We start from the raw sequence: 57,671 nt of genomic DNA on the forward strand, positions 1-57,671 counted from the left end.
CATCGCCAATGCCTATGTCGATCTGCGGTTTCAGCAGGCCAGCATCGCGCTGACCCACAAATCGCTGGAAAGCCGTCGCAGCAGTCTGGGGCTGACGAAAAGCCAGTTCGACGCCGGAGCAACAGATCGTCTGGCCGTCCTGCAAGCCGAGCAACTGGTGGCCGAAGGCGAGGCGCAGCTGCCGGGTTACGAGACGGGCTTTGATCAGGCGCTGGCACGGCTGGCCACGCTGACCGCCCGCAAAATTGCCGATCTGCGCCCGATGCTGCAACGCGGTGCTGCCCAGCCCCGGCCGCGATTTTCCGCCAGCGTCGGCATCCCCGCCGATGTGATCCGCGCCCGCCCCGATCTGCGCGTGGCCGAGCGCAACTATGCCTCCACCGTCTTCGCCATCGGCGTGGCAAAAGCGGCGTTCTATCCGTCGATCTCGCTGTCCGGCAACATCACCCCGACGAATGGATCTGGCAGCAGCATCACCACTTGGGCGGTTGGCCCTGCGATCAACCTGCCGATCTTCACCGCAGGCGCGAACACCGCCAATCTCAACAAAGCCGAAAGCCGGGCCGTGCAGGCGCGTCTGGGCTGGGAAAGCGCCGTGCTGAATGCGATTGAAGAGGTTGAAAGCAGCCTTGCCGCTTACCGCCGCGACAACCGCAACGTCGCAGCCCAGCAACGTCTGGTCGACACCTCCGCTGAAGCGGTGGAACTGACCCGCACCAACTTCAGCGCCGGCGGCACCGAGTTTTCCAACGTCCTGACCGCCGAGCGCAGCTATCTGACGGCACAGCAGGCCTTGGCCGCAGCCCTGCGGCAACAGGCCGCCAACTTCGTCTCACTCAGCGCCGCCAGCGCGGGCGGCACCGGCGGTGCTGGCTGACCACAAGAGATGCGGCGGCATTTGGCAACGTAGCAGCCTCATGCCGCCGCCGCATGGTTCGGGGAAGTCGCCAAATGCCAAGGCCGGGGGAAAAACAAGAAACCCCGCAACCAGTTAAGGTGCGGGGTTTTCTGTGAGACTTTGGTGCCCAGGAGAGGACTCGAACCTCCACGTCTTGCAACACTGGTACCTGAAACCAGCGCGTCTACCAATTCCGCCACCAGGGCAAGTGTCGTGGGGGCGATGTAGCCAAGCGCACCGGGGGAGTCAACGGGGCCTTCGCGAAAAATTGACGGGCTTGGCGAAAAACTGTGGGCCTCGCAGAAAATCCGGAAAATCTGTCGCGGGGAATAGACTTGCCGCTGTGGCCCGGTCAGATTATTCAGGCGGGAACGCATGGGCACGGCCAAAGGGGTTTCGCATGAGCAAACTTGTCACGATCTACGGCGGATCGGGTTTTGTCGGCCGCTATATCGCGCGCCGGATGGCGAAAGAGGGCTGGCGCGTCCGCGTCGCCTGCCGCCGCCCGAACCAGGCTTTGTTCGTCAAACCCTATGGCACCCCCGGCCAGGTTGACCCGGTGTTCTGCAACATCCGTGACGATGCCTCGGTGCTGGCCGCGATGGCGGGCTCGGATGCCGTGGTGAACTGCGTTGGCACCTTTGATCGCGGCGGCAAGAACAACTTCACCGCCGTGCAAGCCGAAGGCGCTGCCCGCATCGCCCGTCTGGCCGCCCAGCAAGGCGTCCCCGCCCTCGTGCATATCTCGGCCATCGGTGCCGATGTGAACGGCGCCAGCCTCTACGCCCAATCCAAGGGCGAGGGTGAGGCCGCCATCCTTGCAGCCTATCCCACCGCAATGATCCTGCGGCCCTCGGTGATTTTCGGCAATGAAGACGGCTTCTTTAACCGCTTCGCCGCGATGTCCCGCTTGGGGCCGATCCTGCCCTTGGTCGGTGGCAATACCAAATTCCAGCCGGTCTATGTCGATGATGTCGCCCAAGCCGCCGTCAAAGGCATCAAAGGCGAAGCCCACGGTATCTATGAACTCGGCGGCCCGGACACAGAGTCCTTCCGCGCCATCATCGCCAAAATGCTGACGGTGATCCGCCGCCGCCGTCTGGTGCTGAACCTGCCGTTCTTCATCGCCAACATTCCCGCCACTCTGCTCGATTTCGCGGCCTTCGCCACCGGCGGCATCTTCCGCAACAGCATCCTGACCCGTGATCAAGTCGCCTCATTGCGCAGCGACAACACCGTCGCCCCCGATGCGAAAACCTTGGCCGATCTCGGCATCACCGCCACTGACTACGCCTCGGTGATCCCGGAATACCTCTGGCGCTACCGTCCCTCGGGCCAATACGCGGCGATCAAGGAATCGGCGAAGCACCTCAAGAAAGCCTGAGTTTTGGAACAGACCCTGACCGCCGCCCTGCTTGGTTTGCTGGAGGGGTTGACCGAATTTATTCCGGTATCCTCGACCGGTCATTTGCTGCTGGCGGGCCATTTCCTCGGCTTTGAATCCAACGGCAAAACCTTCGAGGTGGTGATCCAGCTGGGCGCGGTGCTTGCCATCCTCACCGTCTATTTCGGCAAACTCGTCACCGTTTTCGGCACCGCCCACCGCGACCCTGCCGCGATGCGCTTCATCATCTCGGTGCTGCTGGCCTTCCTGCCTGCCGTGGTGATCGGCGTCATCGCTCACGATGTCATCAAGACCGTGCTGTTCGAATCCCCCATGCTGATCGCCATCATGCTGATCATCGGTGGCGTGATCCTGCTGTTTGTCGAGCGTGTCGCCCCGATCCCCACCATCGACAACGCCGATACCATCCCGTTCCGCAAAGCCCTCGCCATCGGTTTCATCCAATGCCTTGCCATGATCCCCGGCGTCTCGCGCTCTGGCTCTACCATCGTCGGTGCCCTCATGCTGGGTGTCTCAAAACGCGCCGCCGCCGAGTTTTCGTTCTTCCTGTCGCTGCCGACTATGGCAGGCGCAGTTGTCTACGACATCTATAAATCCCGCCACACGCTCGACTTTTCGGCATGGACCGATATTTCCGTAGGTTTCATCGTCGCTTTCGTGACTGCCGTTTTCGTGGTGCGCGGCCTGCTGAACTTCGTCTCCCGTCGCGGCTATGCCCCCTTCGCATGGTGGCGAATCATCATTGGTTCTCTTGCCCTTGCGGCACTTTTGGCGGGCTTTTAGGCATATAGGTATCATTTGCTGACCTAATATTGACGCACTCCGTCAGAATTGTTGACCTACCTGCGAAAAAACCTAAAGATAGGTCAGCCATGCTGACTTTTATTAGGCGCCGTTCCAAAGTATCAACGCCCGACAGTGAAATTCCACCTAAGGGGCAGATCATGGCCGGGCAGAAAATGCTGAAATTCGTGACACTGGGCAAAGAGATGCCCACCAAGCGCGATGCTGAACTGCGCAGCCATGATTTCGATGAAATCTATCGCCAATACGCGGTCGACAAAGCCGCCGAGCAGGCCAGCCGGTGCAGCCAATGCGGCGTGCCCTATTGCCAGTCGCATTGCCCGTTGCACAACAACATCCCTGACTGGCTGCGCCTCACCGCCGAGGGCCGCTTGGAAGAAGCCTACGAGCTTTCGCAAGCCACCAACACCTTCCCGGAAATCTGCGGCCGCATCTGCCCGCAAGACCGCCTTTGCGAAGGCAACTGCGTCATTGAACAATCCGGTCACGGCACCGTCACCATCGGCTCGGTCGAGAAATACCTGACCGACAAAGCCTGGGAAATGGGCTGGGTCAAACCGATCAAAGCCCATACCGAGCGTATGGAATCCGTCGGCATCATCGGTGCTGGCCCCGGTGGCCTTGCCGCCGCTGACGTGCTGCGCCGCGCCGGCGTGCAAGTCACCGTCTACGACCGTTACGACCGCGCAGGCGGCCTGCTGACCTACGGCATCCCCGGTTTCAAACTGGAAAAGCCCGTGGTCATGCAGCGCATCGAGCAGCTTGAACTCGGCGGCGTCACCTTCGTGCTGAACTGCAAAGTCGGCGAAGACCTGTCCTTTGACGCCATCCGTGGCCAGCATGACGCCGTGCTGATCGCCACCGGAGTCTACAAAGCCCGCGACATCGAAGCCCCCGGCGTCGGTGCCAAAGGCGTTGTCCGCGCGCTGGATTACCTCACCGCCTCCAACCGCAAAAGCTTCGGCGATGATGTGCCCGAATTCGACTCGGGCGAGTTGAACGCCGACGGCAAACGTGTCGTCGTGATCGGCGGCGGCGATACCGCGATGGATTGCGTCCGCACCGCCATCCGCCAAGGCGCTACATCGGTGAAATGTCTCTACCGCCGCGACAAAGCCAACATGCCGGGCAGCCAGCGCGAAACCCAAAACGCCGAGGAAGAAGGCGTCGATTTCGTCTGGCTCTCCGCCCCGAAAGGCTTCACCGGCGGCACCACCGTCGAAGGCGTTATGGTGCAGAAAATGCGCCTTGGCGCACCGGATTCCTCGGGTCGCCAAACCCCCGAACTGATCGAAGGTGCCGACTATATCGAGCCCGCCGATCTGGTCGTGCAAGCGCTGGGTTTCGAGCCCGAAGCCGTCCCCACCCTCTGGGGCGTCCCCGACCTCGCCGTCACCCGTTGGGGCACCATCAAAGCCGATTTCCGCAGCCACGCCACCAACCTGCCCGGCGTCTATGCCGCAGGCGACATCGTGCGCGGAGCATCCTTGGTAGTCTGGGCCATCCGCGACGGGCGCGAAGCCGCCGACTCCATCCTGGCCTATCTGGCGCAACCCGCCAGCGTTGCGGCAGAGTGATCGCAAAGATCGCACCCGAAAGGAACCTCCTCATGCGGACCGCCCTGCTTCTCCCTCTGTTCCTGTTTGCCACACCCGCCCTCGCAAGCTTCGTCCCGCCCGAGGGCTGCACCGCCACCCTGACCGTGCAGTCGCGCGGCTGCTATGTCGCGAACTACTACACCTGTGAGAAAGACAATCCCGGCGACAAATGGCGCGCGGATTTCGATCAGGAAGGCATGTTCTATCTCTCGAAGATCGACCGTGAAACCCAGTGGATCGAAAGCTATGATCTGAACCCGACGGTCGTTCAGACCCTCGACCCGAACCCCAAAGATCCAGCGAATTTCTCCAACCTGCTGGCGACGGGCCGGGATGATTTCGAGTTCGGCCTCAGCAAGGACAATGGTGAACACAGCAATGTCAAAGGCTTCGACAGGCTGACAGGCGACTCCGTTACGATCGACGGTGTCACCCTCAAGCGCACCGAATTCGATTATGTCGAAACCGATGACGCGGGCAATGAACTGCGCAAGGCGCGCGGCTTTGAATACATCAGTGAGGAATATCGGAACTTCTTTTCCGGCCAGTCCGAATGGTGGGATGGCACGCAATGGCTGCCGCTGGAAGGCAGCCCGGTGCAATTCCACATGCCCGGCGACAAGGGGTTCGGCGCGACGCAGCCGATCTTCGAATGCGACGCCGTGATGTCCGAAGCCACGCCGCTGGAGCGGTTATGGAGGGCATCCGATGGCCGCTGAACACACCGGGCAATGCCTCTGCGGCACGGTGCGCTTGCAGATCACCGGCCTGAACCCTGACGTGCACGCCTGCCATTGCGGAAACTGCCGCCGTCAATCCGGTGCCTGCACCATGACCGTGATGGTGCCGCCGGACGGCCTGACCATGCAGGGTGCCGAGGCGGTGACAACCTACCAATCCTCGGATTGGGCCGCGCGCAGCTTTTGCAATCGCTGTGGCACGTCGCTTTGGTATCGCTTCACCGAACCGGGTGATCAGGCCGAATATTTCCTGAACGCAGGCCTGCTCGATGATCTGACCGGCCTGAAACTGACGCAGGAAATCTACTATGACCGCAAACCCGACGCTTGGGCCTTTGCGGGTGACACCGAAAAACTGACCGGGGCCGAGGTTGAAGCCCTGTACGCCGCCAGCCCGAAGGAGTGAGCCATGACGATCTATGATGAAGCTTGGGTGAAGTCCGAGGAAGCCAAACGCGCCTATATGGACGCGAACAGCCTGTACAAAACCGAAGACGAGCATTCCTCTTGCGGCGTTGGTCTGGTGGTCGCGGTTTCCGGTAAGCCCTCCCGCAAAGTCGTGGAAAACGGCATCAACGCGCTGAAGGCGATCTGGCACCGCGGTGCCGTCGATGCCGATGGCAAAACCGGTGACGGTGCCGGCATCCATGTGCAGATCCCGGTCAAATTCTTCTACGACCAGGTTCGCCGCACGGGGCACGAGCCTGACATCCACAAGCTGATCGCCGTTGGCCAGGTCTTCCTGCCGCGCACCGATTTCGGCGCGCAAGAACGCTGCCGCACGATTGTCGAGGCCGAAGTCCTCCGCATGGGCCACTACATCTATGGCTGGCGTCACGTCCCCGTCGACACTTCGGTGCTGGGCGACAAAGCCAACGCCACCCGCCCCGAGATCGAACAGATCCTGATCCGCAACGACAAAGCCATCGACGAAGAACAGTTCGAGCGCGAGCTGTACATCATCCGCCGCCGCATCGAAAAAGCGGCCCTCGCCAGCCAGATCCAAGGCATGTATCTGTGCAGCCTGTCCTGCCGCAGCATCATCTACAAAGGCATGATGCTGGCCGAACAGGTCGCCACCTTCTATCCCGACCTGATGGACGACCGCTTTGAATCCGCCTTCGCGATCTACCACCAGCGCTATTCCACCAACACCTTCCCGCAGTGGTGGCTGGCGCAACCCTTCCGCATGTTGGCCCACAATGGTGAGATCAACACGCTGAAAGGCAACGTCAACTGGATGAAAAGCCACGAAATTCGCATGGCTTCCAACAACTTTGGCGATGCCGCCGAAGACATCAAACCGATCATCCCGGCAGGTACCTCTGACTCCGGCGCTTTGGATGCTGTGTTCGAAGCCCTCGTGCGTTCGGGCCGCAACGCGCCGCTGGCAAAAACCATGCTGGTGCCGGAAGCGTGGTCTAAAGCCACCACCGATATGAAACCCGCTTGGGCCGATATGTACGCCTATTGCAACTCGGTGATTGAGCCTTGGGATGGCCCCGCAGCGCTGGCGATGACCGATGGCCGCTGGGTCTGCGGCGGTCTTGACCGCAACGGCCTGCGTCCGATGCGCTATGTCGTGACGGGCGATGGCCTGCTGATCGCGGGCTCCGAGGCTGGCATGGTGCCAGTTGACGAATCCACCATCCGGGAAAAGGGCGCGCTTGGGCCGGGTCAGATGATTGCCGTCGATATGGCCGAGGGCAAGCTTTACCACGACGTGGCGCTGAAAGATAAACTTGCCGCCGCTCAGCCCTATGCCGACTGGATTCAGAAGATCGTTGACCTCAACGCTTTGCTGCGCGACGTGCCGGAAGTGGCGATGTTCGAAGGTGCCGATCTGCGCAAACGCCAGATCGCAGCGGGCTTTACCGTTGAAGAACTGGAACAAGTCCTCGCGCCAATGGCCGAAGACGGCAAGGAAATGATCGCCTCGATGGGCGATGATACCCCCGCCGCCGTGCTGTCCTCGGTCTACCGCCCGCTGTCACACTTCTTCCGGCAGAACTTCAGCCAGGTCACCAACCCGCCGATCGACAGCTTGCGCGAAGGCCGGGTGATGTCCTTGAAAACCCGCTTCGGCAACCTGCGCAACGTGCTGGATGAAACCAACGCGCAGTCGGAAATCCTGGTGCTGGAAAGCCCCTTCCTCGCCAATGCCGAATTTGACGTGCTGGTGCAGCGCTTTGGTGATCAGGTCGCCTTCATTGACTGCACCTTCCCGGTGAACGGCGGCCCAGACGCCCTGCGCCAAGGGCTGGAGCGTATCCGCGCCGAAGCCGAAGACGCCGTGCGTTCCGGCGCGGGCCAGTTGGTGATGACCGATCAGCATCAGTCGCCCGAAAAGGTCGCTATGCCGATGATCCTTGCCACTTCGGCGGTCCACTCTTGGCTGACCCGCAAGGGCCTGCGCACCTTCTGCTCGGTCAACGTCCGTAGCGCGGAATGTATCGACCCCCACTACTTCGCCGTCCTGATCGGCTCGGGGGCCACCACGGTCAACGCTTACCTCGCACAAGACAGCATCGCTGACCGCATCCGTCGCGGTCTGATCGAAGGCAGCCTCGTCGACGCCATGCGCCGTTATGGCTATGCCGTCGATGCCGGTCTGCTGAAAATCATGTCCAAAATGGGCATTTCGGTGATCTCGTCCTATCGTGGCGGTCTCAACTTTGAAGCCGTCGGCCTTAGCCGCGCGATGGTGGCCGAGTACTTCCCCGGTATGCAAAGCCGTATTTCGGGCATCGGTCTGCAAGGCCTGCAGATGAAGGTCGAAGAAGTCCACGCCAAGGGCTGGTTGGGTGGTGCAGACGTTCTGCCCATCGGCGGCTTCTACAAAGCCCGCCGCTCGGGTGAAAAGCACGCTTGGGAAGCGCAGACCATGCACATGTTGCAATCGGCCTGCGACCGCGCCTCGTTTGATCTGTGGAAGCAATACTCCGCCGCGATGCGCTCCAACCCGCCGATCCACATCCGCGATTTGCTCGACATCAAGACCTTGGGCAAGCCGGTGCCTATTGAAGAGGTCGAATCCATCACCTCGATCCGCAAACGCTTTGTGACGCCGGGTATGTCGCTGGGGGCCTTGGGGCCAGAGGCGCACAAGACCCTGAACGTCGCAATGAACCGTATCGGCGCGAAATCGGACTCGGGCGAAGGCGGTGAAGACCCCGCCCACTTCCTGCCCGAACCGAATGGCGACAACCCTTCGGCGAAGATCAAACAGGTGGCTTCGGGCCGCTTCGGTGTCACCGCCGAATCCCTGAACGCCTGCGAAGAGCTGGAAATCAAAGTCGCCCAAGGCGCCAAACCCGGCGAAGGCGGCCAGCTGCCCGGCATGAAAGTGACCGAGCTGATTGCTCGTTTGCGCCATTCCACCAAAGGCGTGACGCTAATCAGCCCGCCGCCGCACCACGACATCTATTCCATCGAAGACCTCGCCCAGTTGATCTACGACCTGAAACAGATCAACCCACGCGCCAAAGTCACGGTGAAACTGGTCTCGGCCAGCGGAGTCGGCACCATCGCCGCAGGCGTCGCCAAGGCGAAAGCCGACATCATCCTGATCTCGGGCCACAACGGCGGCACCGGGGCGTCCCCCGGCACCTCGATCAAATACGCGGGCCTACCGTGGGAAATGGGCCTGACCGAAGCGCATCAGGTTCTGTCGATGAACAACCTGCGCGAACGTGTGACGCTCCGCACCGATGGCGGCTTGCGCACGGGCCGCGATGTGGTGATGGCCGCCATGCTCGGGGCCGAGGAATACGGCATCGGCACCGCCGCCCTGATCGCGATGGGCTGTATCATGGTGCGTCAGTGCCAGTCCAACACCTGCCCGGTCGGTGTCTGCACCCAAGACACCGCTTTGCGTGCCAAATTCACCGGCACGGCGGATAAGGTCGTCAACCTGATCACCTTCTACGCGCAGGAAGTCCGCGAGATCCTCGCCCAGATCGGCGCGCGCAGCATGGATGAAATCATCGGTCGCGCGGACCTTCTGTCACAGGTCAGCCGTGGCTCTGCCCACCTCGATGATCTCGACCTGAACCCGCTGTTGATCACCGTCGATGGCGCGCAGAAGATCACCTATGACCGCTCGAAACCGCGCAACCACGTCCCCGATACCTTGGACGCGGAAATCGTCAAAGACGGCGCGCGGTTCTTTGAAGACGGCGAGAAAATGCAGCTGTCTTATGCGGTTCGCAACACCCTGCGCACCATCGGCACGCGGGCATCCAGCCATATCGTCAAGAAATTCGGCATGCGCAACAATCTGCAGCCCGACCATCTGACGGTGAAACTGCATGGCTCGTGCGGCCAATCCCTCGGTGCCTTCGCGGTCAACGGCCTGAAGCTGGAGGTCCAAGGCGACGCCAACGACTATGTTGGCAAGGGTCTATCAGGCGGCACCATCGTGGTGCGCCCGCAGATGTCCTCTCCGCTGAAAGCCGAGGACAACACCATCATCGGCAACACCGTGCTGTATGGGGCGACCGCAGGCTACCTGTTCGCCAGTGGTCGTGCAGGTGAACGTTTCGCCGTCCGCAACTCGGGCGCAAGCGTTGTGGTCGAAGGTTGCGGCTCGAATGGTTGCGAATACATGACCGGCGGCGTCGCGGTGATCCTTGGCCGCATCGGGGCCAACTTCGGCGCGGGCATGACCGGGGGCATGGCCTATGTCTACGATCCCCAAGCCATCGCGGAAGATTTCGTCAACGACGAAACCGTGCTGACCTGCGCCGTGGCCCACCCGCATTGGGAGGCGCAACTGCGTCATCTGATCGAGCGCCACGCGAAGGAAACCGGATCACGCATCGCCACCCGCATCCTCGCCGATTGGGCGACCGAGCGCGCCAATTTCCTGCAAATCTGCCCGAAAGAAATGCTGCCGCACCTGGCACATCCGCTGTCGGACGAAGCAGCGAAAGTCCCGGCAGAGTAATCTGCAAAACACCAGAAGGGCCCCCTTGTCCGGGGGCCTTTTCGTCAAGCAAGTTCCACCAGCCCAACGACCGGATTCGCGCCGTAGGCCTTCGCGCAATCGGGGCAAGTGGTGTAATAAAACCAAACCTGTTTCGGCTCGCGCCCCTTTTCACGGGCCAGCGCCTGCATCTGACCATGCCAGCCCCGCATCGCCGAATAAGGCCCTTCAAAAACCTTGGTGAGGAATTCGCCGCTCACCGCGATCATCTCTTCGTCGGCCACCGGGCTTTTCACAGCAAACAGATGCTCGCCGGTAAAAGCCGACGGATCGCGGGACATCACCAGCTCCTGTGATGGATCGCCCGCAAACGCCTTTGCAATATGCCTCTGCACGCGGGCATAGACCACGCCCATGTTCAGCGGCACATGCCCGATTGACAAAGTGCTGGCGCGCACGAATGGCTTGTCCTTGAAATGCAGCTCTTGCGCGTCCCACCCGGCAGGATTGAACTTGGCGCAACAGCCCGTTGTGTTCACGGATTGGTCGTTGAAGGGAGTCTGGTTGGTTTGCATGACACGCTCCTGACAGTGCATGGCATAAGCCTAGCGCCAAAGCGCGACGCCCACATTGATGCAACGCAACAGCGCCGCGCCTGCCATCGCCCGTACCAACGTAAAAAGGCCCCCGCGAACGGGGGCCTTTCCACACAATACCGCCAAACTTACTTCAGGCGGGTCACTACGCCGTCGGCGAAGGCGTTAACCATCGCGCTGTAATAAACCTTGGTGTCGGCATCTGCCGCCGTGAAGTCATAGCCCTGCGGCAGCAGCGGCTTGGCGGCTTCCACGTCGACCGTCAGGTCATAGGCGTCGTCCTTGGTGTGGTTCTTGTCATCCTGCACCAGCACGTTGCCCGTCAGCGTGGTTTCGCCCAGACCCAGCTTCTCTTGGAAGCCATTGGACAGCGCCACATCGTCGATACGGATCTTGATCACGACAGCCGCGTCGTCATCGGTCGGCGCCACTTTGGTCAGGATCGACGCTTTCAAATCATCCTGCAGCGTGCCCCAATAGGCCGCCGCCTGAGGGTTGCCGATGCCAGAGGTGTCGACAGTGACCTCAACTTCACGCACGGGCTTCATGTCTTGCGCGAAAGACGGGAAGGCAACAGCAGTGGCCATAAGAAAGGCCGCGATAGAAGTGCGAAACATGATGATCTCCATTGTTACACAGCGGCTCGGTTTCCCAAAGCCCTATGCAGCAACAACCCGCAACATCAGTTTTCGTTCCCTGCTACGATGCGATTTCCACCATGACGCAGCGTTAACCGCGCAGCCGCGCGCCCTCGGGATCAAAGAACGCCTTGCGTGCCACCCGCGCCTTAACGCCGCCCACCGTCACCTCCGCGCCCTCCACCGCATAGCCCTTCTCGATATGGGCCGTGGCCAGAACCGCCCCCACCGAATAACCATGATCGCTATAGGTCACATGCCCTACCTTGCGCCCGTCAGCCATCACCGCAGCCCCCTCCGCCGCCGGAACCTCGCCTTCCATCAGCAACCCGACCCAAGCCGTCGCCACGCCCTGATCACGCACCCGCAGCAACGCCTCGCGGCCAATGAAGTCGCCCTTGTCAAACTTGATGAACGCATCGGTGCCAACATGAAACGGCGTCACCGTCTCATCCATATCAATGCCATGCGCCGGATACAGCTTCTCCAGCCCCAAAGTGAACATCGCCTGCACGCCGTAGGGGCGCAGCCCATACGCCCCGCCCACCGTCAGCAATCCGTTCCAAACCCCCGCCGCTTCATCCGACGGCACAAATAACTCAAACCCCAACTCACCCGTAACCCCGGTGCGCGAAATCATCACCCGCGTTTCGCCAAAATGCCCCCAGGTGAAGCTCCAGCGTTTCAACGCGGTCAAATCGGCATCCGGGATCAACCGCTGCAACAGCGCCCGAGATTTCGGCCCCTGCACCGTCGGAAACGCAATCGCCGCCGTGATATCCGTCACATAGGCCCGCCGCCCCTGCGCGTGCTGCATCGCCCAATCGCGGATCTTCAACCGATTGCGTGAGCCGGACACGATCAGAAAATGCTCCTCCGCCAGCCGGAACACCGTCAGATCATCCATCACCCCGCCATCCGGCGCACAAACGCTGGCATAACGCGCCGCCCCCACCTTCATGGCGGCGGCATCATTGACGATCAGATGGTTGACCAAAGCCTCTGCCTCCGGCCCCTTCACATCAATCTTGCCCATGGTGGACAGATCCTGCACCCCCACATGCGTCCGCGTGTTCAGATGCTCGGCCTTCACATCGCCATAGTGATGCGCCGACATAAACCCCCCGCCCACAGGCCCCATCTGCGCGCCATAGGCCGAGGCAAGGGCATAAAACGGTGTGCGGCGCAGCGGCATAGGGGGCTCCGGGCTAAGGTTGCGCAAAGCCTAACAAGCCAAGCCACCCGCGCAGCATCACCCGCGACATTTTCTGTCGTGAATGGGTGGTTCCCGCCGCTATTGAGAAGCCAAACCAAGGCTGCCCAACAACGTTGCTAAACGGCCAGCACTTGCTTAGCCTCATTGTCAGCCCTCCTGCGGGCGATCAGGGGTTCGATGGCGATGGAACAACTTGCCTTCAGCTATATTCTGCTGCCCGAATGGGGGATGAAGGCGCTCAGCTATGGCTTGATCTGCTTGGGGGGCGTTATCGCTCTGCTCACCCGCACCCCCAGCTTTCGAATGCTGCGCGGCCCCTATTTCACCGGTATCGCGCTCTGCACGCTGGCCATCAGCCTCACGCAATTCTGGTGGCTTGGCGGTGGCGCGATGATGCAGGCCGGGACACTCTGGCTGCTGATGCTTGGCGATATCGTGGCCAGTCTGGCGGGTGGCTATGTCTTTGCCACCCTCGCCCAAGCCCGCTCGCTCGATGCCTACGGTGACCCCCGCAAAGCCTTTCTGGCCTTCATCCCCTTCGCTAACCTCTGGCTGTTGTTCACACCGTCGAAACACCTGCAACCCGATGGCCCGATCCAACCCGACAACGGCGCATGGGCGGGCTTGGTGGGCGCACCGGGTGCTGTGCTGGGCATCGTCTTGATGTTGATTAACCTGGCCACAGTTAAATCCGTCACCAGCGCGGTCGAAGCCGCCGCCGCCAGCGATCCCCGCGTCGCCAATGGGCTGACCCGCCACATGGCGCAATCCGACGCAGGCCTTGAAGAACTGCTGCGCATGTCGGCTCAGCAAATCACCGTGCCCGCGCGGGTTGACGAAATCACCACGCTGCACCGGGTCGATGTGCAGGGCACAACCATCCGCTACCACTATTCCATCGCCTCGGATATCGCGGAACTCCCGGCAAATTTCAGCGACGGGATCTTCCAATCCAACTGCACCAATGAAGCGATCATCCCGATTCTAAGCGGCGGCGGGACGCTTGAATATGTCTACACCAACAGCACCGGGGTCGAGGTTGCCCGCTACCGCAACGATCAAGCCAGTTGCGAAACCGCGCTGTAAGCGCGGGAGCAATCCTTAACAAACTCTGAACGACACCGCCTTAACCCCTTGAAAACGATCAAATCAGCCGTCTGTCCACACGCGGACACCGTCTCACCGCCCGCAAATTCCCCCGCCAAACCCTTGACCAAACCGAAAGCTTGGGGCCTAAGCTGCCAAATGGTCGACACCCCGAAGAAATCGCGCAAAAAGGCCGCCCCCGCGCCTGCCTTGATCGCCTCCCTTCCCAAGGGGCGACAGATCAAACGCTGGATTTTGCGGGGGCTGGCAAGCATCGCCGGCTTCTTCGGCGTCCTGATCCTGCTGTTCAGTTTCCTGCCGCCGCCGATCAACCTCTATCAACTCTCCGAAAGCTTGCGCTTGGGCGGCATCAGCAAGGATTGGGTCAACTGGGATGAAATCGCCCCGGTGATGGGCCGCTCGGTTGTCGCGGCTGAAGACGCCAATTTCTGCCTGCACTGGGGCTTCGATATGGCCGCCATCCGCGCCGCCGCCGAACAGGGTGGCAATCGCGGCGCCTCTACCCTGACGCAACAGGTCGCCAAGAACGTCTTCCTCTGGCAAGGCCGCAGCTGGCTGCGCAAGGCCATCGAAGCGGGTCTCACCCCGGTGGTCGAGCTGGTCTGGTCGAAGCAGCGCATCCTTGAAGTCTACCTCAACGTCGCCGAATTCGACGAGGGCGTGTTCGGCGTGCAAGCCGCCGCCCAGCACTATTTCGGCGTCGATGCCCGCGATCTCTCTGCCCTGCAAGCCGCCCGCCTCGCCGCAGTGCTGCCCAACCCGAAAGACCGTTCCGCGTCCAAACCCAGCAGTTTCGTCCGCAAACGCACCGGCGCGATCATGTCAGGCGCCGAGACCATTCTGGCGGATGGCCGCGCGGATTGCTTTCAAGACTGAAAACCGCCGGGATTGTGGTTGAATTCCGCGCCCCTTCGCGGCATTGAAGATCAAAACCCGCATACAAAGATCCATCCCTTCATGATCCGTCTCTATCATTTCCCGCTCTCGCCATTCTGCCGCAAGGTGCGCCTGACTTTGGCCGAGAAACGGCTGGAGGTAGAGCTGATCGAAGAACGCTATTGGGAGCCTTCCCCGGATTTCCTGCGCCGCAATCCAGCGGGCAAAGTCCCGGTGCTGCGCATCGAAAACCGCGTGCTGTCGGAAAGTCAGGCGATCTGTGAATATCTGGAAGAGGCTTACCCGAACCCGACGCTGATGCCGCGAGACATCGACATGCGCTTTGAAGTGCGTCGCCTCTGCGCCTGGTTTGATGACAAATTCCACGCCGAAGTCACCTCGAAACTGCTGTATGAGCGGGTCAACAAGAAGATCATGGCGCATGGCTACCCGGATTCCAAAGCCGTGAAGTCGGGGGCAGGGCGGATCAAATACCACCTCGATTACCTCGGCTGGCTGCTCGATCAGCGCCGCTGGCTGGCAGGCGATGTGATGACCTTGGCCGATCTGACCGCCGCCGCGCATATCTCTTGCCTCGATTATATCTCGGATGTCGATTGGAACCGCTCGGCCACGGTGAAAGACTGGTATGCCAAGATCAAATCGCGGCCTTCGTTCCGCACCCTGCTGGCCGATCAAGTGCCGGGCTTCCCGCCCCCCGCGCATTACGCCGATCTGGATTTCTAGCTGAAACCGCCGGGGACGCTTCGCCCCCCGGACCCCCAGAGGATATTTGAGCAGAGAGGATGACCTTGCCGTCTCTGAAGGATCATCTGATCGCGCAAGCTTTGCAGGAGGGTTTCTCCAAAGTCGGCATCTGTGCCCCCAATGCGGTGCCCGAAACCGCCGGGCGGTTGCGGCAATTTCTACAAGCCGATCACCACGGCCAGATGACATGGATGGCCGAGCGCGAGCATTGGCGCGGCAATGCAGCGGCGCTGTGGCCCGAGGCGCGTTCGGTGATCATGCTGGCCGAGGTTTACACGCCAGAGGCGGACCCTATGGCCGTGCTCGCACAGCCCGACCGCGCGGCGGTCTCGGTCTATGCGCAGGGCAAGGACTATCATGATCTGGTGAAGCGGCGGTTGAAACGGCTGGGCGGCTGGTTTGCAAATGCCGCCAAGGCCGAGATCAAGGTCTTCGTCGATACCGCCCCGGTGATGGAAAAACCCCTCGCCGAAGCGGCAGGTCTGGGCTGGCAAGGCAAGCATACCAACCTGCTGTCGCGCGATCTGGGCAACTGGTTTTTCCTTGGCGCGATCTTCACCACCGCCGATCTGCCAAAGGATGCGCCCGAGGTCAGCCATTGCGGCACCTGCACCGCCTGTCTGGAGGCTTGCCCGACCAACGCTTTCCCCGCGCCTTACCAGTTGGACGCGCGCCGCTGTATCTCTTATCTGACCATCGAGCATAAAGGGCCGGTTGATCCCGAGCTGCGCGCGCTGATGGGCAACCGGATTTATGGTTGTGATGATTGCCTTGCTGCCTGCCCGTGGAACAAATTCGCCCAAGCCGCCCGCGACATCGGCTATCAGCCAAGGGTCGGCGCGCCCGAATTGGCCGATCTGGTCAGCCTTGATGATACCGCCTTCCGCGTGCGCTTTGCGGGCAGCCCGATCAAGCGCATTGGCCGCGACCGTTTTGTGCGCAACGTGCTGTATGCCATCGGCAACTCTGGCCTGCCGGGGTTGGCCGCCGATGCCGCGCCCTTGCAGGCTGATCCAGACCCGACCGTGGCCGAGGCAGCGGCTTGGGCACTGGCCCGGTTGGCTGGACAGGTGTGAGCTGAACCAAGAGCCGCCCGCGGGGGCATCGAGCCCCCTCCGGCGGCGTTGCCACGGCAAGGATGATCGCTTCGGCGCAGCCTGGATCTGGCAACGCCGTTCAAAGCGGCTCGATGCCGCTGCGGACGGCTCTTGGTGGCAGGTCAGAAAGCTGGGCCAGTTCAAGCCAAAGATTAAGAAAGTGTGAAAGTGACCACCCTATATCATTGACATAAAACAGAAAAATTTGGTCCCGAGTTGGGACCATGCCTTCAGGGTGCTTCCAGGCTCAGCAGCCGTTGATCCATCGAGAGCAGCTTCGCCTGTTTCAGCCGCGCCACAAATTCCGCCACCGGCTCTATCATCGGACCTGGCTCCAACGCCGCCTCAGACCGCAGCAGCAGAACCATCGCCAGCCCCAGCCCCGCCGGATTGACCACCAGAACAGGCCGCCCGGCTCCCGCCTCCATCACCGGAAACGCTACCCGCAGCTTGGCCTGCCCGGCCCGCTGACTGCCCTGCAAAAGATGCAGCACCTGCCCCGATCCATCCACCACCACGACCGAAAGATACCCCCCGCCGTCTGGCACAGTCAGATCAATCACCGGGTTCTCCCCGACCAGATAGCGCCCGTCCGGGTTAGGATCGCTGCGGTCGCCATAGCCAAGCGAGATCGCAGCCCCGCCCGCGCCCAACACAGGCAAAGCATTCAACACCGCACAAATTGCGGGGTTCAGTTGAGCAAGGTCCAGAGTCACCCCTCGCTTGCCGAGCAGCGGGGCAAGCCCATCACGCAAAGTCGCCGCTGCCGCGTCAGACCCGACACGCCCTGTGATCCTCACCGGATCGGCTTCAGCATAACCCGCCGCAGGTGGATCGCTCAGGCTCAGCGGTCCGCAGGTTTGCGCTGTGGTGAGGTGCTTGCTCAGGGTCTCGGCGGTCAGCATGTCGGGGGGCGCGGCGATGGGGTCAGCAGGCTGCGGCTGTTGCGTGGGCTCCGGGGGGAGAGGGGTCTCTGCAATCGGCTGGATTGGCGTGGGGGTGAAGGCACCCGAGAAATAGGCAACAGCGCTGGCAGCCAGCAAGGCCACAACAGCAAGCGGCAGCAGCACAGATTTCTGCGCAGTCGGCGCCGCCACAGTCATGACCGGCAAGGCGGGCGGGCTGCCGAACGGGCTGGCATCGTTGGTCTCAGCCGCGATGCTGCCACCGATCACCGTGGCATTCGGGTCGGGGCCGGGCACCAATCCGGGGTTATCCAGCGCCGCGATCACTTGGGCCATCGTCTCGGGGCGCGCCGCAGGGTCAGGCGACAGCATCCAGCGCAGCAACGGCACCAGTGCTGCATCCACGCCGGTCAAATCCGGCACTGCCGCGCGCTTGCCGACAGCGTCGACGATAGAGGAGCCCATCTCCAGTACAGCCCCCTTGCTGGCCGCCGCTGCCACCAAAGCCAGCGAATAGATGTCCGACCGCCCATCGACATGGCCGCCAAAAGCGCCCAGCTGCTCAGGCGCCACCCAGTTGAACTTGCCAGCAAACTGGCCCTGCAACAACGTGCCCGCACCAATGGCCGAAGATTTCGCGATGCCGAAGTCGATCAACTTGGCATGTTCAACCAGGCCATCCTCCAGGATGATATTATCGGGCGACATATCCCGGTGCACCACGCCCGCACGATGCGCCTTTTCCAGACCCGAGGCGACACGGCGCAGCATCACCTTGACCTCATCCAACGGCATCGGCCCGGTTTCAATCCGTTCGGACACCGGGGTGCCCGAGACGAATTCCATCACCAGACAGGGCCGCCCGATCACAGGGTCATTGGTGAACACATGATAGCGCACGATGGCTTCGTGGCTTAGCCGCGACAATGTGGTGCTTTCCTTCTGGAACAGCGCCACGATCTTCGGGTCATGCGCGAGGCTGGGCAGCACGATCTTGATCGCCACAGGCTCGCCATTGTGGATGTTATGGCCGCGATACACCTCGCCCATGCCACCGGCGCTGATCAGTTTTTCGATCTCATAGGTGCCGATGATCCGGGTGCCGCCCGAGACGGTGGTGGCGCGCTCACGCGGCGGATCAGACGGATGACCGGCATCGGGGGGAACCTGCGCCATGCTACTTACACCCGCCCAAAGCCCAGGCCTGCAGGCCGATCTTGAAGGTTTCACCCAAGGGATGCGGCTTGGCCAAAGCCTCGGCTGCTGCGGGTTTGGTGTAGGTATTGGCTTGGTCACACAGGCTGGCTTCGGTCCAGGCGTGACAGTTTGCGCAGGATTTGTCGCGCCACGCCGCTTCCGGCAAGCCTTCGATCGGGGCGAACTGTGGGGTAGCGGTGGCAATCAGATCGGCAATCGACAGGCCCTTGATATGCTCGCCCACCGGAAACGGCGTGGTGAAGGTCAGACCGGCAAGCTCGGCCATCGGATCGGGCGCAGGCGTGACCGGAGCAGTCAGCGCCAGCAGCGCCAACTCGCTTTGCGCGAGGCCGGCGAACAGACCCTGTGGATAGGCGGCAAGGTAAGCCTGATAATCTGCGGCGGCTTTTGAGGTTTGCGCAGCGCTGATCAAGGCGCGCTGCACAACATAGCCGTCAACCGCTTCAACCGGCATCAGGCCCAGCCCACGCGCGGTGGCGATGGTCTTCTCCAGCAGAGCGTTTGCCTCGGCCAGGTGCGGGCTTTGCGGGTGATTTTGCACGAACGCTTGCAGCAAGCCGATGTCTTCAGACGTCTGGGCGGCTTGCCACGCGGCGGCTTCATCGCTTTGCGCCTGCAGCGGCGGACCAAGGAAACTCAGCACCAAGGCCAGCACATATATAACCCTGCTCTGTCGCATCTATTGCTGCACCAACGCGAACTCGATCCGGCGGTTGCGTGATTTGTGCTCGGACGTGTCATTGTCGAAGATCGGCTTGTCCTCACCGTAGCCGATGGCGGTGAAGCGGTCGGCGGCAAGGCCCTTGTTCTCGAGGTAGCGCACCACGGCTTTCGCGCGCTGCTGCGACAGATACTGGTTGGCGGAGGGGGAACCATCCGAGTCGGTATGGCCCGACACTTCGATCTTCAGGCCGGGGCAGCGCGCGCTGATATCAGCGACGCTGTCCAGCAAGGCTGCGCTGCTGGCTTGCAGGCGGGCGGACCCTGAGTGGAAGGTGATGTTGCCGCTGCGCGACAGGATTTCAAAACGTCCCTCGCAGGCAGCAAGATCCAGATCACCCGTAGGCTCTTGTGCGACGGCAGCTGGATCTGGCGCAGCCGGGGTGGTTGCTTCTGGGGCAGGTGTTTCCGGCGTCGCAGGCGCTTGCGCAATCACTTCGGGGGCCGCTGCTTCAGGCGTTGGAGTTGGCGCGGGGGTGGCCCCGCCATTGCGCTTCAAGGTCAGATCAAAACTGACGGTACCCGACGGGATGATCACCACATTCGCCGCCTCTTGCAGCTTTTGCACGCCCTCACCCAGCCCGAAATCATCGGTCGCAATCACCACTGGCACCGTCGAGGACACCACAACGGTATCATCCTGCAACAAGGTCACGGCCACATCGGTCTCAAGCTGTTTTTTCACACCGTGCAGATCCAGTGTATAGGTCAGATGCAGGGTCTTGCGCCGCAGGGTGGGAAGATCGGCCAGATCAGCCGGGTTGATTTTGGCGGTGATCACGGCTTCGGGGAAGCGGAAGGTTTCAAACAGCAGGAACCGCATCCGCACATTGCGCAGATCAATCTTGGTGTCGACCGAATCCAGAAACACATGCAGCGACAGCGTGCCATCGGCGGTCAGCCCGCCAGAAAACGCCGCGAAACTGCTGGATTCAACAACGGTGACATTCTTGACCGACTGAAACCGCAGCTGAGAGCTTTGGGCTTCTATCTGCCAGCCAGGTGCAAAGCCTATATCCTGCGCGGCCAGCGGCAGCGGTGCCAGCATTGCGATCAAGACCAGACACAGCTTCATCCGGGTCAGCGCGTCAAATAAGCTGGTCATCGAAAAGCTCCTGAATCGCAATGGTCGCAGGACGGTCGGGCAGCAATTAGGACGGCAACAGGTTCATAATTCTATCAGATCAGCGTATCGGAAGGCCACCAACCACGCAAGGGCGGCGGCATCCCTGCGGTTGTAGGATGGCTCAGGCTGGCAGAGGCAACAAAGGCCCAGCCTGTCCAGCCGCCAACAGCGCATAGGCAACCCCGCCCGCTGCCGCGGCAGCGAGGGTGCTCGCCAGCAGCGGCAACCAGAAGCGGACCGGACCGGCTAGAACGGCCAGCGACAATCGTCCAAAGGCATTGGAGGCAAGTGCGATCAGGATCGCCAAGCCGATCACCGGCAGTCCGATCGCAGTGGTGTCAAGGCGCAGCGCACTCAGCACCGCGACATCGACGTCAAACATGCCCGACATGGCCGAGGTTGCGGGCAGGCTGGCTCCGCCGAACTGCCCCACAAGCGCCGCGCTTGCCGTGGAGACAACGGCAAACAGCAGGGCAAACACCAGAAGGGCGCGCAATTCGAACGGGTTGCGCAGCATCTCGTCGGGTTGCTGCGCATCGGTGCCGCGCAATAGCATGGCCAGCCCCGCAGCCCCCAGAACGCCCGCCACACAGAGGGCAGGAACCACGACATGGGGCAGGATCTCGCGGCGCAACAGCGCGATGACGATCAGCACACGCAGCACCGAAACCATCGCGGCCAAAGTTGCGGCGCCAACCAAAGGTCGCACCTGATCGGCACTTTTCGCCATCCGCGCCAGTGCGACCGTGACCGCGGTTGAAGACGCAACAGCCCCCGCCAGCGCACTGACCAACAGGCCGCGCGTCGGGCCAAGCACCCGCACGGCGATATAGCCCGCATAGGAAATCGTCGCGATCAGCACGGTGAAGAACCAGATCTCCCACGGGTTCAACCCACCCCACGGGTCGATGGTCCGGTTCGGCAGTATCGGTAGCACGATGGTTGTCATCACCGCCAGCACCAGCGCCGAGCGCAGTTCGACCCAGCTGAGGCGGCGCAAGGTTGCATGCAAAATCTCTCGGCTGGCGAGGACGGCAGCCAGCGCCGCACCGCCCGCCGCCGCGACACGATAATCGCCAGTGACCGCCAGTGCGCCCAGACCAAACACCCCAAGACCTGCCATGACCCCGGTGACGCTGAAGTTTCCGTCGTGGCGGGCTTCGTGAAACTGGAACACGCCCAGCAATACCGCCACACAGAGAAAGCCTGTCGCAAAGATCAATGGGGCGGCCATTTCTACCGCGAGGGCGGCAAATATTCCGCCCAGAAGGCCAAAGATGCCGAAGGTCCGAAGCCCGGCGGTTCGGCTCCCTGCAGGCTGCTCGCGTTCGCGCCACCCACGCTCCAGCCCGACCAGCAAACCGATCGCAAGCGCCACGCCCAGCCGAAAAAACTGATCTTCCATCCGGTCTTTGATCCTTTGCCCGGAAGTGACGGAACGATGACGCCCCCGTTGCACAGTAGGGGGAAAATCGGCAGATATCTACCTTCCGAAAGTCGAGCTTCAGCATCCTCTGGATGGCGGCAACTGGTGTCGTGATTGTGCTTGCGAAACCGGCGCGTCAGACTAGCTGCAGCGTCGCCCAGACCAGCACCAGATAGCGCCCGGCTTTGGCCAGCGTGACGATCAGCGCGAAACGCCAGAACGGTTCGCGCATCACTCCGGCGGCCAGTGTCAAAGGATCACCGATGATCGGCAGCCATGCCCCCAGCAGGCTCCAATACCCCCATCGGGCATAGCAGCCTGCCGCCCGGTCCAGTTGGCGCTTTGACACTGGAAACCAGCGCCGGTCGGCAAAGCGGATCAGAAACCGCCCCAGCGCCCAGTTCAGCACCGAGCCCAGCACATTGCCCAGCGTTGCCACTACCAACAGCAGCCAAACCGGCTGCGCGGCGTTCAGGATCAGCGCCACCAGCACGGCCTCGGATTGCGCCGGTATCAGCGTGGCGGCGGCAAAGGCGGCAAGGAACAGACCGACAAGTTCCAACATGGCTCAGACGGTACGCGGCCAGCGCCGGTGCAGCTGGTCGATCACGAAGCATGGCGATGCTGGACCCCGTGTTCCAGCAGATGCGGATGATCGGCGGGCAGGTCGCAGTGGTCATGTGGCAGGCTGATGTCATCCTACGCGGGCCAGATCCGCAGCACCGCGATCAAAACCAGACACAGTCTCATCCGGGTCAGCGCGTCAAATAAGCCGATCATCGAAAAGCTCCTGAATCGCAATGGTCGCAGGACGGTCGGGCAGCAATTAGGACGGCAACAGGTTCATAATTCTATCAGATCAGCGTGTCGGAAGGCCACCAACCACGCAAGGGCGGCGGCAGGTGATGAATGGCGCGAATCAGTCCAATGCGCGGGCAGTGCTTGGACTGGGCGAGCTGTAAGTCTATCCATTATATCGATATTTTCGAAACAATTATCGAATACTGTTGCTGATTGATTAACAATGCATAGGGTAGTCGCCGACAGGTTCTGTCAGGCAAATCCCTCGCAACCCATCCCGGCGCAGAGCTGCCGCAGCTCAAACACATTCGTGCCCGATTTCAACTGCAGCTCAGAGGGGTCCGCTGCCTAAACAACCCAAAGGTGTGTCATGTCCGCTGCCCTCTACACCGCTGCCACAGCGCTCTCTGAATCGGCTCCGGTGATCACGATTGCTGCCGGAAGCTCGGCTGCCACGATCCAAGCCGCCATCAACACGGCTGCTGCAGGGACGCGTATCGTGTTGCAGCAAGGCAGCTATACCTTTGACAAAACAGTGGTGCTGAACAGGGACGGCATCACCCTTGAGGGGCAGGGCAATGTGACAATCATTGCGGATAAGGCGTTGGCTGGCGCACCTGCGTTGCAAATCGGCTCGGTACTGTTTCGCGAGACGGAAACCAATGCGATGAAGCTGACCCAAGCGGCAGACGAAGGCGCGACCAGCCTTGAGGTGGCGAATGGCGCAGCGCTTAGAGTCGGCGATGTCTTGTGGATCGAGCGTCCGAACGATGCGGCCTTGTTCACGGAGATCGGCGATACTCAGTGGCAGCAGGACAAACCGCTTCGCACAGCAATGGTCGTTGTAACTGCCGTCAACGGCAATACCGTTGTGCTGGACCGTGAGTTGCCCTTCGCGTTTGATGCCGCAACGACAACGGTGGCTGTGGCGAATACGGTTGAGGATGTGACCGTGCGCAATCTGACCTTCCAAGGTGACTACGGCACCGCAGACGCCAGCAAGTTCAGCAACATCAACAAGGCCGAAGACGGTGGCATGATGGTGCTGGTCAACAGCTCGGTGCGCACCGTCATCGAGAATGTCGATATCGTGCAGCCGGGCTCGAACGGATTGGTCTTGGGCCGCTCGATTGACGCTGTCGTCGATGATGTGACGGTAACCGGGGCGCATAACAAAGGGGATGGCGGCAACGGCTATGGCTTTTGGATTCGCGATGTTTACAACAGCACCTTCACTAACCTGCAAGTGATCGATACCCGCCATGCAGTGCTGTTTGCCAGCTACACCTCGGCGGCGAACAACACCATTGAGGTCGATTTCACCAACCGCGACATTAATTTTCACGGCGGTTTGGATCATGGCAACACGGTCATCGTGCATAACTCGATCCGCACCGTGGCTGAGCAAAGCTTCATGGCCTCCGTAAGCTTTTTTAATCCCGGCACCAGCTATGGTGCGCCAACGGATGCCGACGCCAACGTGATCAAGTTTGAGAACGTTGTGGCCACGGTGCGAGCCGATGCGGTGGTGGCCGTCGATACTGGCGCGAAGATCAGCACGCTGTCGGGAAATGACAGTGTGATCGGTGGAGCGGGCAATGACTGGATTGATATGGGCACAGGCGCTGATCTGGTGCTGGCTTCGGCTGGAGATGACACGATCAACGGTGGGCAAGGCGTTGATCGTCTGGTGATGGGGTTGCACAGCTCGCAGGTGCTGGTGACAACGATTGACGGGCAATGCGTCGTGCTTAGCGCACTGGGTCGCAGCTTTATCTCAGGTATTGAGGAGTTCGAATTTATTGATGGTATCAAATCCGTCACCAGCAAGCCGCTCGCGGTGGTATCTGCCTCAAACGCCGCTGTCGGGGCTGCATCGACCAGCATCGATGTGACCAGCGACAGTATGGCAGATTCCAGCGTGCAGGGTGTGCGTCTGACCGGCCGCACCGACCTTGATTTTGTCGGCAATGCCAATGGCAACCGTGTCATCGGCAACGCGGGCAGCAACATCATCTTCGGAGAGGCTGGCGACGACGGCCTGCACGGCTATGCGGGCCATGATCTATTGAACGGCGGCCTAGGGAACGACTCTTTAAGTGGTGGGTTGGGCCAAGATACGCTGAACGGTGGCGCGGGTAAGAACTCGATCATCGGGGGGGCTGGGGCGGATGTGTTTATCGCAAGCAACGGTATCAACACGGTGCATGATTTCAGCATCGCTCAGCATGACAGCCTAGTATTCTTTGGATTCAACGATGACGATCTGGCTGAGTCACTGTCGCACTGGTCCAGCCATACCCTGACATCTGCGGATGATTTTGCAATCAGTGAAGTGATGCGTGCCGGCGTGTCCTATCTGACGTTGACCTCTGATCTGGGCGATTCGCTGATTCTCAGAAATGTTGACACAACCGCATTGCATGATTATCTTTTGAATTAGCATTTCTAACATTGGGGCGATTCTGCAGACTTTAGGCGTTAGACTATCGAAAAGTGGCGTAGCGGTGTTCAGGCATGGCGCAATAACTTCGGTAGAAGAGTGTCAGGAAATTCCTTGCAGAAAAGATTCAGGGCGGCTGCCGAACTGAGCACCTGCTGGAATCTTGGTCCAATTTTGGGATCATTTGGGCGAAATGACGCTTAATGACGCAGTGGCTCGCCAGTGCGTCATTGTGCTGTCGTGAATCTTGAGCACATGCTTCCCCTGTAAATATGAAGAGTAAAGTTGTTCCAATCGGGGGGAGCCGATTAATATTCACATGTTTTCGTCGCGTGGCGGAGCATCATTTGCGTCGACGCACGAGGAAATATACCCCTAAGGGAACGCAAAGAATGATCGCGGAAGACCAGATGATCCATATGGTCGTCATCGACAAAGACCCGATGTTCGCGCTTGGCTTGTGCTCGTTGCTGGAAAAGCGGCTAAGTATCAGCGCATCGGCCTTCGCCCCGGTCGACTTGCTTCAGGCGGGTCCAGATCATCGGTATACCGATCAGGCGGCGTCGCGGGTCGATATCGCCTTACTGGACCCGGCCCAGATTGATCTGCCAGCAGGACATTTGGCTAAGCGGCTGCGCGAGCGGTTTGGCGCGCGCTGTCTGATCAGTTACACCAATGATCTTTCCATGACGCTGGCGCGTGCCAGCCTTGCCGCAGGTTTTCGCGGCGTGCTTCCACGCTCCGCCGGGCTAGAGCAGCTTGAAGCCGCAATCATGGCCGTGCATGGCGGGGCCACTTGTATCGACCCTGCCTTCGCGAACTTGTTCGATTCTGTGCAGACGGCAAAATCAGTCCCGCGCCAGCGCGAACTGACTGAACGCGAGATTTATGTTCTGAAGTCGGTGGCGTTCGGCAAAAGCCTGAAAGAGATCGGGCTCGAGCTCGAGTTGTCGTCGAAAACCATCGAGACTTACAAGGCGCGGGGCAGCAGCAAACTTAATCTGCAAGGCCGTCGGGCCATCGTCGAATATGCGATTCGCAATGGTTGGGTTCAATCGGAAAAGCGTACCGCCTGAGATATCAAAACAGGGTAAAAGTCTGGCCTCGGGGCATCTGAAAGGATGCTCCGGGGTCAAAGCCATTTCTGCCGCAATGCAGCATAATCTTTTCGGTTTATCCCTACGCTAGTCCAAAAGATGTAAGGGATTGAGTAAAAATTACATCAAAAATGAGGGGTTACCCTGACTTTCCATCCGCGCCGAGCCGGACTTATGGTGCCAACAATGCTGCGCTGCCGCATTTTCGCCACAGATTTGGCGCTTTGAGAGGACTGTTCGGATGGCCAAAATTGTCGTGTTTGGGATTGGATATGTGGGCGTGGTTTCGGCAGCTTGTCTGGCGAAAGACGGCCACGAGGTGATCGCGGTTGACGTTGATCCGGGCAAGGTCGCCTCGATCAATGCGGGCCTGTCGCCCATCGTCGAGCATGGATTGCCCGAATTGATCGCCGAGGTTTTTGCCGCCGGTAAGCTGACCGCAACGCTTGATGCCGCGGCCGCCGTGCGCGCTGCCGATGCGTCGTTTGTCTGCGTTGGCACCCCTTCGGCGGAAGATGGTTCCATCGGATTGAAGTATGTCGAAAGCTGCTGCCGCGCGATTGCTTCGGCACTTCCGGGCAAAGATGGTTTCCATTCGGTCATCGTGCGCTCGACCATTGTGCCTGGCACGATGGAGAAGGTCTGCATCCCGATCCTTGAAGAATATTCCGGCATGGAGGCGGGCGTTGGTTTCGGCGTCGGCTACTACCCCGAGTTCCTGCGCGAAAGCACCGCCATTCAGGATTACTACGATCCCGGCCTGATCGTGTTTGGTGCGCTGGAGAAAAAGACCGCCGACTTCCTGACCATGCTGAACAAAGACCTGCCCTGCGATGTGAACGTCGTGGATGTGCGCTCGGCCGAGATGATCAAATACACCTCGAACGCGTGGCGCGCGGTGAAGGTCACGTTCGCCAACGAGATCGGCAATATTGCCAAGGCTTGTGGCCTTGATGGTCAGGCCGTGATGAAGATCCTGTGCTCGGATCACAAAGTGTCGATGAGCCCGTATTTCATGCGCCCCGGCTTTGCCTTTGGCGGATCGTGCTTGCCGAAAGACGTGCGGGCCTTGCGTTCGATTGCCGCCGATATCCAAGTGGCCTCGCCGCTGCTGGATGCCGTGTTGGTTGCCAATGCCGAACAGATCAACCGCGCCGAAGCGATGGTGATGGCGTCGGGCTCCACTTCGGTGGGTTTGGTAGGCATCAGCTTCAAACCCGGCACCGATGACATGCGCGAAAGCCCTCTGGCCGAACTCGCCGCGCGCCTGATCGACCAAGGCATGACCCTGAACGTCTATGACCCCTTCGTCCACGAAGCCTATGCCAATGACATGAGCGCGGCGGGCCGTGGCAACGATTACAACATTGATCTGAAGGACCGGTTGGTGCCGACGATCAAGGAACTGCTGGCGAAATCGGACATCGTGCTGGTCGGCAACAAATACGACGACACGCTGGAAGAACTAAACGCCGCCACCCATCCGGTGATCGACCTGACCCGGATCAAAGCGGGCAAACGCTCGGGCGGCACCTATCAGGGCATTTGCTGGTAATGATGATGCTGGGACATATCGCCTTTATCGCTGTGATGGTGGGGCTTGGCCTGAGCCTGCCGTTCCATGCGATGGGCGATGTGGGCAGCGCTTTGGTAGTGGTCGGGGTGATTGGCCTCTGGCGCTACACTTGGGCTGCGATCAACTTCACGCGGGCGGCGCTGTTCCTGAAATGGGTCTATCCGCAGCGCAAGGCGCGGGCGATGGCGGCTTATGCTGCTTTGCCCATGCCTGCCCATGCGTATTTTCTGGTGACCAGCTACAAGATCGAACCCGAAGTCACCACGCGGGTCTATCAAGCCCTGTTCCGCGCGGCAGCCGCCTCGGCTGGCGGGGCCACCGTGGTGTGTTCGGTGGTCGATACCGCCGATGCCCGCCTGATCCGCAACATCTTTGACCGGATGGCGGTGGATACCTCGAACACCCGGCTGATGGTTGACCAGATCGCAGGTACTGGCAAACGCGACGCTTTGGCGCGGTCGCTGCGTCTGATCGCAGGCGAGGCACCGACCCGCCGCGATATCGTCTTGTTCGTCGATGGCGACAGCTGCGTGCCGGAAGACATCGTGGCCGCCACAGCCCCCTTCTTCACAAATCCCGATATGGGCGCTGTGACCACCGACGAAGAAGTCGAGATCCGCGCCACCGACATGCCGTTGTTCCGCGATTGGTTCATGCTGCGTTTTAACCAGCGTCAGGTGATGATGTCGTCGATGGGCCTGTCCGACCGTGTGCTGACCCTGACCGGGCGGATGAGCGTGGTGCGCGCCGATCTCGCCACCAATGCGGGCTTCATCAACCAAGTGCAAAGCGATTTCATCGACCATTGGCGCTTGGGGCGGGTGAATTTCCTGACCGGCGACGACAAGTCGACTTGGTTCTGGCTGCTGAAGAACGGCTACAAAATGGGTTATCTGCCCGACGTGGCTTCGCTGTCGATGGAAAGCCAACCGCGCCCCGGTTTTGTGGACTCGGCCCTGACCCTGATGGTGCGCTGGTTCGGCAACATGCTGCGCACCAATGGCCGGGCGCTGTCTTTGTCGCCCAACAGCATCGGCTGGTTCACCTGGTGGTCAATCCTGGATCAGCGTGTCGGCATCTGGACCACGCTTGCGGGCCCAATCTCGGTGCTGTTCGGCGCGGTGTTTATCGAGCCGTTAGCGCTACCCGTCTACATCGCCTGGATCATGTTCACCCGCTACACCTACTGCTGGATCTTGGCGACCGTGCGGATGCAGCCCTTCCCGATCACCTACCCGTTCTTGCTGTACTTCAGCCAGATCACAGGGGCAGCCGTCAAAAGCTTCGTGCTGTTCCGCCTCGATCGTCAACGCTGGACCCGGCAATCCGCCCGCAAGGCCCGCGCCGTCGCACTCCCATTCCGCCAACGCCTGCAAGGCTGGTCGTCGGCTTTCTCCCACTCCCTCGCCCTTGGATGGCTGACTTTGGGTGTGGTTCTTCTGTCTGGCATTGTCTGAATTCGCGAAGGAATACGAAAATGGACACCAACACCGCTGAAAGCCAAACCATCGGCCACCTGCCCAATCTGCCCGTTCAGGGCGAGCATCCTTTGCTGGATATTCCCTTCGTCGTCGGCATCGACGGGCGGCAGTTCAAGGGCGAGCGGTTGTCGCTGGTCGCCGCCGAAATCACCGGGCTGATGGGCCCCGCGCTGGACGGGGCCACCCGTCTGATGCGCTTCATGTTCCCGTTCAAGGGCTTCAGCGTCACGCTGGAGGTGTTGGGGCAAGTGCAATCTTCCGACCACGAAAAGGGCACCGCCACGGTCAATTTTGTCGATCCGGCGGGTGAGCATCTGCCGCAGCTGCGCCATCTGATCAATTCCTACATCGCGGGCGATCTGGTTGCCTTGGGCGAAGTGATCGGCGTCGCCCCGTCGATCCCATCGCCCGCCAATCGCGCCGCCGCGATGAATGCCAAACGGCTGACCTTCAGCCGCGTTTTGGGCAGCGCTGGGCTGGCACTCGCCACACTCGCCTTGGTCGCAGCCGTAGGCACCTTGGCCTACAACCGCATCTTCACCCAACCCCTCGCCGCCCCCGGTCTGGCCGTGCAAGACGGCATGACCCTGACCGCCACCGCGGGCGGCCAAGTCGATTACGTCAACCTCGCCGCCGCCAAGGGCGAGGTTGCCTTCACCATCCGCGCCACCTCTGGCGAGATGCTGTCGATCGCGATGCCCTGCGATTGCACCGCAACTGCCCTTGCCGCAACAGTCGGTGCCACCGTCAGCACAGGTGAGCCGATGCTGAACGTCCACACCGCAGATGCGCCCGTGCTGCTGACCGCAACCGTGCCCGCCGCTGATGTGCTGACGCTGGCTTTTGCTGATCACGTCAAGGTGCAATTCGGCGACGGCAGCACGATCAACGCCGCCGTTGATCCCGCCAGCCTGCGCGCCGAGGCCACCGATGCGGGTCTACCCGTGCGGCTGATCCCGGCCACCCCTTTGCAAGCCGACCAGCTGGGCCAACTGGCCAAGCTGACAATCATCAAGAAGTCCTGGTTCTGATTCAAGACGTTACCCCGTTACCACCCCTTTCGGATTTCCACTTCGGACAATGTCTCAGCGGAGCGCGCAATGAAAACGTCGATTTACCCCTTGGTTCTGTGCGGTGGCATGGGATCGCGGCTCTGGCCGATGTCACGGGTCGAGCAGCCTAAGCAATTTCAACCGGTGCAAGGCAAGGGCAGTCTGAGCTACTTTCAGACCACCTTGCAGCGCCATCGCGGCGGTGTGTACAAACCGCCGATCATTGTGACCAGCGCGGGGCAAACCCAGCTTGTCGCCCGTCAGATGCGCGATCTGCAACTGACCGGCACGGTGATCGCTGAACCGATGGGCCGCAACACTGGGCCTGCCGTTTTGGCTGCAGCTCTGTCGGTCATCGCTGATGATCCCGAGGCACAGCTTCTGGTGCTACCGTCAGATCACATCATTACAGGTGATCTGAATACCACGGTGGTGGCCATGCAGCAGGCTGCAGACAACGGCCGTATCGTATTGTTCGGCGTGCCGCCCGCTTATCCTGAAATTGGCTACGGCTATATTGTCGATGGCGGTGGCTATTCCAACTACCCCGGCCTGCACCGTGTTGAGACCTTCATCGAAAAGCCGCCCTACGAGCGGGCACAGGCGCTGATCACTGGCGGCTATTCCTACTGGGCTTCGGGCATCAGCTTGTTCCGCGCCGATGTGCTGATCGAAGAGTTTCATCGGTTCGAGCCTGAAACCTTCTACGCGGTTTCTGCCGCTGTCAGCGCAGGCAAGATGATCAACGGCACGCTGCATCTCGAAGAAACCTCCTTCGTGAAAGCGAAATCCGAACCAACCGAGCGGTTGGTGTTTGAACGCTCCACCGCCGTCGCTTTGGCCCCGGCCCGCGATATTCAATGGGATGATGTCGGTGCGTGGAATGCGGTGCAAAAAATCTCGACACGCAACGAACATGGCAACGTGATCAACGGCGATGTGTTTGCCTTGGATACGCAAAATTCGCTGATCCAAAGCGATTCACGCTTGGTGGCAGTGATCGGCTTGCGCGACATGATCGTTGTCGACACCCCAGACGCGCTGTTGGTGATGAATCGCGACCATGCCCAAAGCGTCAAGCAGGTGGTCGATCATTTGAAGGGCATGAATCGCCCGGAAGTGTCCAGTCATCTGCTGCGAGATACGAACTGGGGCCAGGTCGAATTGCTGGCGAAGGATGATGGCTATGACATGCGGATGCTGGTGGTAGCCCCCGGTGCATCGCTGCGGGTCAATGGCACCGGCCACGGTCCAAGCCTGCTGACCTTCTTGAACGGCGGCGGGGTGTATGAACGTGAAGGCAAGATGGTCGCAGTCGCTCGTGGCGACTCCGTCACTATTCCTGCGGATGTGACGCTTCCCCTGACCAACACGGGCGTCAAGGAGCTGCGCGCGATGCAGTTGCTGATGACCTATGACGCCGAAAACGTGGCCGAAGTGGCCGCCTCGGCGGTCAAGGCGGTGGCGTCCTTGTTCACAAAGTCCGAACCAATGGAACCCGTAATCGGGGCGGTGCAGTAGAATGAGTCGCGCTTTCGCATATCTGGCGAGTGTGGTGCTGTTCAGTGCAAGCGTGGCACAAGCTGCGCCCAAGCTTGCCGATAGCGCGGCACTGCACGCTGGCATCGCCGGGTTGCAGCAAGACCCAAGCACGATGAGCGCCCAAGGTTTCGCCTATGATGCGGCGGCGCAGATTGCCGGGCTTTACGGCCTGAAACCTGCGCCACGTCCGCAACCTTTGCTCGAAGCGCGTCTGCCCTCCGGCGATGCCGCCAAGGTTGCGGCGGGCGATACTCAGATCGCGCTCACCCAGCTTTCTATCTCGGAAGGCACCAACAACCAGTTGCGCGTGCAGCAGGCTCAGCACAATAGCAAGGCCGCGATTTTCATCAGTGGTGGTGTCATCAGCCTGCAAGACTTGGCGACGGCTGCACAGACGCAGGGTGTGGACGGCATTGCGCTGGCTGACGGCGTTGTCACCTTGTCGCGCCCTCTGGTGATCTGGCAAGGTGCGGCCCTGGTGATCCACCCCGGCGATGTACTGCGAATGCAGGCCGCCGATGGTGCTTTTCTGCTAAACTTCGGCAGGCTTGATCTGCGTGGTGCGACGCTGCGCAGCGATGTCGCTGCGCAGGCACCAGAATCCCAGTATCGCCCCTTTGTGCTGACCTCTGGCGCGGGTGAGGTTTATGCTGAGGCCAACCATTTCCAAGCGCTTGGTATGGCCGAGCTTGGTCCCTTCGCGGGATTTGTGATCTCGACTCAGGGTCTGTTCGCGTCGACCACCGCGGCGGTGCTGCGCAACAACCACTTTGAAGATATGGGCGGCGTCGCGCTGATCGGCACCAAAGGCGCGCAAGTGACGCAGAATGCCTTTCTGGCCAGCCGCAGCACCGCGCTGACTTTGACGCAGATCAGCGATGGTGCGGCGCTGGGCAATACGATTTACCGCAGCAAAGGCGGCGCGGGCCTGCGGGTTGCAGGGCGCTCGAAAGACCTGTTGGTCGCGGGCAATCTGGTGATGGGTGGGCTAGGCAACGGCGTGCAAGTGGATGGCGGCAGCTTTGGCGTCACCATGCGCGGCAATGCGGTTCTCGACAATGCCCAGACCGGGCTGACCGCGAAAACCGCCGATTGTCTGAGCGTGCAGGACAATGTGATCGCCGCCAATGGCGCGTCTGGGTTGCGGCTGACCAAGACCGGCTTTGTGCAAATCACCGGCAACGCCGTGGTTGACAACGCAGGCTCTGCGATTGCTGTTGGCGCGCAATTGATCAAGGCACGGCTGGACCTGCGCGGCAATCTGATGGCGCAGAACCAGATCGGCCTATCCGGCGCGGCGCTGCACCTTGTCACCCTGCGCGACAACGATCTGACCGCGCAGTTGCCTCGGATGTTTGACGGCGAGTTTGCCCAACATCAGGCAGCATATCTCATCTCGGGTCGGCAAGACCGCACCGCCATTTTCCAAATCTCGAGTGCTGCGGCAGATGATGCCGATTTCGCCTCGGTTTGCAGTCAGGAGTAACCTCATGGTCTTTTCATCGGAAACCTTCCTGTTTTTGTTCCTGCCGCTGTTTTTGTGCATTTATTATCTGACGCCTGCTAAGGGGCGCTCGATGGTGATCCTGTTCGCCTCCTATCTGTTCTACGGCTGGTGGCGGTTCGACTTTCTTCTTTTGTTGTTCGCAACGACGCTGTGGACCTTCTGCATCGGCCTGTTGATCGCCAAGAACCTCGATACCCCCCGCGCGAAGATATGGTGCACGGTGGGTGTGATGGGCTGTCTGGCGGTGCTGGGTGTGTTCAAATACCTCAACTTCTTCATCGACAGCTTGGCGCAACTGTTCGGCACCGATGCTGCCGGCCTTGGCGTGCACTGGCGCTTGATCCTGCCGATTGGCGTGTCGTTCTATGTGTTCCACTCGATCAGCTATCTGGTCGATGTCACCCGCAAAGACGCCGACGCGACGTTGAAATTCTTTGATTTTGCCGCCTTTATCGCGCTGTTTCCGCAGCTGGTGGCAGGCCCGATCCTGCGCTTCAAGGACTTGGCCGATCAGTTCAAACACCGCACCCATTCGCTGGTGCTGTTCGCTGACGGCTTGGCGCTGTTCATCGTGGGCCTTGGCAAAAAGGTGCTGCTGGCCGATACTGTCGCCCCCTTGGCCGACATTGCGTTCAACACGCCCGACCCATCGGCTGCGCTGTCGTGGCTGGGCTCCATCGCCTATATGATGCAGCTTTACTTTGACTTCTCGGGCTATTCCGACATGGCCGTAGGCCTTGGCTTGATGATGGGGTTCCAATTCCGCAAGAACTTCGACATGCCTTATATTAGCCGCTCGATCACCGAGTTTTGGCGGCGCTGGCACATCTCGCTGTCAGTCTGGCTGCGCGATTACCTCTATATCCCGCTGGGCGGCAACCGCGTCGGGCCGGGTCGCACCTATGTCAACCTGATGATCGTGATGGTGCTGGGCGGGCTGTGGCACGGCGCAAACGGCACCTTCCTCGCCTGGGGTATCTGGCACGGCGCTTGGCTTGCGATTGAGCGCGCCACTGGCTGGGCCAACCGCTCCTCCTTCATCGGCCTCGTGCAAACCCTGCTCTTGGTGCTGATCGGCTGGGTCGCCTTCCGGGCTGTCGACATGAACCAGGCGATGGATGTTTACGCCGGGATGATCGGCCTGCACGGCTTTGCCATCCCGATGGACATCGCCTTCCAGATCAGCGGCGAAAGCCTTGTGATGCTGGTGATCGCGATGATCTATTGCGCCGCCGAGCCGCGGATCAACCGTATCGGCAAAGACCTGTACTTCGCACCGCAAGGCGGCATCGGCGTCAGCAGCAATGGCACGCTGACCGCCGCCACCTCGTTGCTGCCCGTCGCCGTTGTGTCGCTGATCGCCATGCTTGCGATCATGAAACTGGCCGAGGCAAGCTTCTCGCCCTTCCTGTATTTCCAGTTCTGAAGGAGGATCGCCATGCAGCGCTTCTATCGGATATCTCGCTACTTCCTGCCGGTGATGTTTTTCGGCTACGTCCCTTTTGCCAATCTGGCAGTCTATGAAGAACCCGGCGGCAAGCTGGCGGCGTTTGACATGGCCGCCCTGCGCGGCAGCGTCACCCACAGTTTTGACACGCTCTACAAAACCGCGATGCCGCACCGCGAGCCGTCTATCGGCGTGATGGGCGCTGCCCGCTACCTGCTGATCGGCGAAGGCCGCAAGGGCGTGGTTGTGGGCAAAGACGGCTGGCTGTTCACCACCGAAGAAACCCGCCCGCTGCCTGCAAGCCTGTCGCCGTCTGTCGCCAAAATCGCCGAGATCCGCGATCAACTTGCGGCCCACGGCACCCGCCTGATCGTGGTGCCGCTGCCTGCCAAGGTCGATGTGCAAGCCGCCGAGGCTGCTGCGCCGGAACTTTCGGCTGAAATGGCAAGCTTCTACGCCGATCTTCTGGCCAAGCTGAACGCCGCCCAGATCGAAACCGTCGATGCCCGCACCCCGCTGGTCGAACTGGTGAAAACCAAACCCGCCTTCTTCGCCACCGATACGCACTGGACACTGGACGGTGCCGCCGCTGTCGCTGCTGCCGTGGCGAAATCCGGCCTGATCCCGCTGGGAACGGCCCAGATGACCCGCAGCGAAGAACCCAAAACCGAATTCGCCGGTGATCTGGTGTCCTATGTCACCACCGAAGGCATAGCACCCATGCTGGGCTTGGACCGCGAAGACGCCAACCCCTATGTCGTCGCAGCCCCCGCTGACACCTCCGACATCTTTGCCGCAGCCCAAGTCGATGTCGTGCTGATCGGCACCTCCTACAGCGCCAACCCGCATTGGAGCTTTGCCGAAGCCCTGAAGCTCGATCTGCACCAAGACGTGCTGAACGCGGCTGAACAGGGCCTTGGCCCGGTCAAGCCGATGGACAAATACCTAGCCTCGGACAGCTTCCGTGATGCGCCGCCGAAAGTGGTGATCTGGGAAGTTCCGCTGCGCTATCTGACCGATCCCAAGCTGTGGGACGACCACAAGATTGGCGAGGAGCTGGCAAGTGCAGATTAAATCTCTGATCATCGCCAGCGTGATGCTGACCAGCTTTACGGGGGCTCCGTTGCGGGTGCAGGCAGAAGACCGCGTTGTGCCGCCGACCGTGGTGTCAAAGGTCTATCTCACCAAAGAACAAAAAGCCGCGAAACTGGCCGAAAGGTTGGCGCAGCAGAAGGCCGCGCGTTTGGCCGCAAAACCTCCGGTTGACCCGGTGGTGTCACGCCTGAAAACCCTGCACAATCGGATGATCGCAAAGCAAGAGCTTAAAGCCAGTGAACTGCAGGAACTGGCGGATTCCGGCGATGGCTTGGCTGCGTTTTATTACGCCCGCAAGCTGGAAGAAACCGGCAGAGCCAGCGTGCTGCCCTCAGCGGTGCATTACTATGCAATGGCCTCATATCTGGGCCGTGAATTCGCGCTTAACCGCATGATCGCGCTGATGAAATCGCCCGACGTCACCCTATCCGACAAGCAGGCAAAAAACGGCAAGGATGCCTTGGTCAAGCTCGCGCGTTCCGGCAATACGACAGCCGCCCTTGGCCTTGCCGATATGTACGCCATTGGTCATCCGTTTGCCAAAGACCCCGCCGAGTCGCGCAAATGGCTGATGCAGGCCGCCAAGGCAGGCGATGCGAATGCGGCGCAAAAACTGGCGCAAGCCGCGATCATGCCGCAAGACGGCAGCCCCCCCGATGTGCCCGCAGCTCGCGCGGCGCTGGCGCTGATGATCGCCTCGAATGAACCCGGCAAAGTCGCGATGGCGCAGACCCTGCTTGCCCGCCTTGACGCCACAGACCCCACGGAGGTTTCCCAATGAACGCAGCTTTGCGGCACGCAGCGGCTATTGGCGCTGCTTTTTTGGGCCTGACAGCCGCCCCCGCCGATGCGCAAACCGCCTCGCATTTCGAGTGTTCCAACTACGAGTTCAACACCGTCCTGCCCGCGATCGAGGGCAAAGACGGCGTGTTCTTCCGCACCTTCGCCGATCTGCGGATGCAGCACCCGCTTGATGAGCGCACCGTGCATATGATCGGTCAATTGGCGAAAATTCTGAAAAAAAACGGCACCACACTGATCTATGCGACCATCCCCTCAAAATCTCAGGTGATGCCGCAATACCTGCCAGCCCACGCCGCCGACTATGGTTTTCAGCCCGAAGTGGCCGATGCGATTTACACCGATTTCATCACTCGCCTGAACGTCGCTGGCGTCGTGGCACCCGATCTGATGACAGCTCTGCGTGCCAATAACGGCGGCGAACGCGCGCTGTTCGGCGCAGATTTCCACTGGACCTCGCAAGGCGCACGACTGGGTGCGCAGGCGATTGCTGAACAGATCAAGGCCGACCCGGCTTATGCCGATCTGCCCAAGCAAACCTTCGTGACCAAAGCCATCGCCCCCGAAGTCGCTTTCTCAGGCATGCGTCGCACCCTGCAAGGCTATTGCGCCAACTCGCTGCCACCGACCGAAACGATGGCCTACAAGACCGATGCAACAGCTGGCACCGACGATGCGGCGGGCGGGCTCGACATCTTTGCCACCGCCAGCGAAGTGCAGCCCGCCGTGCTGGTCGGCACGTCCTATTCAGACTCGCCGATCAACAACTTCGCGGGTTTTCTGGCGGAATACTCGCAACTGGAGATCGTCAACTACGCGATCACTGGCGGCAACCAATTCGGCTCGATGACCTCCTATATGACCTCGGACGAATTCAAGGCGCAACGACCGCGCTTTCTGATCTGGGAAAACCCGATCTACAACAACTTGGCACAATATGGCGCGGCTCCGCTGGAAGAACTGATCGCCGCTGCGGGCAACACCTGCACCACTGCATTGCCGATCACGAAACTGGACGCCAATACCCTGGAAGCCTCACTGGATGGCCTCAATGTTGGTGCAGAAGATGCAATTTTTGCCGATTTCGGCGGCGAAGGCCCGCGTGAAGCTGATTTCAGCATCGAGGCGGCGGATGGTCTGATCCGCCATTCGAAGATCGAACGCTCTCAGCGCATGCGCGCCACGGGCAATTTCTATCTTGGACTGTCGGCGTTCGCGATGCCCGACTTCAAGAAAGTGACGGTGCATTTTGACCGCCCCGTCACTGATGCGACCACGTTAAATTTCTGCGCGAATACCAAAGGAGATGCGTCATGATGAAGAAAAGCAGCTGGGTGATAGCCCTATTTATAGGTCTTGGAGGCAGTTTCGCCACAGCATCGCTGGCTCAGGATGGCGGGCTTTACGAAGATGTTCCAGACCCCAGCGCCAGCTTTGTACGCGTAGTCGCCGCCGCCCCGACCAATGCAGTGATCGACACCAAGACTTTCGATCAACTGGATGGCGGGATTTCCGGTTATGTCGTTGTTGCCAAGCCCGGCGAAATCAAGCTGGTGACGGGCGTGGATGATGCCACTGTCACTGTCGCTGCGGGCAAGTATTATTCCTATGTGGTTGGCTCTGATGGCACCAAAACGCTGGTACCCGAGGATATCACCTCGAACCCGGCGCAAGCCGTGATCAGCTTCTTCAACCTCAGCGATCTTGCAAAGGTTGATTTGTATGTGCCCGCCGCTAAGGCCATCGCCTTGACGGGCGTGCCGATAAATGGCGCGGCCAATGTTGCTTTGAAAGCGCCCCTGACCCTGGGTTTTGAAGTGCGTGAGGGTGACAAGGTGCTGGCCAGCCTGCCTGCGCTCGATCTTCAGCGGCGCGGCGGCGTTGCCATCGTGCTGCGCGGTTCTGCGGGCAACTACACAGTGACGGGCTCGAACTCTACGCTTGCCAACTAAGCATATCGGCCCCGCTGTCGCGTTGGTCACCCCGCGCGGCAGCACATCGGCAAAAGGAAAAACCATGACACGCGCTGCTGCCCTGACGTCCCGTCCGTTTCTGCCGCTTTGTTTTGCTGTCGTGCTGGCTTTGCCCGCCTTCGCGCAAACCGAAGTGCTGAACACTGTTGCGGTGAACTTCGAACCGCCCAGAATCGAGGTGGAAAAGATCTGCGCGGCCAGTATTTCGGATGAACAATTGGCGGCGCAATGGGCGGCTTGGGATGGCAAAACACTGCCCGAGGCAGCAGCGGATCTGATCCAGCGCGATCTGCGCCGATTGATGGACAGCGACGCGATCCGTTGGTTTGACACTATCGAAAAAGCTCAGGCGATGTTGCCCTCCGTTGATCCGCAGTTCAGCGCAGACAAAGCCCTGCTGGCGCGCGTTGAACTGCTGATCGCCGCGGGTCGGCTGAAAGAGTTGACCAACCAACGCCTCGTCGATCAGTTGATGGCGAATGAGAATGGTGGCTCACCCCGCTTGCAGAATATTCTTGCCGATTACCTGATGAACGGCACCGGCATCCCGGTGAACAAGGAAAAAGGCCTGCAGCTGCTGGTCGCGGCAGGCTATGGCGGCAACGCCGACGCATTGCTGAAGATCGTCGCTCTACAGGAAAAAGGCACGCCAGTTCCCGGCTGGGATGTGCCGTCCGATATTGCCGTCACGATGGCCTTTGGCGCTTTGGTTGGCAAGATGGACCCGATGATCTGCGACCGCGTCGCTCGGATCGCCCGCGAATACATGAACGGCACCATCGTCACCCGCGATGTTGGTCTGGCCGAAAAGTGGTTCCGCTTTGCCGCCGATATGGGTGATGGAGTGTCAGCCTGGAAAGTCGCCGAGATGCATATGCGCTCGGAAGATCTGGTGAAATCGAACGACACTCTGATCACCTATATGACCAAAGCGGCCGATGCGGGCTTGCCCTATGCCCAAGTGGCGCTTGGCCGCCTTTACGAGCAGGGCGCATTGGTGGGTAAGAAAGATATCGACCGTGCCCGCGCGCTGTACGAGCAAGCCGCCAAGTTCGGCGACCGCGCAGGCCTGTTGCGCAACGCTTTGTTCCTGCAAGCTGAAGCGAAAGTGGATGGCGCCTACCAGCCCGCCTATCGCGCTGCACTGGAAGAATTCGCCAAACGCCCCGATGCTCCGGCTTGGATTTTCATCGCGCTGGGTGATTTTGAAATCGCTGACAAAGGCCGCTGGGACGGTGAATCAGCCGCTGTCACGTATTATGAAAAGGCTGAAGCGATGGGCGAGCCAAGCGCCACAAAACGCCTCACGCCAATCCGCTTCCGCTATGCCACCACACCCAAGCAGTTCTATCAAGTCATCGACGAGGTGATCGCCACCGTCCACACCGGTGGCGAGATTGACCCGATGAACGGCCTTAAAGATGCCTTCAGTTGCCGCGCGCCGCAGGCTCCGCAGCGCACCGAGGCCGAGTATTGGGAAGGTATCAGCACCGCGACTGGCACCAAAACTGTCGAATTCACCCCGACCGAGTTGTTGGCCATGATCGCAAATCCCAACCCACAAGACATTGCTCGTCTGCAATCTCAGGCGCTTTACGGTCGCCCAACGGCCATCGCGCAATATATGGAAGTGCTGGCGCGCGGCAACGCCGCGCCAGAGGAACTCGCCTTCTGGGAATCCTATGCCAAGCGTTTTGACGGTGTCACTGCCGCTCGCGGACGATTGGAGCACAAGTTTGCTGAAATTGGCCAGAACCTGACCGATCCCACAACCACTCTGCGTGCAGCGATTGCCGAAGGCGACACCTCCGCTCAGATTGATCTGGTCGAGATCCTGCTCAAGCAAGACCCGCAGAAAAACGCAGCCGCAGCCCTTGCAGCGATCGAACCGATGGCCGAGATGGGCAATGGTGCGGCCCTGCGGATGTTGCCGCAGCTTGACCCCAAACGCTTCCCCGATCTGAAGGCGGTCTACGCCAAATACGCCGATGTCATTGAATCCCGTGGTGACTTTGACGCCGTGGTGCTGGCGCTGCCGTTCCAACCCGACCAAGGGCGTCGCGACGATTACCTGCGCCGCGCCACCACCGCCACCGATTGCAGCTTTGACGAAATCAAAACCCTCGCCGATGCGATGGGTCAGGTGGGCGATCAGGCTGCCTTCACGAAATGGGTGGATGTTGCCGAATTCCTCAGCGAAAATGACAGCTGGCGGCTAGTGCAGCTGGGCGATCTGCTGCGCCACTATGGTGGTGAGTCGATGGCAAACGCACAGCTTGCCTATTACGAGCGCGGCTATGAAGGCGGCAACACCACCGCCATTCACCGCCTGCTCGACATCTACGGGAATGCCAGCACACCACAATTCAACGCGGCACGGACGGCCGATCTCTACGTCGCTTTGGTCGAGCGCAGCCAGCCCAAGGATATTCCGCGCGCGCTTGCGCGGCTGGCCGTTGCGTCTCAGCCGGTCCAGGACAGCGCCTATGCCCGGCTGGACGTGCCCAAGCTCTACCGCACTGCAGCCGAAGCCGGCAATCCGGCTGGTATGCGTGAATATGGCAAATTGTTGCAGTCCACTGCGCAATCAACAGCCGAATTGGAGACTTCAACACTATGGATATCAAAAGCCGCGGATGCGGGGGATGTGCCTGCGATGCTGGCCTATGCCGATGCGCTGGCCTTTGGCTTGGGCGTGCCCGCTTCGCGCGATCAAGCAATGGTCTGGCTGCAGAAAGCCTCGGACGCGGGCAATACCGATGCCAGCGCCAAAGTGCGCAGCCTGATGCTGCAACCGGCGGTCAGCCAATGAGCGCCCGCATCCTGAACACGTTCCTCGCCCTCGCCCTGATCAGTTCGGGCCAGTCGGCTTTGGCACAGACCACCCCCGAACCCGCAGCAGAGGCAAAGCCCTTCGCCTGCTTTGATGCGATCCCACCGGTGACCGAACTCAACATCCCCAGCCGGTATAAAGACGACAGCAAGAACCGCTCTGACTTCGACGCCGAAGCCAACGCCGCTGTCGAGGCTGCGCTGAACCCGGTCGATGATTTCATCAATGTCCTGGTCAAAAACGCCAATGCCGCGCTTCAGATCACCGCAGCCCCCGAGGTTGATCCAGAAGCTTCGGTTGATCCCGCAGCCAAAGCCGCGCCAGAAACGCGCGATCTGGTCAAGCAGACTGCAATTGCCGATTGCGTGGTAGACCGCATCCACGAATGGGCCGCCGCCAATGCGTTGGGCGACATGAAATCCCAAGGTGCGCAACTCTCGGTACCAAGCCGGATCGGCGGCATCGCGATGGCCTATGCGCAGGTGCGTGGTCTTGCCACCCAAGACACCCGCCAGCCCGAGATTGAGGCTTGGCTGACAGACCGCATGCAAGCCAGCATGCTGTTCTTCGACACCGAAGCCCCGACCAAGTCGCGCCAGAATAACCTGCGCGCTTGGGCTGCTTTGGCTGCGGCGCAGGTCGGTCTGCTGCAAAACGACGTGGTGATGACGACATGGGCCGCCGATTCCGTCAAACTTGTGCTCTGCACCGCCACCGCTGAAGGCGCTTTGCCGAATGAGATGTGGCGCGGCAAACTGGCGCTGCATTACCAGATCCACGCTGTCGGCCCCTTGGTCACCACCACGGCGCTGCTGCAGCCGACCTTCCCCGATCTTCTGGCCACCTGTGACAACGCGCTTCTGCGTGTCGTCCGCTTTACCTTGAAAGCCGTGGAAGACCCCAAACTGGTCGAGGTGATCACCGACAAGCCGCAGAAATTCGACCCAGCCACCGAAATGAAGCGTTCCTTCCAATTCGCATGGCTGGCCCCGTTGGAGACTCTGGCGCAGGAGCCCGATTTCACCAGCTTCGCCGCGAAGTTTGAATTGCTGAGCAATTCCAAACTCGGCGGCAAGCAAAGCCTGCTCTGGCCCGCGCTGGACGCAAAAGACTCCGCCGCAACGGAAGAAGACCCCGCCACGACGCCGTAACGGAACGTGTAGTTATGGAGAGTTATGAACGGGGCAGGGAGCAATCCTCTGCCCCTTTCCAACGTTCCGCTCGACATTCAGCGTAGATATTTTATACTTAAAGTAATTCAGCGCATCTGCCCCCAGACACCACCGGAGCCTGCCATGACCGAGGTCTACATCTGCGACTATATCCGCACGCCGATTGGCCGCTTTGGCGGCAGCCTGTCTGCGGTGCGCACCGATGATCTGGCCGCCATTCCCCTGCGGGCGCTGATGGAGCGCAATGCTGGCGTCGATTGGGCTGCGGTTGATGATGTGGTGCTGGGCTGCGCCAATCAGGCCGGTGAAGATAACCGCAACGTCGCCCGTATGGCCGTGCTGCTGGCGGGCCTGCCGGTCAACGTATCGGGCACCACGATCAATCGCCTTTGTGGTTCAGGCATGGACGCAATCCTGCTCGCCGCCCGTCAGATCAAGGCGGGCGAGGCCGATCTGATCATCGCAGGCGGCGTGGAGTCGATGTCGCGCGCGCCTTTCGTGATGCCCAAGGCCGAAACCGCGTTTTCCCGCGCTGCCGAGATCCATGACACCACCATTGGCTGGCGCTTCATCAACCCCTTGATGCAACAGCAATACGGCGCTGATTCAATGCCGGAAACCGCTGAAAACGTCGCCGAAGACTGTGCCGTCAGTCGCGCCGATCAAGACGCCTTCGCGTTGCGCTCTCAGGCCAAGGCCAGCGCCGCGCAGGCCAATGGCCGCCTCGGTCTGGAAATAACCCCGGTTTCAATTCCGCAGCGCAAGGGCGATCCGCTGTGGGTCACCCAAGACGAACACCCCCGCGCCACCACCATCGAAGCCCTTGGCAAACTCGGCACCCCGTTCCGCAAGGGCGGCAGCGTCACCGCAGGCAATGCCAGCGGCGTTAATGATGGCGCCACCGCCTTGATCATCGCCTCTGCCGAAGCTGCGCAGAAACACGGTCTCACCCCGATCGCCCGCATCTTGGGCGGGGCAACCGCAGGCGTCGCCCCCCGCGTGATGGGCCTTGGTCCGATCCCTGCCAGCCAGAAACTGATGGCCCGTCTTGGCCTGACCCAATCCGACTTTGACGTGATCGAACTGAATGAGGCTTTCGCTGCCCAAGGCCTCGCCACGCTGCGCGCCCTTGGCATTGCCGACGACGATCCCCGCGTGAACCCCAACGGCGGCGCGATTGCACTCGGCCACCCGCTCGGCATGACCGGCGCGCGCATCACCGGCACCGCGGCGCTGGAACTGCTGCAACGCGGCGGCAAACGCGCGCTTGCCACCATGTGCATCGGCGTGGGGCAGGGCATCGCCATCGCGATGGAGCGGGCATAGAAAAACCCGCCGCATCCAAGGACGCGGCGGGTTCTGTCACGGTTTCAAGAAAACCGCTTCTTCCAGAACCAGCGCCGCCCTTCGCGCAGGCTGCGATTGGACCGGCTGACCAGCATCAGCAGCGACGGCGTCACGATCAGCGTTAAGACCGTCGCAAACGCCAGCCCGTAGACAATCGCCGACGACAGCGAAATCCACCACTGCGTCGATGGCGCGCCGATGGTCGTCTCATGGCTCATCAGCTCAAGGTTCAGCCCGAAGGCAATCGGCAGCACCCCGAAAATCGCCGTCAGCGCGGTCAGCACCACCGGACGCGCGCGTTCACGGCAGGTTTCCAGCACGGCCTCGATCTTATCCATGCCCTCGTCCCGCAACTGGTCATAGGTGGCGATCAGCACGATGTTGTTGTTCACCACCACCCCGGCCAGCGCGATCACCCCGATCCCGGTCATCACCACGCCAAACGGCTGCCCCATGATCATCAGGCCCAGGAACACCCCAATCGTCGACATCACCACCGCCGACAGCACCAGACCAACCGAGATGAACTTGTTGAACTGCGCAAGCAGCACCACAAAAATCAGGAAGATCGCCGCGCCAAAGGCTTTGCCCAGAAACGCTCCTGCCTCGGCCTGCTCCTGATCCTCGCCGGCCATATTCCAGCGCATCCCGGCCTTGGCATAGCCATCCTCGGCAAAGGCCGTCTCAAGCATCGCCGCCACTTGCTGCCGCACGACGTCTGGCTGCACGCCTTCGCCCGCCGCAATCCCCGCCTGCACCGTGATCGTGCGCGCGCCGCCCAGCCGGGTCAGCGTGCCCGTGGTCGCCGCCGCACTCCGCGTCACAAAGTTGGAAATCGGCACCGGCCCGTCCGGCGTCTCAATCCGCAACTGATCCAGCGCTGAAATCGTGCGCTGATCGGGTGGCAGACGCAGCACAATATCCACCGGATCATCCGAGCCCGCCGGACGATACTCCGACAGTTTCAGCCCCGAAGTCACCATCTGCACCACAGCCCCCACCGCCGCCGGAGATGCGCCATAGCGTGCCGCTTCGCCGCGATCGACCTGCAATTCCCAATCCACACCGGGCAAAGGCAAGCCGTTCGACACATCAATCACATTCGGAATGCTCTTCAGCTTTTCGGCAATCGCCCGTGCCGCATCATTCAGCCCCGCCGGATCATCTGCCGACAGCTCGATCTGAACCGCTTTGCCCGTCGGCGGCCCCGCCGCTGGCACCGAGACCTCGATATCCACCCCCGGAATGCCCTGCATCGCCAACCGCAGATCGGCCAGGATGTCATTGGCAGGCTTGCGCTCGCGCCAATCGACAAACTCGTATTGGATGGTGCCAATCGTGTCGGCAGGGGCTTCGCTGGCGCCATTGCCGCCGCCGCCAACCCGCGTGTAGACGGTTTTCAGCCCCGGCCAGCCCAGAATCCGCGCCTCTGCCTGCCGCACCAGCACGTCCTTTTCGTCAATCGACAAGTTGCCGCGCGCCTTGACATACAGCAGGCCATAATCCGGCTCGACATTCGGGAAGAACTCTACCCCCTTGCCGATATGCGTATAGGTGTAGGGCACTGCCACCAGCGTGCCGATGGCCAGAAACAGAATGATGAATGGATGCCGGATCGCCTTGCCGACCACCCACATATAAGCGCCATCCTTGTGGCGCGGCGGCTCGGCAAACGGCTTGGCAATGATCGCCCCCAGCGTCGGCACGAAGATCAGCGCGTAAAGCATACTGGCCGACAGCGTCGCAATCAGCGTGATCGGCATGTATTTCATGAACTCGCCCACCACCCCCGGCCAGAACAGCAAGGGCGAGAACGCCGCGATCCGCGTCAGGGTCGAGGCAATCACCGGCCCCGCCATCTTATGGCTGGCTTCGGCAAAGGCTTGGCGTTTCTCCATGCCCTCATTCATCCGCCGCTCGGCATATTCCACCACGATGATGGCATCATCCACCAGCATCCCGACCGCCAAGATCAAGCTGAACAGCACCACAAGGTTCACCGTCAGCCCCGCCAGTGACAGCCCCAGAATCCCCATCAGGAACGACGACGGAATAGCCAAGCCGATCAGGATCGAAGACCGCACCGACAGCGCATACAAAATCACGATGAACACCAGGATCACCGCCGTCAGCACCGAGTTTTGCAGATCATGCAGCAGTTGCCGGATTGTGGTCGATTTATCCTGCGAAAACGACACCACCACCCCCGGCGGCATCTGCTTTTGCAGATCTTCGGTCACCGCCTTCACCGTGTCCACCGTCTCGATCAGGTTCGAGCCGATGCGCTTGGAAACCTCAATCGCCACCGCCGATTTGCCATCCAGCCGGGTGATCGTCTCGGGGTCTTTCAACGCAGGCCGGATTTCCGCCAGATCGCTGACCCGCACAATCGCATTGCCTTCCGCCACCACCGGCAGACCCGCCAGATCCTGCACCGTCTCAATCAGCGACGGCACTTTGATAGCATAGCGCCCCTCAGCCCCCTCCAGTGACCCCGCCGCGATCAGGCGGTTATTGGCATTGAAGCCCGCAATCAAAGTATCGGGCCGCAAGCCGTAGGAAGACAGCTTGGCCGGATCAATCACGATCTCGACCACATCATCGCGCACGCCCCGCAAAGCCGCGTCCAGCACGCCCGGAATATCCTCAATCCGGTCGCGCAGCACCCGCGCGGTGGCGTTCAGCGTGCGTTCCGGCACATCGCCCGACAGGGTGACAACCAGCACCGGGAATTCCGACAGGTTGACCTCGTTCACCGTCGGCTCATCCACTTCGGCAGGCAGATCAGGCCGCGCATCGTCGACCTTGTCTTTCACATCCGACTTCGCCTTGGCCAAATTCGCCCCGGCCTGAAACTCCAACAACACGTTGCCGCCACCCTGATAGGCTGTGGCGGTCATCTTCTTGATGCCTTGGATCGACTTCAACGCGGTTTCCATCGGTCGCAGCAACAGCCGCTCGGCATCCTCCGGCGAAATCCCATCCAGCGTCATCGACACATAAATGATCGGAATCTGAACATCCGGTTCAGCTTCCTTCGGGATGGTGTAATAGGCTAATCCCCCCGACAGGATCAGGAACACCAGAATTGAAATTGTCAGCCGCGCGTTGCGGATTGCAAGCTCTACCAGTTTCATTTCAGGGCCTCGGCGGCTTGCGCTGGGGTCAGTTCCGACACCGTCACCACATCACCATCCGTGACCAGATCCTGACCCGCGACGATCACCTTCTTGTCCTTCGGCACCCCGGTCACCACCATGCCCGCTTCGCCGTCATCAATCACCGTCACCGGCGCAAACGCGGCTTTGCTATCCGCACCCACCACACGCAGGCCGATCACGCCCTCCTCGTTGATGGTGATGATCGAGCGCGGCACGACGACCGCAGGCTGAGTGGCTGTGAACAGCCGCACCTCAGCCGTCATCCCCGCCGGAATCTTATGCGCGGCATTCGGCAGCGCCACTTCGACGCCAAAAGTCCGCGTCTTGGTCGAGGCTTGCTGCGCCACATGGCGGACCACACCCTCCATCTCGGCACCATCCACCAGCCGCACTTTGGCTTTCGATCCGATCGACACAAACGCCACGTCGCGCTCGCTGACTTCGGCCTTCACCACGATCGGATCCAGCGCCAGAATCGTCGCAATCGCCGTGCCCGCCTGCACCCATTCGCCCAGTTCAACTTCGACAGTATCCACCGTGCCCGCAAACGGCGCTTTCAGCAGCAGCCGGTCCTCTGCCGCCTTCGCTTGCGATAACCCCGCCTCTGCCGCAGCCTTGGCCGAACGCCGCGCGGTCAGTTCCAACTCCGGCAGACTGCCCTTGTCATACAAAGCCTGCCCGACCGTCAGCGTTTCGGTCGCCTGTTCCAGCGCGGCGACGGCGGTATCAACCCCGGCTTGAATCTCGGCCCCCTCCAGCCGCACCACCAAAGCATCCGCCGCAATAGCGCCGCCCTGCGTCACGCCTAGTTCCTGCACGATCCCCGCCGTCCGCGCCGCCAGCACCGCCTGCTTGTCCGCCTGAGTCGCACCTGAAATCCTGATCTCCCGCGCATAGTCGATGAACACGGGTGCCACCGCCGCCACCGTCCGCTGCGTTGCAACGGCTTGCGCTGGCTCGGCCTGCGCTTCGGGCGCAGCTTCATCCTTATTCAACTCTTGGCTGCCAACAGCCGAGAACTCGCCCGTCAACACCCAAGCAGAGGCAGCGACAAGGACAACAAGAGCGGTAACGCGGTGGGCCGTGAAAAATGACATGAGTGCAACCCTGACTAAATGCGCAAAGCCGCACCGATGCGCAGCCAGTCGCTTATCTGCTTCGATCACCAAGAATTTATGTCTTTACCGGAAAGGTCAATCCAGCGTGTGGCATTTGCGAACGAAAGTTGAACGGTTCAGTTTGATCCCGCTGTGGTTGTGTGGCGCGCCGGGCCTATGTCACCTCTGTCCAGCCCCTTCATCCATGCTATTAAGAACGCAACAGGCCGTCACCCCCTTGCGGTCCGGCTGACCAACCGTCATTCCGCCCAAGGAGCCCCAATGCCCGCGCCGAAAAACCATCTGAAAGCGGCGCTGGCTGCGAAAACCCCGCAATTTGGTATCTGGCTCAACCTCGCCAGCCCTTATTCCGCCGAGCTGTTGTCAGGCTGCGGCTTTGATTGGCTGCTGATTGATGGCGAACATGGCCCGAACTCGATCCCCACCATGCTGACCCAAGCTCAGACCATCGCCAGCCGCACCAGCACCGTTGTCCGCATTCCCGTGGGCGAAACCCATCTGGTCAAACAGGTGCTCGACCTAGGCATCCAGACCGTCATGGTGCCGATGATCGAAAGCGTCGCCCATGCCGAAGCAATGGCCCGCGCGATGAAATACCCGCCCGAAGGCGTGCGCGGCCTCGGCGCTGCGGTGGCGCGGGCCGCCGATTTTGGCCGTGTTAGTGACTATTTGTCCACCGCCAACGCCGAGGTCTGCCTGATCCTGCAAATCGAAAGCCGCGCCGGTCTCGCAGCCTTGCCCGAAATCCTGACCCTTCCGGGCATCGACTGCATCTTCATCGGCCCCTCCGATCTCGCCGCCGATATGGGCTTCGCGGGCAACACCGCCGCCCCCGAAGTGCAAGCCGCCATCGACACTGCAATGCGCCAGATCATCGCCAGCGGCAAAGCGGCGGGGGTTCTGACCTTTGATCTGAAACTTGCCAAACATTACCGCGAGATGGGCGTGACCTTCCTTGGTGTCGGCGGCGACATTCCCCTGCTGCTGAACGCTGCCAACGCCTTGGCCGCCGCCGCGCGCGAATAGGCTCTAACTCGCCTGATTCCGCGCCCGAAACGCCGCCAGCTCTGTCGCTGTCGGCGCTTTTCCGGTGAAGATCAGCACATAATCCGGGATATTGTGCAGCCGGAACTCCAGCGACTCCTCGGTCCGCATCGAGATATAGCCAACCTGCGTCAGATACACGGTCTGCGCCCGCACCCGCGCCTCATGCTGCGGGTAGGAAAACGTCTCGAACATGGTGGTTAGAGCCTGAACCCGATCCAAATCCGCCGCCTTCAACACCTCGGCCAGCGCGCCATCCGTCAGCGCCCAAGTGCGAATGGCAAACTCCATCCGGCTGTCAAACAGCGCGGGCGTGATCCAGCAATCGTTCACATTCAACATGGCTTCCGCAATCGTCGCCGCCGGGGCTTGGGTGCGGGCAATCAGATTTGCAGTGTTCTGGCTTTGCCAGCGCGCGATCAACCCGGCCAGCAGCGCCTCACGATCCGCGAAATGCCAATAGAAACTGGTGCGCGACAACCCCAACCGCGCGGCCAGCGGCATCACCTTCACCGCCTCAACCCCGCCTTCCACCAGCAGCGCATAGGCCGCATCCAGCCAGACTTCTGGCGTGCCACGCCAGCCTCGTTCCGATGTTTGCCCAGTATCCATAGCCCCAACCTAAAGCCGTAACCCCGTCAGATCAACCTCAAGACAGAAAACTTGACACATATGTCGATTCCTGCTTTTCTACAGAAAATCCAAGCCATAACACCCCAGCCAGCGCGAGGCCCCAATGTCGACCGATCCCCTGTTGCAACCCTACCAGCTCAAGCACCTCACCCTGCGCAACCGCATCATGACCACCAGCCATGAACCGGCCTACCCAGAAGACGGCATGCCAAAGGATCGCTACCGCCTCTATCACCTTGAACGCGCCAAGGCGGGCGTCGCGCTGACCATGACCGCAGGTTCTGCCGCCGTGTCGAAAGACTCGCCCCCGGTGTTCAACAACATCCTCGCCTACAAGGACGAGGTGGTGAAATGGATGAAGCAACTGACCGATGATTGCCACGAGGCGGGGGCCGCCGTGATGATCCAGCTTACCCATCTGGGCCGCCGCACCCGCTGGGACAAGGGCGATTGGCTGCCGGTCGTGGGGGCCAGTTCCTCGCGCGAACCGTCGCACCGCGCCTTCCCGAAGGTGATCGAAGATTGGGACATCGAACGCATCATCACCGACTACGCCGATGCCGCTGAACGCATGAAAGAAGCGGGCCTCGATGGGGTCGAGTTTGAATGCTACGGCCATCTGATGGACCAATTCATGTCGCCGTTCACCAACACCCTCGCCGCGCCCTATGGCGGGTCGTTGGAAAACCGTGCCCGCTTCGCGATGGATGTGCTGGCCGCCTGCCGCAAACGCGTCGGGGAAAACTTCCTGCTGGGCGTCCGTTACACCGCAGATGAGGTCGAACAGGGCGGCATTTCCGCCGATGAAGGCATTGCAATCGGTAAAATGTTCCGCGACTCCGGCCTCGTCGATTTCCTGAATATCATCAAGGGCCGCATCTTCACCGATGCCGCGATGACCGATGTGATCCCGATTCACGGCATGAAATCCGCCCCGCATCTGGATTTCGCGGGCCGCATCCGCGCCGAGGTTGGTCTGCCCACCTTCCACGCCGCCCGCATCCCCGATGTTGCCACCGCCCGCCATGCCATCGCCTCGGGCCAGCTCGATATGGTCGGCATGACCCGCGCCCATATGGCCGATCCGCATGTCGTGCAAAAGATCGTCGAAGGCCGCGAGGATGACATTCGCCCCTGCGTTGGTGCCACCTATTGCCTTGACCGCATTTACCAAGGCGGCATGGCCTTGTGCATCCACAACCCCTCGACGGGCCGCGAAGAAACCCAGCCGCACGCCATCGCCCGCGCTGCCACCAAACGCCAAGTCGTCGTCGTCGGCGCAGGCCCCGCTGGTCTGGAAGCCGCCCGCGTCGCAGCCGAGCGTGGCCATAAAGTCACCGTGTTTGAAGCAGCCCCCCAGCCCGGTGGTCAAGTGCGCCTGACCGCCCAAACCAAACGCCGCGCCGAGATGATCGGCATCATCGATTGGCGCATGGCGCAATGCGCGGCTTTGGGCGTCGAATTCCGCTTCAACACCTGGGCCGAGGCCGATGAAATCCTGGCCGAAAACCCCGATGTGGTGATCATCGCCACGGGGGGGATGCCGGAAAAAGACATCCTGAAATTCGGCAATGACCTGACGGTTTCAGCGTGGGATATCCTGTCAGGCGATGTGAAACCCGGCAGCAACGTCTTGCTTTATGACGACGCGGGCGATCACACCGCCCTGCAAGCCGCGCAAACCCTGACCGAAGCCGGCGCGAAGGTAGAAATCATGACCCCGGATCGCAGCTTTGCCCCCGAAGTGATGGCGATGAACCTCGTGCCCTACATGCGCGCCTTGCAGGACAAAAACACCACCTTTACCGTCACTTACCGCCTGACCGGGGTAGAGAAAGACGGCAACCAGATCAAAGCCACCGTCGATTCTGACTATATGACCTTGGGCAAAACCTCCCACTACGATCAGATCGTGGTCAACCACGGCACGCAGCCCTTGGCCGACATTTACTTCGATCTGAAGCCGCGTTCGGTCAACCTCGGCGCTGTCGATTACGACGCCATGATCGCAGGCCAGCCGCAAACCTACGGTGGCGGTCCGGCAGGGTTTCAGTTGTTCCGCATCGGTGACGCGGTAGAGGCCCGCAACATCCACGCCGCGATTTATGACGCGCTGCGGCTGGTGCGGGAAATCTAATCAACCCCGACGCGCCCCAACCGGGCGCGTCGGCCTCAGGCCAGACGGTAGCAGCGGCTCTGTTTGTCAAACCCGACAATCCGCTGCCCGCAGGCCATCCGCTGCTGCAACGCCAGCCGCAATTGCATCCGCAAGCCCGAGGCCGCTGCCATATCCTGCGCCAACAGCGCATCCAGATCTTGCGGCAAAGCCAGTGGCAGCAGCTCACCCTCAACGCTCAGATCAACATCCCCCAATGCCCGCGCCGCGACCAGCGGGCTATCCAGCACCCAATCCACCAACAACCGATCCGAGGCGATGCCGCGGTTGATCCCCTCCATCTCGCCATAATAATCAACCAGATAGCGGCCCGATTGCGCCCCCAACCGGTGAATATTCAGCGTCGCGTTGATAGGACGCAGCGGATCATAGGTCCACTGCACCGTGCTTATGCCCCGCGCCAAGCACCAGTCGCGCTGATAGAATTTCAGCTTCACGCCCAGCCCCAACCCGCGCGCCTCTGGCAATACCGCCAGCCGATGCGAATGCTGCACCTGCGGGTCGCGCGACGGCAGGCCAAAGATATAGCCCATCAGCACATCGCCCACAAAAGCTCCGCCAACCAGCCCGCCCAATCCCTGCACCACCATCATCAGATCCGCCGGATCAGGCTGATCCCCCGCCCCCCAGACGCTGCGCTGCAAGGTTTCCGCCGCGCGAAACTCTGCCATCCCCGACAGATCGCGAAAGATAACCTCCCTCATGCGCCAAAGCTTTCAAAGCTCAGCGTCGCGGTTTTCAGATAGTCCAGATCAAGGCTGACCCCGATGCCCGCCCCCAGCGGCACCGGCATCCGCCCCGCAGTGGTTTCCAGCTTCTGCTCAATGATATCCCGCGTGAAATAGCGGCTTGCCGAAGATGTATCCCCCGGTTTGGTAAAGTTCGGCAGGGTGGACAGATGAATGTTATGCGCCCGCCCAATCCCCGATTCCAGCATCCCGCCGCACCAGACCGGCACCGCAAACGCCTCGCACAGATCATGGATGCGCAGCGCATTGGCATAACCGCCCGAGCGCCCAACCTTGATATTGATTACCCGCGCCGCACCCGTTTGCAGCGCCTTGCGGGTATGCTCGACGGTGCGGATGCACTCATCTAGACAGATCGGCGTGCGCAGCCGGGTTTGCAGCGTGGCGTGGTCGTGAATGTCATCCCAGGCCAGCGGCTGCTCGATGTAATCCAGATCAAACCCATCCATCTGCTGCAACAGCGCGGTATCGGCCAAGGTATAGCAGGAATTGGCATCCACCGTCAGATGCGCCCCCGGAAATTCCGCCCGCGCCGCCCGCAGCAATTCCAGATCATGCCCCGGCTTCACCTTCAGCTTGATCCGCTTGTAGCCTTGCTCCAGATGGCTGGCGATCCGCTGCATCGTCGTCGCAATCGGCCCGATTCCCAAGGAAACTCCGACATCAATAGCGTCGCCCGACCCGCCCAGCACGGTCTGCAACGGCAGGTTCAGCGATTTCGCCCACAGATCCCAGAACGCCATCTCGACCGTCGCCTTCGCCATATGGTTGGCTCGCCACGGCACCAGTTTGCGAGCCAATTCCTGCGGATGCGCAAAGCTTTGGCCGATCAGTTGCGGCAGCAAAACGTCGCGCAGCAGGCCCATTGCCCCTGTCACGGTTTCCTCCAGATAATCCGGCAGCGGGTCCATCACGCCCTCGGCATAGCCCTCGATCCCATCGGCTTTCAGCACCAGCAGCGGGAAGATTTTCTCGGTCATCGTGCCGGTGGCAATGGTGAACGGCGTCACCAGCGGCAGGCGCACAAGGCGCAGATCGGCGGCTTCAATGCGCAAAGGCGCGCGGGTCTGGGTCATGTGGGCCTCCTGTCAGCGGTGGCGTCACGCTAGATTTATTTTAGTTTACTTGCAAGCTTGACCGAATGACAGAATCCTGACAGTCTTTCCTGATACCCAAAAGGAACCCCGGATTTGCCGCAAGACGACCCGCCTTTTTCGGAAGACCCCACCGCCGCTTCAAGCGATCTGCGGCAACGCCTGACCACGGCCACCACCGATGGCACCCCGTCAGATCGCGCCATCGCCGGGTTTCTGCTCGCCAATCTGCAATCCCTGCCGTTTGAAACCGCCGCTTCGGTGGCGGCAAAGGTCGGTGTGTCAGAGGCCACCGTGGGCCGGTTCTGCCGCACCTTGGGATATCGCCATCTGAAAGACCTCAAAGGCAGCCTTCAGCTTGATCTGGGCGACAAGGCATGGCTGATCGGCGACCGCTTGCAAGATTTCCACCGTCGCAGCCAAAGCGGCAACGCCGAACTTTCTCGCGCGCTGGAACGTGAAATGGCCGCCCTCGTCGCGGTCTACGAAATGGCCGCCAGCCCCGCCTTCGATGCCACCGTCAAGCGGCTGTCGCACCGCCGCTCGGTCTGGATCGCTGGCTTTCAGACCGAACGCGGCCGCGCCGCCGAACTCGCCCACAACCTGCAATACCTGCGCGCAGGCGTGCAGCTGTGCGATGTCGCCGCTGGCCATTTTGCCGAGGTTTTGCTGGACGACCCTACTGAGACCACCCTCGTTCTGATCGACGCGCGCCGCTATTCCCGCCTAACCCGCGATCTGGCCTTGGCTGCGCGCGATGCCGGCATCCCTGTGACGCTGATCACCGATCCCTACTGCTCATGGGCGCATGACACCGTGACCGAAGTGTTCGCCGTGCCCACCGATCTCAATCATTTCTGGGACACCACCTCGGCAATGTCCTCGCTGGTCGGCCTGATGATCAACGGTGTGTTCCGCGAACTTGGCGCGCAGGTAGAGGCCCGCATGGCCCGCGTATCGGCGCTACACGGCAGCTTTATCGGCCATATCGGCTCGGCCCGCGGCCCCACCAAGCCCACCACATAACAAACAAAAAACCAACAAAGGAGGATCTGTCCAATGACCATGAGTATCCGCAAAACGCTTCTCACCGCCAGCGTCAGCCTGTTCGCGCTATGCGCCGCCCAAGCCGTCAGCGCGCAAGAAGCCGTATTCGTGCTGAACACCAGTGAGGTCGGCGCGCCCACCTACAACCCTATCAAAGCCAACAACCTGAATAAAGCCACCACGCTGATCTTTGACCGTATGATCAGCCAGGCCTCCGATCTGTCCTATCATCCGTGGCTGGCCGAATCCTGGGAAGAAGCCCCCGACGGCATGTCCTGGACCTTCCATCTGAAGCCCGGCGTCACCTTCCACAATGGCGAACCCTTCAACGCCGCCACCATCGGCCCGTGGCTAGAAGCCTTCAAGGGCAGCGAAAACGCCTATATGACCGAAGCCATCGCAAGCGTCGAAGTGGTCGATGATCTGACCGTCAAATTCGTCATGGCGCGGCCCGAACCGAACATGCTGTATAACCTGTCCTCCAGCTTCATGTCGGTGGTCGAGCCGAAATCCTTTGCCGCTTTGGGCGACAATTATGGCGTCACCGAAGTCTATGGCACCGGCCCGTTCAAGCTGGAAAGCTTCACCGTCGGTCAGGAAACCGTGCTGGTGCGCAATGACGATTACACCTGGGGCTCGCCCTTGGCGAAAAACACCGGCCCCGCCCATATCGCCAAAATCACCTTCCGCGAAATCGCCGAAGATTCCACCGCGTTTCTAGAGCTGAAAACCGGCGGCGTCGATATGCTGCTCGGCGTGCCCGCTGACCTGCTGTCAGAGGTGCAAAAAGAGCCTAACCTTGCGGTTTTGACCCTTCCGGGCCAAGACGTCTACTACATGCCGATCAACGTCACCAAAGCGCCGTTTGACGATATCAAAGTGCGCGAAGCCGTTGCCAAAGCGATCAACCAAGAAGAAATCCTCGCCTCTGTGTTCGGCGGCGTTGGTGCTATTGCCGACACGTTCCTGATCTCCGCGCTGCCAGAAGGCCAAGTCGCGGACAGCGCCAAAATCCACTACGACCCCGCCCGCGCCAATGCCCTGCTGGATGAAGCTGGCTGGGTGATGGGCACGGATGGTGTGCGCGCCAAAGACGGCGTGGCGCTGAAAGTCAGCCTGTGGACCCAAAGCGACAGCATCTTCCGCCGCCTCACCGAAGTGGTGCAAGCCCAGTTGAAAGCCGTGGGCGTTGAGGCCGAAATCACCACCTTCGACAGCTCGATGATCCGCGATCAATACAAGACCGGCACCCAGCAACTCGCCGTTCGTTCCTATAACTGGGACAACGCCGACATCGTCGATTGGTTCTTTGGCGCGGATCGTCTGGGCTACCCGAACGTCTCGATGTTCAACGATCCCAAGGCCGAAGAACTGCGCAAAGCCGCGATGACCGGGGCGAAAAACATGGCAGAGCGCGTGACCAATTTCACCGCCTACCATGAATATGTGCTGACCCAGTTCCCGATGGCCCCGATCTATCAGCCAGTCGACAGCGTTGCCTATAATGCCGACCGTCTGGTGATGCCCGAGGCGATGAACGCGCCCGTCGTAGGCTCTACCGCCGTGATGGATATGGAAGTGAAGGAATAACGGCGCAGGGCAGGGGCAACGGCCATGTATTCATATCTGATCCGTCGGATCGTGATGCTTGTGCCGGTGTTCCTTGCCGTCTCGCTGGTGATTTTCCTGATCCTGCATTTCATCCCCGGCGATCCGGTCGATAACCTACTAAAGGTTGGATCGTCCCCCGAGGCCCGCGCCGAGATGGAGGCCCGCTATGGCCTCGATCAACCGCTGCCGGTGCAATACGGCATCTGGCTGTCCAAGGTGATGCAGGGCGATCTTGGCACCGCCATCGTCGCCCGCCGCCCGGTGTCGGATCTGATCCTGCAAGCCCTTCCCCATTCGCTGCGGCTGGGCGGCTTTGCGCTGCTGTTCTCATCCGTCGTCGGTATCGGCTTAGGCGTTCTCGCTGCGCTGAATCGTGACAAATGGCCGGATAGAGCCATTATGGGCGGCGTCCTGCTCGGTTCCACCATGCCCAGCTTCTGGCTCGGTCTGATCCTGATGCTGATCTTTTCGGTCTGGCTCGGCTGGTTCCCGGTCTCCGGCGCACGCAGCGCCAGCGCCTTGGTGCTGCCGGTTCTGACCATCGGTTTGGGCGGCACCGCCCTCGTCGCCCGCATCACCCGCGTCGCGATGATCGAAGCCTCTGGCCGCGATTTCGTCACCCTGCTGCACGCCAAGGGCCTGTCGCCGCTGCGCATCCAACTCCGCCATGTCCTGCGCCATGCCTTGATCCCGGTGGTCACCATCCTCGCTTTGCGCATCGGCTGGATATTAGGCGGCGCGGTGACGGTTGAGGTGGTCTTCGCCCGCCCCGGTCTTGGCACCCTGCTGATCAAATCCCTCAGCCA

General features: G+C 60.8%; 45 protein-coding genes and 1 tRNA gene (2 of these 46 running past the window's edge). 32 read left to right on the top strand and 14 right to left on the bottom strand.

Annotated features, from left to right (window positions below; all coding sequences use genetic code 11):
- A protein-coding gene (locus tag U1A24_RS08100) for an efflux transporter outer membrane subunit (protein ID WP_322321472.1) crosses the window boundary here: on the top strand, positions 1 to 877 show its 3' portion. 476 nt of this gene lie to the left of the window's left edge; only the last 877 of its 1,353 coding nucleotides appear in the window; the start codon falls outside the window, past its left edge; it ends in the stop codon at positions 875 to 877.
- 142 nt (positions 878 to 1,019) lie between these two features.
- On the opposite strand, the gene U1A24_RS08105 is transcribed toward U1A24_RS08100, so the two are convergent.
- Positions 1,020 to 1,104 (bottom strand) — tRNA-Leu (locus U1A24_RS08105).
- A 194-nt stretch (positions 1,105 to 1,298) separates the two neighbouring features.
- Between U1A24_RS08105 and U1A24_RS08110 the strand changes: the two genes are divergently transcribed.
- The 6 genes from U1A24_RS08110 to gltB all read left to right on the top strand — a co-directional run bounded on the left by U1A24_RS08110 (position 1,299) and on the right by gltB (position 10,393).
- Positions 1,299 to 2,282, top strand: coding sequence for a complex I NDUFA9 subunit family protein (locus U1A24_RS08110; RefSeq protein ID WP_322321473.1), 984 nt, complete (start codon positions 1,299 to 1,301; stop codon positions 2,280 to 2,282).
- 3 nt (positions 2,283 to 2,285) lie between these two features.
- Positions 2,286 to 3,086 (top strand): undecaprenyl-diphosphate phosphatase, encoded by an 801-nt coding sequence (locus U1A24_RS08115; RefSeq protein ID WP_322321474.1) that lies wholly within the window; start codon positions 2,286 to 2,288, stop codon positions 3,084 to 3,086.
- Between the two features lie 161 nt (positions 3,087 to 3,247).
- Positions 3,248 to 4,684 (top strand): NAD(P)-dependent oxidoreductase, encoded by a 1,437-nt coding sequence (locus tag U1A24_RS08120; RefSeq protein ID WP_322321475.1) that lies wholly within the window; start codon positions 3,248 to 3,250, stop codon positions 4,682 to 4,684.
- A 32-nt stretch (positions 4,685 to 4,716) separates the two neighbouring features.
- Complete coding sequence (locus U1A24_RS08125) at positions 4,717 to 5,424, top strand: hypothetical protein (RefSeq protein ID WP_322321476.1); 708 nt, start codon at positions 4,717 to 4,719, stop codon at positions 5,422 to 5,424.
- Positions 5,414 to 5,851 (top strand): GFA family protein, encoded by a 438-nt coding sequence (locus U1A24_RS08130; protein ID WP_322321477.1) that lies wholly within the window; start codon positions 5,414 to 5,416, stop codon positions 5,849 to 5,851. The genes U1A24_RS08125 and U1A24_RS08130 overlap by 11 nt, the downstream gene beginning before the upstream one ends.
- A 3-nt stretch (positions 5,852 to 5,854) precedes the next feature.
- Positions 5,855 to 10,393 carry a glutamate synthase large subunit gene (gene gltB / locus U1A24_RS08135; RefSeq protein WP_322321478.1) on the top strand — a complete coding sequence of 1,513 codons (4,539 nt, stop codon included), beginning with the start codon at positions 5,855 to 5,857 and terminating at the stop codon, positions 10,391 to 10,393.
- 44 nt (positions 10,394 to 10,437) lie between these two features.
- Here the strand turns inward: gltB and U1A24_RS08140 are convergent, their stop codons facing one another.
- The 3 genes from U1A24_RS08140 to U1A24_RS08150 all read right to left on the bottom strand — a co-directional run bounded on the left by U1A24_RS08140 (position 10,438) and on the right by U1A24_RS08150 (position 12,801).
- On the bottom strand, positions 10,438 to 10,947 hold the full coding sequence (locus U1A24_RS08140) for a hydrolase (protein ID WP_322321479.1): 510 nt from the start codon (positions 10,945 to 10,947) through the stop codon (positions 10,438 to 10,440).
- 149 nt (positions 10,948 to 11,096) lie between these two features.
- Complete coding sequence (locus tag U1A24_RS08145; protein ID WP_322321480.1) at positions 11,097 to 11,585, bottom strand: hypothetical protein; 489 nt, start codon at positions 11,583 to 11,585, stop codon at positions 11,097 to 11,099.
- Between the two features lie 112 nt (positions 11,586 to 11,697).
- Positions 11,698 to 12,801 carry an aminomethyltransferase family protein gene (locus tag U1A24_RS08150; RefSeq protein WP_322321481.1) on the bottom strand — a complete coding sequence of 368 codons (1,104 nt, stop codon included), beginning with the start codon at positions 12,799 to 12,801 and terminating at the stop codon, positions 11,698 to 11,700.
- 204 nt (positions 12,802 to 13,005) lie between these two features.
- Here U1A24_RS08150 and U1A24_RS08155 point away from each other — a divergent pair, with 204 nt between their 5' ends.
- The 4 genes from U1A24_RS08155 to queG all read left to right on the top strand — a co-directional run bounded on the left by U1A24_RS08155 (position 13,006) and on the right by queG (position 16,649).
- Positions 13,006 to 13,908, top strand: coding sequence for a hypothetical protein (locus U1A24_RS08155; RefSeq protein ID WP_322321482.1), 903 nt, complete (start codon positions 13,006 to 13,008; stop codon positions 13,906 to 13,908).
- Between the two features lie 159 nt (positions 13,909 to 14,067).
- Positions 14,068 to 14,805, top strand: a complete 738-nt coding sequence (mtgA, locus tag U1A24_RS08160) for a monofunctional biosynthetic peptidoglycan transglycosylase (protein ID WP_322321483.1) — start codon at positions 14,068 to 14,070, stop codon at positions 14,803 to 14,805.
- Between the two features lie 81 nt (positions 14,806 to 14,886).
- Positions 14,887 to 15,552, top strand: coding sequence for a glutathione S-transferase family protein (locus U1A24_RS08165; RefSeq protein ID WP_322321484.1), 666 nt, complete (start codon positions 14,887 to 14,889; stop codon positions 15,550 to 15,552).
- A 59-nt stretch (positions 15,553 to 15,611) separates the two neighbouring features.
- The gene (gene queG, locus U1A24_RS08170; protein ID WP_322321485.1) at positions 15,612 to 16,649 is read left to right on the top strand and encodes a tRNA epoxyqueuosine(34) reductase QueG; all 1,038 of its coding nucleotides are present in this window, start codon (positions 15,612 to 15,614) and stop codon (positions 16,647 to 16,649) included.
- A 251-nt stretch (positions 16,650 to 16,900) separates the two neighbouring features.
- On the opposite strand, the gene U1A24_RS08175 is transcribed toward queG, so the two are convergent.
- The 5 genes from U1A24_RS08175 to U1A24_RS08195 all read right to left on the bottom strand — a co-directional run bounded on the left by U1A24_RS08175 (position 16,901) and on the right by U1A24_RS08195 (position 22,630).
- On the bottom strand, positions 16,901 to 18,751 hold the full coding sequence (locus U1A24_RS08175) for a serine/threonine-protein kinase (RefSeq protein ID WP_322321486.1): 1,851 nt from the start codon (positions 18,749 to 18,751) through the stop codon (positions 16,901 to 16,903).
- Between the two features lies 1 nt (position 18,752).
- Positions 18,753 to 19,472 carry a hypothetical protein gene (locus tag U1A24_RS08180; protein ID WP_322321487.1) on the bottom strand — a complete coding sequence of 240 codons (720 nt, stop codon included), beginning with the start codon at positions 19,470 to 19,472 and terminating at the stop codon, positions 18,753 to 18,755.
- Positions 19,473 to 20,618, bottom strand: coding sequence for an OmpA family protein (locus U1A24_RS08185; RefSeq protein WP_322321488.1), 1,146 nt, complete (start codon positions 20,616 to 20,618; stop codon positions 19,473 to 19,475).
- Positions 20,619 to 20,760: 142 nt separating this feature from the next.
- Positions 20,761 to 22,044 (bottom strand): MgtC/SapB family protein, encoded by a 1,284-nt coding sequence (locus U1A24_RS08190; protein ID WP_322321489.1) that lies wholly within the window; start codon positions 22,042 to 22,044, stop codon positions 20,761 to 20,763.
- A 157-nt stretch (positions 22,045 to 22,201) separates the two neighbouring features.
- Positions 22,202 to 22,630 carry a YqaA family protein gene (locus U1A24_RS08195; protein ID WP_322321490.1) on the bottom strand — a complete coding sequence of 143 codons (429 nt, stop codon included), beginning with the start codon at positions 22,628 to 22,630 and terminating at the stop codon, positions 22,202 to 22,204.
- Between the two features lie 56 nt (positions 22,631 to 22,686).
- Between U1A24_RS08195 and U1A24_RS08200 the strand changes: the two genes are divergently transcribed.
- The 16 genes from U1A24_RS08200 (at position 22,687) to pcaF (ending at position 44,211) form a co-directional block, all read left to right on the top strand.
- Entirely contained in the window at positions 22,687 to 22,836 is a 150-nt protein-coding gene (locus tag U1A24_RS08200) for a hypothetical protein (protein WP_322321491.1), read from the top strand.
- 400 nt (positions 22,837 to 23,236) lie between these two features.
- A complete protein-coding gene (locus U1A24_RS08205; protein WP_322321492.1) occupies positions 23,237 to 25,309 on the top strand; it encodes a hypothetical protein in 2,073 nt (690 codons plus the stop codon).
- Positions 25,310 to 25,701: 392 nt separating this feature from the next.
- Positions 25,702 to 26,385, top strand: a complete 684-nt coding sequence (locus U1A24_RS08210; protein ID WP_322321493.1) for a response regulator transcription factor — start codon at positions 25,702 to 25,704, stop codon at positions 26,383 to 26,385.
- A 262-nt stretch (positions 26,386 to 26,647) separates the two neighbouring features.
- Complete coding sequence (locus tag U1A24_RS08215) at positions 26,648 to 27,961, top strand: nucleotide sugar dehydrogenase (protein ID WP_322321494.1); 1,314 nt, start codon at positions 26,648 to 26,650, stop codon at positions 27,959 to 27,961.
- Between the two features lie 5 nt (positions 27,962 to 27,966).
- Positions 27,967 to 29,439: a glycosyltransferase gene (locus U1A24_RS08220; protein ID WP_322321495.1), complete on the top strand. Its 1,473-nt coding sequence runs from the start codon at positions 27,967 to 27,969 to the stop codon at positions 29,437 to 29,439.
- A gap of 20 nt (positions 29,440 to 29,459) precedes the next feature.
- Positions 29,460 to 30,494: a hypothetical protein gene (locus U1A24_RS08225; RefSeq protein ID WP_322321496.1), complete on the top strand. Its 1,035-nt coding sequence runs from the start codon at positions 29,460 to 29,462 to the stop codon at positions 30,492 to 30,494.
- Between the two features lie 69 nt (positions 30,495 to 30,563).
- Positions 30,564 to 32,036, top strand: coding sequence for a mannose-1-phosphate guanylyltransferase (locus tag U1A24_RS08230; protein WP_322321497.1), 1,473 nt, complete (start codon positions 30,564 to 30,566; stop codon positions 32,034 to 32,036).
- A gap of 1 nt (position 32,037) precedes the next feature.
- Positions 32,038 to 33,543: a right-handed parallel beta-helix repeat-containing protein gene (locus U1A24_RS08235; protein ID WP_322321498.1), complete on the top strand. Its 1,506-nt coding sequence runs from the start codon at positions 32,038 to 32,040 to the stop codon at positions 33,541 to 33,543.
- A gap of 4 nt (positions 33,544 to 33,547) precedes the next feature.
- Positions 33,548 to 34,990: an MBOAT family protein gene (locus U1A24_RS08240; RefSeq protein ID WP_322321499.1), complete on the top strand. Its 1,443-nt coding sequence runs from the start codon at positions 33,548 to 33,550 to the stop codon at positions 34,988 to 34,990.
- 12 nt (positions 34,991 to 35,002) lie between these two features.
- A complete protein-coding gene (locus tag U1A24_RS08245) occupies positions 35,003 to 36,085 on the top strand; it encodes an alginate O-acetyltransferase AlgX-related protein (protein ID WP_322321500.1) in 1,083 nt (360 codons plus the stop codon).
- Entirely contained in the window at positions 36,075 to 36,887 is an 813-nt protein-coding gene (locus U1A24_RS08250) for a hypothetical protein (RefSeq protein WP_322321501.1), read from the top strand. Before U1A24_RS08245 ends, U1A24_RS08250 begins: the two co-directional genes overlap by 11 nt.
- Positions 36,884 to 38,224, top strand: a complete 1,341-nt coding sequence (locus U1A24_RS08255) for an alginate O-acetyltransferase AlgX-related protein (protein ID WP_322321502.1) — start codon at positions 36,884 to 36,886, stop codon at positions 38,222 to 38,224. Before U1A24_RS08250 ends, U1A24_RS08255 begins: the two co-directional genes overlap by 4 nt.
- On the top strand, positions 38,221 to 38,859 hold the full coding sequence (locus tag U1A24_RS08260; RefSeq protein WP_322321503.1) for an alginate O-acetyltransferase AlgF: 639 nt from the start codon (positions 38,221 to 38,223) through the stop codon (positions 38,857 to 38,859). Before U1A24_RS08255 ends, U1A24_RS08260 begins: the two co-directional genes overlap by 4 nt.
- A gap of 64 nt (positions 38,860 to 38,923) precedes the next feature.
- On the top strand, positions 38,924 to 41,692 hold the full coding sequence (locus tag U1A24_RS08265; protein WP_322321504.1) for a hypothetical protein: 2,769 nt from the start codon (positions 38,924 to 38,926) through the stop codon (positions 41,690 to 41,692).
- A complete protein-coding gene (locus U1A24_RS08270) occupies positions 41,689 to 42,864 on the top strand; it encodes an alginate lyase family protein (RefSeq protein WP_322321505.1) in 1,176 nt (391 codons plus the stop codon). The genes U1A24_RS08265 and U1A24_RS08270 overlap by 4 nt, the downstream gene beginning before the upstream one ends.
- 144 nt (positions 42,865 to 43,008) lie before the next feature.
- Positions 43,009 to 44,211, top strand: a complete 1,203-nt coding sequence (gene pcaF, locus U1A24_RS08275) for a 3-oxoadipyl-CoA thiolase (protein WP_322321506.1) — start codon at positions 43,009 to 43,011, stop codon at positions 44,209 to 44,211.
- Between the two features lie 44 nt (positions 44,212 to 44,255).
- Here pcaF and U1A24_RS08280 read toward each other — a convergent pair whose 3' ends face one another.
- On the bottom strand, positions 44,256 to 47,369 hold the full coding sequence (locus U1A24_RS08280) for an efflux RND transporter permease subunit (protein WP_322321507.1): 3,114 nt from the start codon (positions 47,367 to 47,369) through the stop codon (positions 44,256 to 44,258).
- The gene (locus U1A24_RS08285; RefSeq protein WP_322321508.1) at positions 47,366 to 48,490 is read right to left on the bottom strand and encodes an efflux RND transporter periplasmic adaptor subunit; all 1,125 of its coding nucleotides are present in this window, start codon (positions 48,488 to 48,490) and stop codon (positions 47,366 to 47,368) included. The genes U1A24_RS08280 and U1A24_RS08285 overlap by 4 nt, the downstream gene beginning before the upstream one ends.
- Positions 48,491 to 48,772: 282 nt before the next feature.
- Between U1A24_RS08285 and U1A24_RS08290 the strand changes: the two genes are divergently transcribed.
- Positions 48,773 to 49,537 carry an HpcH/HpaI aldolase/citrate lyase family protein gene (locus tag U1A24_RS08290; protein WP_322321509.1) on the top strand — a complete coding sequence of 255 codons (765 nt, stop codon included), beginning with the start codon at positions 48,773 to 48,775 and terminating at the stop codon, positions 49,535 to 49,537.
- Positions 49,538 to 49,540: 3 nt separating this feature from the next.
- On the opposite strand, the gene U1A24_RS08295 is transcribed toward U1A24_RS08290, so the two are convergent.
- Positions 49,541 to 50,167, bottom strand: coding sequence for a TetR/AcrR family transcriptional regulator (locus U1A24_RS08295; RefSeq protein WP_322321510.1), 627 nt, complete (start codon positions 50,165 to 50,167; stop codon positions 49,541 to 49,543).
- Positions 50,168 to 50,291: 124 nt separating this feature from the next.
- Here U1A24_RS08295 and U1A24_RS08300 point away from each other — a divergent pair, with 124 nt between their 5' ends.
- Positions 50,292 to 52,325, top strand: coding sequence for an NADH:flavin oxidoreductase (locus U1A24_RS08300; protein WP_322321511.1), 2,034 nt, complete (start codon positions 50,292 to 50,294; stop codon positions 52,323 to 52,325).
- A 35-nt stretch (positions 52,326 to 52,360) separates the two neighbouring features.
- On the opposite strand, the gene U1A24_RS08305 is transcribed toward U1A24_RS08300, so the two are convergent.
- Together U1A24_RS08305 and menC are read right to left on the bottom strand one after the other, a co-directional pair.
- The gene (locus tag U1A24_RS08305) at positions 52,361 to 53,068 is read right to left on the bottom strand and encodes a GNAT family N-acetyltransferase (RefSeq protein ID WP_322321512.1); all 708 of its coding nucleotides are present in this window, start codon (positions 53,066 to 53,068) and stop codon (positions 52,361 to 52,363) included.
- Positions 53,065 to 54,189: an o-succinylbenzoate synthase gene (gene menC, locus U1A24_RS08310; RefSeq protein ID WP_322321513.1), complete on the bottom strand. Its 1,125-nt coding sequence runs from the start codon at positions 54,187 to 54,189 to the stop codon at positions 53,065 to 53,067. Before menC ends, U1A24_RS08305 begins: the two co-directional genes overlap by 4 nt.
- Positions 54,190 to 54,303: 114 nt before the next feature.
- Here menC and U1A24_RS08315 point away from each other — a divergent pair, with 114 nt between their 5' ends.
- The 3 genes in view from U1A24_RS08315 to U1A24_RS08325 are tightly spaced (at most 33 nt apart) and all read left to right on the top strand, a layout consistent with a single transcriptional unit that may run on beyond the window.
- Entirely contained in the window at positions 54,304 to 55,233 is a 930-nt protein-coding gene (locus tag U1A24_RS08315; RefSeq protein WP_322321514.1) for a MurR/RpiR family transcriptional regulator, read from the top strand.
- Between the two features lie 33 nt (positions 55,234 to 55,266).
- Positions 55,267 to 56,844 (top strand): ABC transporter substrate-binding protein, encoded by a 1,578-nt coding sequence (locus U1A24_RS08320; RefSeq protein WP_322321515.1) that lies wholly within the window; start codon positions 55,267 to 55,269, stop codon positions 56,842 to 56,844.
- Positions 56,845 to 56,868: 24 nt separating this feature from the next.
- Positions 56,869 to 57,671, top strand: partial view of an ABC transporter permease gene (locus U1A24_RS08325; protein ID WP_322321516.1) — the 5' portion only. 124 nt of this gene lie beyond the right edge of the window; only the first 803 of its 927 coding nucleotides appear in the window; the start codon lies at positions 56,869 to 56,871; the stop codon falls past the right edge of the window.

The sequence above is a fragment of the Cypionkella sp. genome (assembly GCF_034376685.1).
GTDB lineage: Bacteria > Pseudomonadota > Alphaproteobacteria > Rhodobacterales > Rhodobacteraceae > Cypionkella.

Coding starts and splice junctions, on each gene's coding strand:
- U1A24_RS08290 (WP_322321509.1), top strand. CDS start 48,773: ATGCCCGCGCCGAAAAACCATCTGAAAGCGGCGCTGGCTGCGAAAACC.
- U1A24_RS08210 (WP_322321493.1), top strand. CDS start 25,702: ATGATCGCGGAAGACCAGATGATCCATATGGTCGTCATCGACAAAGAC.
- U1A24_RS08120 (WP_322321475.1), top strand. CDS start 3,248: ATGGCCGGGCAGAAAATGCTGAAATTCGTGACACTGGGCAAAGAGATG.
- gltB (WP_322321478.1), top strand. CDS start 5,855: ATGACGATCTATGATGAAGCTTGGGTGAAGTCCGAGGAAGCCAAACGC.
- U1A24_RS08235 (WP_322321498.1), top strand. CDS start 32,038: ATGAGTCGCGCTTTCGCATATCTGGCGAGTGTGGTGCTGTTCAGTGCA.
- U1A24_RS08285 (WP_322321508.1), bottom strand. CDS start 48,490: ATGTCATTTTTCACGGCCCACCGCGTTACCGCTCTTGTTGTCCTTGTC.
- U1A24_RS08200 (WP_322321491.1), top strand. CDS start 22,687: ATGCTGGACCCCGTGTTCCAGCAGATGCGGATGATCGGCGGGCAGGTC.
- U1A24_RS08260 (WP_322321503.1), top strand. CDS start 38,221: ATGATGAAGAAAAGCAGCTGGGTGATAGCCCTATTTATAGGTCTTGGA.
- U1A24_RS08305 (WP_322321512.1), bottom strand. CDS start 53,068: ATGAGGGAGGTTATCTTTCGCGATCTGTCGGGGATGGCAGAGTTTCGC.
- U1A24_RS08125 (WP_322321476.1), top strand. CDS start 4,717: ATGCGGACCGCCCTGCTTCTCCCTCTGTTCCTGTTTGCCACACCCGCC.
- U1A24_RS08175 (WP_322321486.1), bottom strand. CDS start 18,751: ATGGCGCAGGTTCCCCCCGATGCCGGTCATCCGTCTGATCCGCCGCGT.
- U1A24_RS08225 (WP_322321496.1), top strand. CDS start 29,460: ATGGACACCAACACCGCTGAAAGCCAAACCATCGGCCACCTGCCCAAT.
- U1A24_RS08320 (WP_322321515.1), top strand. CDS start 55,267: ATGACCATGAGTATCCGCAAAACGCTTCTCACCGCCAGCGTCAGCCTG.
- U1A24_RS08130 (WP_322321477.1), top strand. CDS start 5,414: ATGGCCGCTGAACACACCGGGCAATGCCTCTGCGGCACGGTGCGCTTG.
- U1A24_RS08245 (WP_322321500.1), top strand. CDS start 35,003: ATGCAGCGCTTCTATCGGATATCTCGCTACTTCCTGCCGGTGATGTTT.
- U1A24_RS08280 (WP_322321507.1), bottom strand. CDS start 47,369: ATGAAACTGGTAGAGCTTGCAATCCGCAACGCGCGGCTGACAATTTCA.
- U1A24_RS08255 (WP_322321502.1), top strand. CDS start 36,884: ATGAACGCAGCTTTGCGGCACGCAGCGGCTATTGGCGCTGCTTTTTTG.
- U1A24_RS08190 (WP_322321489.1), bottom strand. CDS start 22,044: ATGGAAGATCAGTTTTTTCGGCTGGGCGTGGCGCTTGCGATCGGTTTG.
- U1A24_RS08140 (WP_322321479.1), bottom strand. CDS start 10,947: ATGCAAACCAACCAGACTCCCTTCAACGACCAATCCGTGAACACAACG.
- U1A24_RS08110 (WP_322321473.1), top strand. CDS start 1,299: ATGAGCAAACTTGTCACGATCTACGGCGGATCGGGTTTTGTCGGCCGC.
- U1A24_RS08205 (WP_322321492.1), top strand. CDS start 23,237: ATGTCCGCTGCCCTCTACACCGCTGCCACAGCGCTCTCTGAATCGGCT.
- queG (WP_322321485.1), top strand. CDS start 15,612: ATGACCTTGCCGTCTCTGAAGGATCATCTGATCGCGCAAGCTTTGCAG.
- pcaF (WP_322321506.1), top strand. CDS start 43,009: ATGACCGAGGTCTACATCTGCGACTATATCCGCACGCCGATTGGCCGC.
- U1A24_RS08295 (WP_322321510.1), bottom strand. CDS start 50,167: ATGGATACTGGGCAAACATCGGAACGAGGCTGGCGTGGCACGCCAGAA.
- U1A24_RS08155 (WP_322321482.1), top strand. CDS start 13,006: ATGGAACAACTTGCCTTCAGCTATATTCTGCTGCCCGAATGGGGGATG.
- U1A24_RS08165 (WP_322321484.1), top strand. CDS start 14,887: ATGATCCGTCTCTATCATTTCCCGCTCTCGCCATTCTGCCGCAAGGTG.
- U1A24_RS08185 (WP_322321488.1), bottom strand. CDS start 20,618: ATGACCAGCTTATTTGACGCGCTGACCCGGATGAAGCTGTGTCTGGTC.
- U1A24_RS08230 (WP_322321497.1), top strand. CDS start 30,564: ATGAAAACGTCGATTTACCCCTTGGTTCTGTGCGGTGGCATGGGATCG.
- U1A24_RS08145 (WP_322321480.1), bottom strand. CDS start 11,585: ATGTTTCGCACTTCTATCGCGGCCTTTCTTATGGCCACTGCTGTTGCC.
- U1A24_RS08220 (WP_322321495.1), top strand. CDS start 27,967: ATGCTGGGACATATCGCCTTTATCGCTGTGATGGTGGGGCTTGGCCTG.
- menC (WP_322321513.1), bottom strand. CDS start 54,189: ATGACCCAGACCCGCGCGCCTTTGCGCATTGAAGCCGCCGATCTGCGC.
- mtgA (WP_322321483.1), top strand. CDS start 14,068: ATGGTCGACACCCCGAAGAAATCGCGCAAAAAGGCCGCCCCCGCGCCT.
- U1A24_RS08215 (WP_322321494.1), top strand. CDS start 26,648: ATGGCCAAAATTGTCGTGTTTGGGATTGGATATGTGGGCGTGGTTTCG.
- U1A24_RS08265 (WP_322321504.1), top strand. CDS start 38,924: ATGACACGCGCTGCTGCCCTGACGTCCCGTCCGTTTCTGCCGCTTTGT.
- U1A24_RS08150 (WP_322321481.1), bottom strand. CDS start 12,801: ATGCCGCTGCGCCGCACACCGTTTTATGCCCTTGCCTCGGCCTATGGC.
- U1A24_RS08300 (WP_322321511.1), top strand. CDS start 50,292: ATGTCGACCGATCCCCTGTTGCAACCCTACCAGCTCAAGCACCTCACC.
- U1A24_RS08240 (WP_322321499.1), top strand. CDS start 33,548: ATGGTCTTTTCATCGGAAACCTTCCTGTTTTTGTTCCTGCCGCTGTTT.
- U1A24_RS08270 (WP_322321505.1), top strand. CDS start 41,689: ATGAGCGCCCGCATCCTGAACACGTTCCTCGCCCTCGCCCTGATCAGT.
- U1A24_RS08195 (WP_322321490.1), bottom strand. CDS start 22,630: ATGTTGGAACTTGTCGGTCTGTTCCTTGCCGCCTTTGCCGCCGCCACG.
- U1A24_RS08180 (WP_322321487.1), bottom strand. CDS start 19,472: ATGCGACAGAGCAGGGTTATATATGTGCTGGCCTTGGTGCTGAGTTTC.